Raw genomic sequence first — 56,144 nt, forward strand, 5'->3', positions numbered from 1 at the left:
GGGGGGGGGGGGGGGGGCCGGCGGGCCCGGGCCGCCCCGCGCCCCGCGGCCCCCCCCGGCGGGGGGGCGGGCCCCCGCCCCCCCCCCCCCCCGCCGCTGTCCGTACCAGGCGCGCTGCCCCGGACCGGATCGTTCCCCCGGCGATCCGTCCAGGACAGCGCCTCCCCCGTGGGGCCCCGTACCCCCGTGCTTTCCCCCGTGGAGCCCCCTTGCTTCCCCCGTGCTCCCCCGTCACGTCCGGGCTGCCGTGCCGTTCCGCCGCCCCGTGTCGGCGGTGCCGGCCCGGCGTCCCTTCCGTGCTGCACACTCTTCCGTCCGCGCAGGTCGCGGCCCATCCGCGTACCTACTCATCTCGGCGACTGAGTACGGATACTCAAACCTGAGCACCGGCGCGCAGCGGCTGGTTACGATCTCCTGCGTGTCGGTACTCCCCCTTGTCTTCACCAGCGGCTGGGCCAGCGGAATCAACGCCTATGCCGTCGTCCTGCTCCTCGGCGTGCTCGGTGCCACCGGGGCCGCCGACGAGGTGCCCGCCTCGTTGCAGCGCACCGACGTGCTGATCGTCGCGGGGGTGCTCTTCCTGTGCGAGGCGGTCGCCGACAAGATCCCGTACGTGGACACGGTCTGGGACGCCGTGCACACGGTGGTCCGGCCGGTCTCCGGCGGGGTCGTGGCGGCGCTGCTGGCGGGCCACGACGGGTCGCTGCCGCAGCTGGCGGCGGGCGCGGTGGGCGGCACCAGCGCGCTGGTCAGCCACCTGGTCAAGGCGGGTACGCGGATGGCGGTGAACACCTCGCCCGAACCCGCCAGCAACTTCGTGCTGAGCACCCTGGAGGACCTCGGGGTCGCGGGCATCGTCGTCTTCGCGGTGTTCCACCCGGTGGCCGCGGCGGTCGTCGCCGGTGTGCTGCTGGTCGCCGGCATCCTGCTGGTGGCGTTCCTGTGGTCACGGGTACGGCGCTTCCTGCGGCGCAGGCGGCAGCGGCGGGAGGAACGGCGGCAGCCGGCGGCGGCGCGCGGGGGCTCCGCGCCGGTGGGCTGAGGCGGGGAACGGGCCCTGAGCGGCGCTGTCAGTGGTGCCGGATAAAGTCGCAGGCATGGCACGGATTGCGGTGATCGGCGCCGGGATGGGCGCGATGGCGGCCGCCGCCCGGCTGGCCGTCGCGGGCCACCGGGTGGCGGTGTACGAACGTGAGGCGACGTACGGCGGCGCGGTGCGCCGTTTCGAGCGCGCGGGCTTCGGCTTCGACACCGGCCCCGGACTGCTGCATCTGCCCGCCGTCTACCGCGACCTGTTCGTCAAGACCGGCCGCGAGCCGCTGGAGAGCGTCGTCGAGCTGTCCCAGGTCGACCCGGCCGCCCGCCACGTCTTCGCCGACGGCACGGTCGTCTCCTTGCCGAACGCGTCGCGGGCCGGTGTCCTCGCGGCCCTGGACGACGCGCTGGGCGCGGGCGCCGGTGAGCGCTGGAGCGCCTTCCTGGGCCGCGCCCGCGACGCCTGGGACCGTACGCGCCGCCCGCTGCTGGAAGAGCCGCTGTGGCCCGACTGGCAGGTGCTCGGGCGCGACCCGTACCCGGCGTTGCCCCGGCGCGGGCTGTTCGGGCGCCGCAAGCCGGTGGCGGACGCCTCCCTCGCCGAGGTCGCCGCGCACGAGCTGAAGGACCCCCGGCTGGCCGCCCTCCTGGAGAGCTACGCCCTGGCGTACGGCTTCGATCCGCGCACCGTCCCGGCGAGCGCCGCCGTCCTGCCGTACATGGAGCAGACGTTCGGAAGTTGGTATCCGCGCGGCGGCATCCGGGCGCTGGCCGACGCGCTGTACGAACGCTGTCTGGCGCGCAAGGTGGAGTTCACCTTCGGCGCCGAGGTGACGCGCGTCGTGGAGGCGGACGGCCGGGCGGCGGGCGTGGAGCTGCGCGACGGCGGGTGTGCCGAGGCGGACACGGTCGTCGCGGGGGTGGCTCCCGGCCGGCTGGCGGCGCTGCTGAAGGGCGCGGAGCCGTGGGGCGCGGACGATGTACGGCCCGACGCCGACGCGGACCGCCGGACACCGGGACGGTTCACGGTCGCCCTGGCGCTGCGCGGCCCCCGCCCGGCGGACGCGGTCCACCGCACGGTGGTCCACGCGGCCGACCGGGCGGCGGAGCTGGCCACGCTCTTCGGGGCGGGCCCGGGTGCGCTGTGCGACCGCCCGACGGTGACGGTGCTGCGCCCGGACGATCCGGCGTCCCGGCCCGACGACGCGCACGAGGCCGTCACGCTGAGCGCCGCGGTCGCACCGTACGGAGAGCTGGCCCTGCCGTCCGGCGCGGCGCTCGACGGGGCCGGCGGGCCCGGCGAGGAGACGGCCGCGCAGGCGGCAGCCGCCGACCGGCTGGTGACGGCCGCCGAGGCGGCGATACCGGGGCTGCGGGACCGGGTGCTGTGGCGCGCCGTGCTGCCGCCCGCCGAGGGCGCGTCGGTGCCGGGTCCGGCGCTGGCCGGTGCCGGGGGCCGCTTCCTGCGCCCCGGCAACCGCACCCGCATACCGGGTCTGTACGCGGTCGGCGGCTGGACGCATCCGGGCGGCGGGCTGGCGCACGCCGGGATGTCGGGCGCCCTCGTCGCGGGTCTGATCGTCAACGGGGACGGCTGGCGCGGCTCGGAGTGAGCCGGCCGTGAGCTGACGGCCCGTCCGTTCAGTAGCGGTAGTGCTGCCCGTCGTAGCCCTGGTTCTGCGGGGGCTGGTAGGGCGGGTAGGGCTCCTGCTGGTCGGCGGCGGGCCCGTTGCCACGCTGCTGGGGAACCCACACCCCGCCGGGCGGAGTGTCGCCGTAGGAGGGCTGCGCCTGGCCCTGTGACGGGTCCTGCGCGCCGGTGTACTGCTGCGCCGGGTAGGCCTGGGTGCCCCCGAAGGCGTCGGGCTGGTCGTACGGGCCGTACGGCCCGGCGTACTGCTGGTGGCCGGCGTACGGGTCGGAGTAGGGCACCTGTCCGCCCTGGTGCTGCCCCTGTCCCGGGTCCGCGCCGTAAGCCCTGTAGTGGTCGGAGTGAGCGTCCTGCCCGCTCTGGGCGGCGGCGCCGTAACCACCGTCGTATCCGTAAGCGTCCTGCCCGTACGTGCCGTACCCGTCGTACGCGGCGTAACCGGGCTGCTGCGAGCGCGCGTCGGAGCTGTATATGCCGTACTGGCCGGTCTCCTCGGGGATCGGCTGCGGGGCGTACACCTCGGCCGGCCCCTCGCCCCCGTAACCGTCGTAGGAACCCTGCGATCCCTGCGATGCCGGCGCGTCGCCGCCCGGAGAGCCGGGGAAGCCGTTCTGCTGGGCGAAGGGGTCCGTCCCGTCGTACGCGGCCGTACCGGCCGCCGGCGTGCCGCCGTCCGCTCCCCCGCCCGCGCCCTCCGCGGCCGGGACCGCCTCCACGCCGGAGACCTGGAGGGTCGGCCCGGCAGCCGCCGCCCTGCCACCTCCCCGCGCCCGGCGCCGCCGGTTGTCACCGCGCTTGCCGCCGTCACCGCGCTTGCCGCGCAGGGCCCAGCCCTCGGAGAAGCCGCTGCGGAAGGAGAGCGTGACGTAGGTCTGCCCGACGGCGAAGGCGATGGCGCCCACCGCTATGACGATCACGGACGGGATGACGACACCGACGACCACCCCGAGGAAGCCGGTGAAGGCCAGCAGCCGCCACCGCAGCCGGGCCTTGTACTGCAGCAGCACTTCCCCGAGGAGCCAGAGCGCGACACAGCCGAATGCGATGTAGAGGACCACCCAGCCCATGTACGCCCCTCTTCCGCCGCACCACGGGCCGCCGTGGTGCGGCAAACCGCCGTCAGGACTGCTGGTGCAGACCCAGATTCTCGTAGATTTCCAGCGTCGCCGTGGAGTGGTTCAGGGTAATGAAGTGCAACCCGGGACTTCCCTCGGCCATCAAGCGCGCGCACAGCTGCGTCGCGTACTCGATGCCAATGGAGCGTACAGCCGCCGGATCGTCCTTGACGGCGAGGATGCGCTCGGCCAGCTCGGGCGGGAAGGCGGCATTGCTGAGCTGCGCGAACCGTTCGATCTGGCGGACGTTGGTGACCGGCATGATCTCCGGGATGATGGGCGTCTCGCAACCCGCCGCCGCGACCCGGTCGCGCAGCCGCAGGTAGTCCTCGGCGTAGAAGAACATCTGGGTGATCGCGAAGTCCGCGCCGGCCCGGCACTTGTCGACGAAGTGCCGTACGTCGGTGTCCCAGTCCGTGGAGCGCGGGTGCATCTCCGGGAAGGCCGCCACGCCGACGCAGAAGTCGCCCGACTCCTTGATGAGCCGGACCAGTTCGGCGGCGTACAGGACGCCTTCGGGGTGCTGGACCCAGTCGCCCATCGGGTCGCCGGGCGGGTCGCCGCGCAGCGCGAGCATGTTGCGGATGCCCGCGTCGGCGTACTGCCCGATGATGTTGCGCAGGTCGGCCAGGGAGTGGTTGACGGCGGTGAGGTGGGCGACCGGGGTGAGGGTGGTGTCGGTGGCGATCCGCTCGGTCGCGCGCACCGTGCCCTCGCGGGAGGTGCCGCCCGCTCCGTACGTCACGGAGACGAAGGTCGGCGCGACCGCCTCGATCCGGCGAATGGCGTTCCACAACGTCCGCTCGCCCTTCTCCGTCTTCGGGGCGGCGAACTCGAACGAGTACGACTGCTTGCCGGAAGCGAGCAGGTCACGCACGGTCCGTGCGCGATCAGTCCTGGTGGAAGCTGTGCCTAGGGCCATACGTGCAGATTATCCACCGGCTCCCCGCACACCAACCAGCTCCGGCGAAATGCCCGGATAGCCGCATTCCGGTCCACACCTTGGACACCGGCCGGCCATCCGGCCTTCAGACAGCCCGCCGCTCAGGCCCCGTAGGCGCGCACCCGCTTCGCCAGCCCGGCGGCCGCGGCCCCCGGGTCCTCGGCCTCGGTGATCGCCCGGACGACGACCACCCGTCGGGCGCCCGCTTCCAGCACCTGGTCCAGGTTGGCCGCGTCGATCCCGCCGATCGCGAACCAGGGGCGCTCGGGCCGGCGCGCGGCCGCGTAGCGGACCAGGTCGAGGCCGGGGGCGTGGCGGCCCGGCTTGGTCGGGGTGGGCCAGCAGGGGCCCGTGCAGAAGTAGTCCACGCCGGGCTCGGCCAGCGCGGCGTCCACCTCCGCCTCGGCATGGGTGGAACGGCCGATCAGCACCTCGTCGCCGAGGACGGCGCGGGCGGCGGGCACCGGCAGGTCGCCCTGGCCCAGGTGCAGCACGTCCGACCCGATGGCGTGGGCGACGTCGGCGCGGTCGTTGACCGCGAGCAGCTTGCCGTGCCGGCGGCAGGCGTCCGCGAAGACCTCCAGGTGGGCCAGCTCCTCGGCGGCCTCCATGCCCTTGTCGCGCAGCTGCACGACGTCCACGCCCGAGGTGAGCACCGCGTCCAGGAACTGCGCGAGGTCGCCCTGGCGCTTGCGGGCGTCCGTGCACAGGTAGAGCCGGGCGTCGGACAGGGCGTGGCGTGCGGTGGTCATCGGGCGGATCCCCCCAGGTCTGCGGCGTACGGGCCGGGCCTTCCGGCCCGTACGCCAGTGGTGCGTGGACGGTCGCGGCCGCGGGTGCGGGCGCGACGGCGATACGGCTGCGGACGTGCCGCGCACGGACCTGCCGCGTACGCATCCGCCGCGTACGGGCGCATCGCGTACGGACGTGCCGTGAACGGACCGGCCCGCAGCCGCTTCGGGCGGTGCTACACGGCGAGCGCCTGTGCCCGGCGCTTCACCTCCGTACCGCGGTTCTCACGCAGGGCCTGGGCGGGGGTGCCGGGCAGCGTCTCGTCGGCGGTGAAGAGCCACTCCAGCATCTCCTCGTCGGCGAAGCCGTCGTCCCGGAGGAGCGTGAGCGTCCCGACGAGGCCCTTGACGACCTTGCCGTCCTTGATGAAGTCGGCCGGCACATGCAGGGCACGGTTCTCGCCACGGCGCACCGCGATCAGCTGGCCCTCCTTCACCAGCTGCCGCACACGCGTCACCTCGACGCCCATCATCTCGGCGATGTCGGGGAGGGTGAGCCAGGCGGGAACGAGTCCATCGATCTTTGCGTCAATCTCGGTCACGGGACAAGCCTGCCACCTCGCACTGACAGCCGGTAGCGGGGCCTCACCATCGGCGCAGCCCACGGCACCCGAACGCACCGCGCGACAGACCGCCGGCCAGGGCCCCGGACCACCCCGGCCGCCCCCTCGGACCGTCTCAGACCGCCTCGGACCGCCTCAGACCGCCGCCGACTTCAGCGGTACGGACGCGTCCGCCGCCATCCGCCGGTCCAGCACCGCGCCCCGCTCGATGAGCTTGCGCCCCTGGGCCAGGTCACGGGGCCGGCCGACCGCCAGCAGCGCGACCAGCACGCCCTCGCGCAGCCAGATCACCGACCAGGCCGCGCTCTGCGGGTCGCCGCGCCACACCGTCTCGTCCGCCCCGGCGTGGTGCCCGGCGTACTGCACGAAGCGGCCGAACTGCTCGGACCAGAAGTACGGGACCGGGTCGTAGACCGGCCCCTCCGCCGCGCCGCGGACGATGGTGGCGGCGACCGTGCGCGGCCCGTGCAGGGCGTTGTCCCAGTGGTGGACCAGGAGGCGGCTGCCGTAGCGGGCGGACGGGAAGGAGGCGCAGTCGCCGACCGCGTACACGTCGGGCAGCGAGGTGCGCAGCCGCTCGTCGGCCAGGACGGAGCGGTCCTCGGGCGACAGCTCGACGCCGGAGCCGGCCAGCCAGGAGGTAGCGGGCCGGGCGCCGATGCCGACCACGACCGCGTCGGCGGTGAGCGTCGTGCCGTCGGTGAGCGTCACCGCGTCCTCGGTGACGGCGGCGACCCGCGCACCGGTCCGCAGCCGGGCGCCGCAGTCCTCGTACCAGGCGGCCATCGGAGCGGCGACCTCGGCGGGCAGTGCGCCGGCCAGCGGCCGGCCGGCGGCCTCGACGACCGTCACCCGGCAGCCCGCCTCGCGCGCCGCGGTGGTGAACTCCGCGCCGATCCAGCCCGCGCCGACGACCACCACCTCGCGCTGCCCGGCCAGTACCGGCCGCAGCCGCTCGGCGTCGTCGAGGGTGCGCAGCACGTGCACGTCCGGCAGGCCGTCGCAGCCGGGCAGGGTGACCGGCTCGGCGCCGGTGGCGATCACCAGGTGGTCGTACGGCAGCGGTCCGGCGTCGGTCTCCAGCACCCGCGAGGCGGCCGCGAGCCCTATGGCGCGCCGGCCCAGGAGCAGGTCGATGCCGAGCGCCTCGAAGTCCACGTCGAAGGCGGACCCGTCGGCCTTGCCGAGCAGTACGGCCTTGGACAGCGGCGGGCGGTCGTACGGCCGGTGCGGCTCCTCGCCGAGCACCGTGATCTCGCCGCGCCAGCCCTGTTCGCGCAGGGCGACGGCGGTCTGCACACCGGCCAGGCCGGCGCCGACGACGACGGCGCGCCGGGTCCGCTCGGCGGCCCGCCCGGCGGTTTCGCGGTCCTGGCGCGCGCGGTCAGGGTCCTGGGACTGGGTCTGCTCGCTCACCCGATCACTGTAAGACGGTGTGTCTCGCGACCCGCAGCACCGCGCGACGAGATCTATGACACAACGTCACGGTCCGTCACCCGCGGCGGCGGCCCCGCGCTCCCTTACGGGGCGTCGGCGGCCCGTACTAGGGTTGCGGTGAACGCACACGCGGGAGCCCGGACGCGACCGGGCTGAGAGGGAGGCTGCGGCGGCCTCCGACCGTACGAACCTGATCCGGGTCATGCCGGCGAAGGGAGGGGCTGGACGCCCATGCATCCACCTGCACACCACCCCGTACCCACCCCCGTGGACGTGCCGGACGTCCTCGTCATCGGGGGTGGCGTCATCGGTCTGGTCACCGCCTGGCGGGCGGCCCAGCGCGGGCTGCGTACCGCCGTCGCCGACCCGGCTCCCGGCGGCGGCGCCGCCCAGGTCGCAGCCGGGATGCTGGCCGCCGTCACCGAGCTGCACTACGGCGAGCAGACGCTGCTCGGCCTCAATCTCGCCTCCGCGCGCCGTTATCCCGGCTTCGCCGCCGAGCTGACGGAGGCGAGCGGCCTGGACCTCGGTTACCGCCGGTGCGGCACCCTGGCCGTCGCGCTGGACGCCGACGACCGCGCCCACCTGCGCGACCTGCACGCCCTCCAGCGCCGCAGCGGCCTGGAATCGGAGTGGCTGACCGGGCGCGAGTGCCGGCGCCTGGAGCCGATGCTCGCGCCGGGCGTGCGCGGCGGGCTGCGGGTGGACGGCGACCACCAGGTCGACCCGCGCCGGCTGGCCGCCGCGCTGCTCGCCGCCTGCGAGCGGGCGGGGGTGGTCTTCCACCGCGCCGCTGCCGAGCGGCTGACCGTCGGGCGGGGCCGCGCCACCGGCGTCGAACTGGCCGGCGGGGAGCGGATCGCGGCCGGTCAGGTCGTGCTCGCGGCGGGCAGCCGGAGCGGGCGGCTGGCGGGCGTCCCGGAGGACGTGCTGCCGCCGGTGCGCCCGGTCAAGGGCCAGGTGCTGCGGCTGCGGATGCCGGACGGCCTGCCCGGCGGCGTACCGTTCCTGTCCCGCACCGTACGGGCCGTGGTACGTGGCGGCCCGCTCTACCTCGTGCCGCGCGAGAACGGCGAGCTGGTCGTCGGCGCCACCAGCGAGGAACTGGGCTGGGACACCACGGTCACCGCGGGCGGGGTCTACGAACTGCTGCGCGACGCCCACGAACTGGTCCCCGGCATCACCGAACTCCCCCTGGTCGAGACCCGCGCCGGGCTGCGCCCCGGCTCGCCCGACAACGCGCCGCTGCTCGGCCCGACCGCGCTGCCCGGCCTGCTGGTGGCGACCGGCCACCACCGCAACGGGGTGCTGCTGACGCCCGTCACGGGCGACGTGATGGCGGCGGTACTGACCGGCGGCCCGCTGCCGGAGGAGGCCCGGGCGTTCTCCCCGGACCGCTTCGCGGCGCCGCCGCCCGGCACCGCCCACGGCTCCGCGCCCGCCCACGGCCAGGGCCGCCCCACGCCCGCCCCCGCCTCCCAGGAGCAGCCCGTATGACCGTCACCACCCCCATCACCGTCTCCGTGAACGGCGAGCCCCGGGAGTTTCCCGGCGGGCTCACCCTGGACCGGCTCGTCGCCGGTCTGACCACGGCGCCCGCCGGCGTGGCCGCCGCCGTCAACGAGGCCGTGGTGCCGCGCGGCCAGTGGCCCGCCACCGCACTCGGCGACGGCGACCGCGTCGAGGTCCTCACCGCAGTCCAGGGAGGCTGATCCGTACGTCATGGCCGACGATCTCCTCACCATCGCCGACACCACTTTCGACTCCCGGCTGATCATGGGTACGGGCGGGGCGCCCAGCCTCGACGTCCTGGAGCGGGCGCTGCTCGCCTCCGGTACGGAGCTGACGACGGTCGCCATGCGCCGCCTGGACCCGACCGTGCAGGGCTCGGTGCTGTCCGTACTGGAACGGCACGGCATCCGGGTGCTGCCGAACACCGCCGGCTGCTTCACCGCGGGCGAGGCGGTCCTGACCGCCCGGCTGGCCCGTGAGGCGCTGGGCACCGACTGGGTCAAGCTGGAGGTGGTCGCGGACGAGCGCACGCTGCTGCCCGACCCGGTCGAGCTGCTGGACGCCGCGGAGACCCTGGTCGACGACGGGTTCACGGTCCTGCCGTACACCAGCGACGACCCGGTGCTGGCCCGCAAGCTGGAGGACGTGGGCTGCGCCGCGATCATGCCGCTGGGCTCCCCCATCGGCTCCGGGCTGGGCATCCGCAATCCGCACAACTTCCAGCTGATCACCGAGCGGGCCGGGGTTCCGGTGATCCTGGACGCGGGCGCGGGCACCGCCTCCGACGCCGCCCTGGCCATGGAGCTGGGCTGTGCCGCGGTGATGCTGGCGTCGGCGGTGACCCGTGCGCAGGAGCCCGTCCTGATGGCGGAGGCGATGCGGCACGCGGTCGAGGGCGGCCGGCTGGCCTACCGGGCGGGGCGGATACCGCGCCGCCACTACGCGGAGGCCTCCTCGCCCACGGAGGGCATCGCCACTCTGGACCCGGAGCGCCCGGCCTTCTGAGGCGCGGCGGGCGGCGCCCCGGAGCGGCCGCCGCCCGCCCCGTGGCGCCCCGCGTACACGGCACTCCCCCTCGCGAAAGGGGCATCCCGCACATCCGGGGCCGTCCGACGGGCGCCCCTGTCACTGTTCGGATGCAATGGCCTGTGCTTCACGGGCAGGGCGTCCGGCACCGCCGCGGCGGCTCGTAGACTCGTCTGCCGTGGATACGACCCTTCAGGACCCCCTGGTCGGGCAGTTGCTCGACGGCCGCTACCAGGTGCAGGCGCGCGTCGCCGCCGGCGGCATGGCCACGGTCTACCGGGCCATGGACACCCGGCTGGACCGGGTGCTCGCCCTGAAGGTGATGCACCCGTCGCTGGCGGCCGACGCCGCGTTCGTCGACCGCTTCATCCGCGAGGCCAAGTCCGCCGCCCGGCTCGACCACCCCAATGTGGTGGGCATGTACGACCAGGGCACCGACGGCACGTACGTGTACCTGGCGATGGAGTACGTCGCCGGGTGCACGCTGCGCGACGTGCTGCGGGAGCGCGGCGCCCTCCAGCCGCGGGCCGCGCTGGACATCGTGGAGCCGATCCTGGCGGCGCTGGGCGCCGCCCACCGGGCCGGGCTGGTGCACCGCGACATGAAGCCGGAGAACGTTCTGATCGGCGACGACGGCCGGGTCAAGGTCGCCGACTTCGGCCTGGTACGGACCGTGGGCACCAGCACCACCGCCTCGACCGGCTCGGTCCTGGGTACGGTGTCCTACCTGGCGCCCGAGCAGATCGAGGACGGTACGGCCGGGCCGCCCGCGGACGTCTACGCCTGCGGCGTGGTGCTGTTCGAGATGCTGACCGGCGGCAAGCCGCACACCGGCGCCAACGCGGCCCAGGTGCTCTACCAGCACCTGAACGAGGACGTGCCGGCCCCTTCCACGTACGCGCCCGAGCTGGCGCCGCAGCTCGACGACCTGGTCGCCGCGGCCACCGCGCGCCGCCCCGAGCTGCGCCCGCAGGACGCGGTGACGCTGCTCGCGCAGACCCGCGCGGTGCGGGCCGAGCTGACCGACGCGCAGCTCGACGCGGTGCCGCCGCAGGCCGGCGAGGCGCCGGCGGGCGGGCCGGAGGCGGGCTCCGAGGACCGTACGAGCGTGCTGCCGCGGGTCGCCGTGCAGCCGCCACTGCCCCTGGAGGAGCCGCTGCACCACACCAGCAGGCTGGAGACCCCGCCGCCGGACCCGGCGTCGGCGGCCGAGCCGACCACCCGGCTGCGCCCGGCGGCCGGCACCGCGCGCCCGGGGGCGTGGGCCGGGCTGCTGCGGGCCCGGCGCAAGACGGTCTCGGTGGTCGCCGCCGTCCTGCTCGTGCTGGCGGTGGGCGCGGGCGTCTGGTACATCAACTCCGGGCAGTTCACCACCGTCCCGGCCGTACTGGACATGACCCAGGCGAAGGCGGAGCAGACGCTGCGCGCCGAGGGCCTGGGCGTGAAGGTGAAGCGGGCCTTCAGCCCGAACGTGGAGCGCGGCCACGTCATGGCCACCGACCCGGAGAACGGCGAGCGCATCCGCGGTACGGGCACGGTCACCATCACCCTGTCCAAGGGCCCCGAGATCGTCCAGGTGCCCGACCTGGCGGGCACCCCGGTCGCCGACGCCAAGCGCAGGCTGCGCGACCTGGGGCTGACCGTCGGCACGGTGCACAAGGAGTTCTCCGACGAGGTCGCCAAGGGGTCGGTGATCAGCACCGACCCGGCGGCGGGCAGCAAGCGCCGCCCGGAGACCGCCGTGGCGCTGACGGTCAGCCGTGGGGCGGAGGTCGACGTCCCGGACGTGACCGGCCGGGACCGGGCGGACGCGGAGGCCACGCTGCGCGGTGCGGGCTTCGAGGTGAAGATCGCGGACCGGACGGTGCACTCCCCGCAGGACAAGGGCAAGGTCGCCCGGCAGACGCCGGGGCAGGGCAGCAAGCTGGGCCGGGGTGACACCGTGACGCTCACCCTCTCCGAGGGCCCCGAGATGGTCACCGTGCCGGACGTGACGGGCAAGAACACCGCGGACGCGAAGCGGGCACTGTCCGGCGCGGGCTTCGAGGTCGAGGTCAAGAAGCCGTTCCTGTTCCCGAAGGACAAGGTGGCGAGCCAGTCGGTCGCGGGCGGTGAGCAGGCGGCGAAGGGCAGCAGGATCACGATCCGGCTGGAGAGCATGCTGTGAGATCCGGGGGCGCGCCGGGCGCGCTGTGAGCAAGGACGCCCGCCCGCGCGCCGGAGCGGGCGCCCCGCACCTGGCACCCTTGACGGGTGAGCATCTCCTCTTCCCCGCAGGACACCTTGCGGGACTCCCCGCAGAACACCCCGGACGTCTCCGCACAGGCCGCCCGTGACCGCAACCCGGTCGGCAGCCACGTGCCGGTGGCCGGCGGCCTGGCCAAGGTGGGTGTCCCGTACGCCCGTGACATCGGCGGCGAGGCCGTGCAGGTCTTCGTCGCCAATCCGCGCGGCTGGGCCACGCCGCCCGGCAGCCCGCAGCAGGACGAGGCGTTCCGGGAGGCGTGCGAGCGGGAGTCCCTTCCGGCGTACGTGCACGCCCCCTACCTGATCAATTTCGGCTCGCACACCGCGGAGACGGTCGAGAAGTCCGTCGTCTCGCTGCGCCACTCGCTGCTGCGCGGCCGGGCGATCGGCGCGCGGGGCGTGGTGGTGCACACCGGTTCGGCGACCGGCGGGCGGCCCCGTTCGGAGGCCCTGGCGCAGGTACGCGAGCGGGTGCGCCCGCTGCTGGAGGAGCTGACGCACGACGACGACCCGTGGCTGCTGCTGGAGCCGACGGCGGGTCAGGGCGCCTCGCTGTGCGCGCTGGCGGAGGACCTGGGCCCGTACTTCGACGCGCTGGACCGGCACCCGAAGCTGGGCGTCTGCCTGGACACCTGCCACGCCTTCGCGGCCGGGCACGACATGGCCGCGCCCGGCGGGATGAAGGCGCTGCTGGACGAGCTGGTCGGCACCGTGGGCGAGGGGCGGCTGAAACTGATCCACGCCAACGACTCCAAGGACGTCGTCGGCGCGCACAAGGACCGCCACGAGAACATCGGCACCGGGCACATCGGCGCTGACCCGTTCGGCGAGCTGTTCCGCCACCCGGCCACCCTGGGCGTACCGCTGGTGATCGAGACGCCGGGCGGCAAGGAGGGCCACGCGGCGGACGTGGCGCGCCTGAAGGAGCTGCGGAACCCGGGCGTCTGAGGCGGCGGGCCGGACCGTGCCGCCCCGGCGGGCCGGTGCCTACAGCTCCGGCCCGTCCCCCGGTTCCTCCTGGTAGGAGTAGCGCTGTTCGCGCCAGGGGTCACCGAGGTTGTGGTAGCCGCGCTCCTCCCAGAAGCCGCGGCGGTCCGCTGTCATGTACTCGATGCCGCGCACCCATTTGGGGCCTTTCCAGGCGTACAGGTGCGGGACGATCAGACGGACCGGGAAGCCGTGCTCGGCGGTGAGCAGTTCGCCGGAGCGGTGGGTGGCGAACAGGGACTTGGCGTCGGCGAAGTCGGCCAGCTTCAGGTTCGAGCTGAAGCCGTATTCGGCCCACACCATCACATGGGTGACGTCCGGGGCCGGCGGCGCGAGATCGAGGATCGTACGGGTGGAGATGCCGCCCCATTCGGCGCCGAGCATGCTGAACTTCGTGACGCAGTGCATGTCGGCCACGACGGTCGTATAGGGCAGCGCGGAGAACTCCTCGTGCGTCCAGCAGCGCTTGTCACCGTCCGCGGTGGCGCCGAAAGCGCGGAATTCCCAGCGCTCGGGCCGGAACTTCGGCACCGGGCCGTAGTGCGTGACCGGCCATCCCCGTTGCAGTCGCTGCCCCGGAGGCAGCTGAGGATGCTCCGCTTCGCGGCTTTCGGGCTGACCCATGGTCTCCATGGTGTCAGACCATCAGGGGTGCCGGTGACCAGGGCGACAGCGATTCGGGCAACTCGTACTAAGCGTGCACTTACTGGACGCCCTGCTCACGACGGTGCAAGGATGCGCGGCACCTGCCAGTACTCGCGTGGAAGGAGCCCGCTGCCATGCAGGGCGATTCCGAGGTCATCGAATTCCTCAACGAGCAGCTGACCGCCGAGCTGACCGCCATCAATCAGTACTTCCTGCACGCGAAGATGCAGGAGAACAACGGCTGGCACAAGCTGGCCAAGTACACCCGAGCCGAGTCGTTCGACGAGATGAAGCACGCGGAGACCCTCACCGACCGCATCCTCTTCCTCGACGGGCTGCCCAATTACCAGCGGCTCTTCCACGTCCGGGTGGGCCAGACGGTCACCGAGATGTTCCAGGCGGACCGGCAGATCGAGGTGGAGGCCATCGACCGCCTCAAGCGGGGCGTCGAGGTGATGCGGGCCAAGGGGGACATCACCTCGGCCAACATCTTCGAGTCGATCCTGGCCGACGAGGAGCACCACATCGACTACCTGGACACACAGCTGGACCTGATCGAGAAGCTCGGTGAGCCGCTGTACCTCGCCCAGGTGATCGAGCAGCCGGACAGCTGAGGCGGTCCGCTCCAGCGAACCGTTCCTTCAGCCGGGCCGTACGTGCGCTCCAGGCCCGCGCCCCGTGCGGGCGCGCCGTGCCCGGGGTCGCTTCAGGCTGCTTCCGGCAGGGCCCCGGGGGCCGTGTCGGGGGCGGTGTGCGGCGTGATGCCGTACGGGCCGGGTGCCGCGGCGGCCTCGCCGGGCGCCGCGGCGCCGAGCGGTTCGGGCGCGCCCTGGTCGATCAGTTCGCGGCGGGGGCACGCGCCCCGGCCGAGCAGCGCCTGGATGCGGCGGACGCAGCCGCCGCAGTCGGTGCCGGCCTTGCAGGCGGAGGCTATCTGGCGCGGGGTGCAGGCACCGGAGTCCGCGTGGTCACGGACCTGCTGCTCCGTGATGCCGAAGCACGAGCAGACGTACACGCGGGTCACCTCCGTCGACCTGTTCCGCGGTGAGGTTACCCTTACCTTACCCGGGACGAAAGTCCGCTCACAACGCCGATGGGGCGCGAATCCTGTGATCCGCGCCCCATCGGCGTGTCCGTACGGCCCTGGCGGCCCGCGGCCCTACTGGTCGCGGTACATCTCCGCCACCAGGAAGGCCAGGTCCAGCGACTGGCTGCGGTTGAGCCGCGGGTCGCAGGCGGTCTCGTAGCGCTGGTGCAGGTCGTCGACGAAGATCTCGTCGCCGCCGCCCACGCACTCGGTGACGTCGTCGCCGGTCAGCTCGACGTGGATGCCGCCCGGGTGCGTACCGAGGCTCTTGTGCACCTCGAAGAAGCCCTTGACCTCGTCCAGCACGTCGTCGAAGCGCCGGGTCTTGTGGCCGGAGGCGGCCTCGAAGGTGTTGCCGTGCATCGGGTCGCAGATCCAGGCGACCTGCGCGCCGGCGGCGGTGACCTTCTCGACCAGCTCGGGCAGCTTGTCGCGGATCTTGTCCGCGCCCATGCGGGTGATGAAGGTCAGCCGGCCCGGCTCGCGGTCCGGGTCGAGGCGCTCGATGAGGGTGAGCGCGTCCTCGGCGGTCGTCGTCGGGCCCAGCTTGACGCCGATCGGGTTGCGGATGCGGGAGGCGAACTCGATGTGCGCGCCGTCCAGTTGACGGGTGCGCTCGCCGATCCAGACCATGTGGCCCGAGACGTCGTACAGGTCGCCGGTGCGGGAGTCCGTACGGGTCAGCGCGGACTCGTAGTCCAGCACGAGCGCCTCGTGGGAGGCGTAGAACTCGACCGTCTTGAACTCCTCCGGGTCCACCCCGCAGGCGTTCATGAAGTTCAGCGCCCGGTCGATCTCGCGCGCCAGCGCCTCGTAGCGCTGCCCGGACGGGGAGGACTTCACGAAGTCCTGGTTCCAGGCGTGCACCTGGCGCAGGTCGGCGTAGCCGCCGGTGGTGAAGGCGCGGACGAGGTTCAGCGTCGCGGCGGAGGCGTGGTACATCCGCTTCAGGCGCTGCGGGTCCGGGATCCGGGCCGCCTCGGTGAACTCGAAGCCGTTGACGGAGTCGCCGCGGTAGGTCGGCAGGGTCACGCCGTCGCGGGTCTCGGTGGGCTTGGAGCGCGGCTTGCTGTACTGGCCCGCGATCCGGCCGACCTTGACGACCGGGACCGACCCGGCGTACGTGAGGACCGCGCCCATCTGGAGCAGGGTCTTGAGCTTGTTGCGGATGTGCTCGGCCGAGACGGCGTCGAACGCCTCCGCGCAGTCACCGCCCTGGAGCAGGAACGCCTCACCCCGGGCGACCGCTCCCAGGCGCTCGCGCAGCTGGTCGCACTCGCCGGCGAAGACGAGCGGCGGATAGGACTCCAGCTCGGCGATCACATCGCGCAGAGCCTCTTGGTCCGGCCATTCGGGCTGCTGCGCCGCGGGCAGGTCTCGCCAGGTGTTGCCACCGGCGTGGATTTCAGCGTTCACGGTCACGCGTCAAACTTTACGGGGTCCGGACAGGGGTCCATCTCGCCGACCGGGATGTGAGACGAACGTCCCACTCCGACGGCCCGCCCGGTGCGCCGGAGGGCGTCAGTCCGGTACGTGGTCTTCAGGTGCGCCGTGCGCGACGGCGGCCAGGGTCTCCAGCGCGGACGCCAGGTCGTCGAGGGCCGGGGCGGCGAGGGCGACCCGGACCGCGTGCGGGGCGGGCGCGGCGCCGTGCGTGCCTTCCGGGCCGACGGCGAACGCGGCGGCCGGGGTGACGGCGATGCCGTGCCGGGCGGCGGCCGCGAGGAAGGTCTCGGCCCGCCACCCCTCGGGCAGCTCCCACCAGGCGAAGTACGAGGCCGGGTCGGCCCGGACCCGGAAGCCGGCGAGGTGCTCGCGCAGCAGCGCCTGCCGGGCGGCGGCGTCCTGGCGCTTGGCCTCGGCCACCGTCGTCACCACGCCGTCGTGCAGCCAGCGGACGGTGGCGTTCAGCGCGAAGCCGCCGGCCGTCCAGCCGCCGGAGCGCAGGGCGGCGGCGACCCGGCCGGTGTGCGTGGGCGGCGCCAGGACCAGGCCGGCGGTCAGGCCGGGCGCCAGGCGCTTGGAGAAGCTGTCGACCAGGAGGACGCGCTCGGGGGCCAGGGCGGCCAGCGGCGGGAGGCCGGCCTGCCGGCCGCCGTCGAGCAGGAAGGACCAGACGGCGTCCTCGACGGCCCACAGGTCCAGGGCGCGCAGCGTCTCGGCCAGCTCGGCGCGGCGCCCGGCGGGCATGGTGATGCCGAGCGGGTTGTGCAGGGTCGGCTGGAGGTAGACGGCGTGCAGGGAGGCGCTGCGGTGGGCCGCCCGTACGGCGTCCGGGCGCAGGCCGCACACGTCGCCCGGCAGGGGTACCAGGGTGATGCCGAGGCGGGCGGCGACGGACTTGACCAGGGGGTAGGTGAGCGCTTCGACGCCCAGGCGGCCGCCGGGCGGCACCAGTGCGGCGAGCGCCCCGGCGATGGCCTGCCGGCCGTTGCCCGCGAACAGCAGGCCCGCGGGGTCGGGGCGGAAGTCCGCATGGGCCAGGAGGGCGGCGCAGGCCTCGCGGGCGGGTGCGGAGCCGGTGGCGGGGGCGACGGCCAGGGCCGTGCTCAGCACGTCGGGGCGGAGCAGGGGCTCCAGCGCGTGGGCGAGGAGGGCGGCCTGGCCGGGGGCCTCGGGGTAGTTGAGTTCGAGGTTGACGCGGGTGCGGCGGGCCGGGTCGGCGGGTTCGGCGAGCGCGGGTCCGGGGGCGTGCTGGGCGGCGCGTACGTACGTGCCGCGGCCGACCTCGCCGACGGTCAGGCCGCGGCGGGCCAGCTCGCGGTAGACGCGGGCGGCGGTGGAGTTGGCGATGCCGTGGGCGCGGGCGAAGGCGCGCTGGGTGGCGAGCCGGTCGCCGGGGCGCAGCCGCCCGGCGGCGATGTCGGCCGCGACGGCGTCCGCGATGCGCTGGTAGTCCTCCACGGGGCCTCCCGGCCGTCGTACCGAGCGCTCCGGCATTGCACCGAGCGCAATGTTTCTATTGCACCGAGATGATGCCCGCCCTAGCATCGAGCCGTCAACAGGCCGGCCGCCGGAACACCCGACAAACAGGGGCGAGTTGTGCTGCGTACAGCAGAGGTCGACGGCATCACCATCACGTACGAGGACACCGGCGGCGCGGCCGGTGGAGGAGAAACGGTCCTTCTGATCCACGGGCACCCCTTCGACCACACCATGTGGGCCCCGCAGACCGCCGCGCTGGCCGCCGCGGGACACCGTGTCCTCGTACCGGACCTGCGCGGCTACGGCGCCTCCCAGGTCGTACCGGGCATCACCCGCCTGGAGACCTTCACGGCCGACCTCGCCGCCCTCCTGGACCACCTGGGCGTACCGGACCGGATCGTCCTCGGCGGCCTGTCCATGGGCGGCCAGATCGCCATGGAGTACGCCCGCCGCTTCCCCGGGCGGCTGCGCGCCCTCGTCCTCGCGGACACCTTCGCCCAGCCGGAGACTCCCGAAGGTCACCGCGACCGCAACGCCATGGCCGACCGGCTGCTGCGTGAAGGCATGCGCGGCTACACCGAAGAGGTCCTGGACAAGATGGTCTCGCCGCGCACCGTCGCCGCCCGGCCCGCCGTCGCGGAGCACGTACGGCGCATGATGCTCGGCACGCCGCCCGAAGGCGCGGCCGCCGCGCTCCGCGGCCGCGCCGAACGCCCCGACTACACCGAGGCGTTGACCCGTCTCGCCGTCCCGGCCCTGGTGGTGGTCGGCCGCGACGACACGTACACGCCGGTCGCCGACGCCGAGTTCCTGTGCGCCCGCATACCGCACGCGGACCTGACCGTCGTCGAGGACGCCGCCCACCTGCCCAACCTCGAACAGCCGGACGCCTTCAACGCCGCGCTGACCGCCTTTCTGGCTGCGCTGCCGGAACGCGTCGGGTAGGGTGACGGCCATGCACGCGCACCCGGCCATGAACATGAACTGGTGGTGGACCGCTCATCCGGCGGCCCACTGATCGCGCGCATCCACTGACACCGCGAAGGCCGCCCGAGGGGCGGCCTTCCGTGTTTTACGGGCCGTTCCTCCCCACCCGGAAGGAACCGCCGACATGCCTCGCCCCACCACCGACGCCGGCACCGCCGCCGTCCTGCGCCGCCTGCTCTCCCCCGGCTGCCCGCCGTTCGCCCTGCTGCACCGCCGCTCGCCCGGCCGGCCCGCCGCCGACACCGTCGAGGTGCTGGTCGGCGAGGTGACCGAAGTGCCCGAGCTGGCCGGCATCCCGCTCGGCGAGGGCGTACCGGACGGTGGCACCGCGGTCACCGACGCGCTCGCGCTCATCCCGTTCCGCCAGATCCGCGAGCGCGGCTTCGACGCCCGTGACGACGGCACGCCGCTGGCGGTGCTGCGCCCGGAGGAGGCGTACGAGCTGCCGCCGGCCGAGGTGCTGGCGGAACTGCCCGCCCACGAGGTGACGGTGCGAGGCGGCGCCTTCGACGTGGACGACGACACGTACGCCGGGATCGTCGAGCGCGTCCTGAAGGACGAGATCGGCACCGGCGAGGGCGCCAACTTCGTCATCCGGCGCACCTTCCAGGGCGACATCCCGGGCTTCGGCACGGCCGACGCGCTGGCCCTGTTCCGGCGGCTGCTGGCCGGTGAGCGGGGCGCCTACTGGACGTACGTGGTGCACCGGCCGGGCGTGCGCACGCTGGTCGGCGCCAGCCCCGAGGTGCACGTACGGATGTCCGGCGGGACGGTCGTGATGAACCCGATCAGCGGCACCTACCGCTACCCGGCGGGCGGGCCGGACGTGGACGGCCTGCTGGCGTTCCTGGACGACCGCAAGGAGGTGGAGGAGCTGTCCATGGTCGTCGACGAGGAGCTGAAGATGATGTGCACCGTCGGCGACAAGGGCGGTGTGGTGGTCGGCCCGCGCCTCAAGGAGATGGCGCACCTCGCGCACACGGAGTACGAGCTGCGCGGGCGCTCCTCGCTCGACGTACGCGAGGTGCTGAAGGAGACCATGTTCGCGGCGACCGTCGTCGGCTCGCCGGTGCAGAACGCCTGCCGGGTGATCGGACGCCACGAGGCGGGCGGGCGCGGCTACTACGCCGGGGCGCTGGCGCTGATCGGACGGGACGCGGGCGGCGCGCAGACGCTGGACTCGCCGATCCTGATCCGTACGGCGGACATCGACGCGGCCGGCGGGCTGCGGGTGGCGGCCGGCGCCACGCTCGTACGCTCCTCCGACCCGCGCGCCGAGGTCGCCGAGACGCACGCCAAGGCCGCCGGGGTGCTGACCGCGCTCGGCGTGCGCGCCGCGCCCGCCCGTACCGAGGAGACCGCCGGGCGGCCGCGGCTGGCCGACGACCCGCGGGTGCGCGCCGCGCTCGACGCCCGCCGCGCGGACCTCGCGCCGTTCTGGCTGCGGATGCAGAGCAGCGCGCCGGCCGCCGCGCTGTCCGGCCACGCGCTGGTGATCGACGCGGAGGACACCTTCACCGCGATGCTGGCGCACCTGCTGCGCACCTCGGGGCTGGAGGTGACCGTGCGCCGATACGACGAGCCGGGGCTGCGGGAGGCCGCGGCGGCCCACGAGGGCCCGGTCGTCCTGGGGCCGGGCCCCGGTGACCCGTCGGACGCCGCGGATCCGAAGATGCGGCTGCTGCGCGCGCTGACCGCGGAGCTGGTCCGCGGCCACCGGCACGGCCTGCTCGGCGTCTGCCTGGGCCACGAGCTGATCGCCGCGGAACTGGGCCTGGAGATCGTCCGCAAGGAGGTGCCGTTCCAGGGCGCGCAGGAGCGGATCGACTTCTTCGGCCGCCCGGAGACCGTCGGTTTCTACAACACCTTCACGGCGCGCTGCGACGAGGCGGCGGTGGCCGAACTGGCCATGCACCGGGTCGAGCTGAGCCGGGACGCGGGCTCCGGTGAGGTGCACGCGCTGCGCGGCCCCGGGTTCGCGGGCGTGCAGTTCCACCCGGAGTCGGTGCTGACGCTGGACGGGGCGGCGATCACCGCACAGCTGCTGGCCGCTGTCCTGGTGTGACGAGGAGGTTCTCGTTGGTGCGGCCGGCCAGGTAGTCCTCGACGTTGCGTACGGTGGCGTCGACGATCTGGCCGACCGCGTCCTCGGTGAAGTACGCCTGGTGCGAGGTGACCAGCACGTTCCCGAAGGTCATCAGGCGGGCGAGGGTGTCGTCGTGGATGACTTCGAGGGACTTGTCGAAGAAGAAGAGCCCGGCCTCCTCCTCGTAGACGTCCAGGCCGACCCCGGCGAGCCGGCCGGCCTTCAGGGTCTCCACGAGCGCCGCGGTGTCCACGAGGCCGCCGCGGCTGGAGTTGACCAGGATCGCGTCGTCCTTCATGGCGGCCAGCGCGGCGGCGTCGATGAGGTGGCGGGTGGACTCCGTCAGCGGTACGTGCAGGCTGATCAGGTCCGACTCGGCGAACAGCCGGTCCTGGCCGACGTACTTCATGCCCAGCTCGGTGCAGCGGGGGTTCTCGGCGATGTCCCAGCCGAGCAGGTTCATCCCGAAGCCGTGGGCGATCCGGGTGAACGCCTCGCCGATCTTGCCGGTGCCGAGCACACCGGCGGTCCGGCCGTGCAGGTCGCGGCCCATCAGCCCGTCGAGGCGGAAGTCGAAGTTGCGGGTGCGGTTGGCGGCCCGGACGATCCGGCGGTTGACGGCCATGGCCAGGCCCCAGGCGAACTCCGCCACCGAGAACGGCGAGTAGTGGGAGACCCGGCCGACGGTCACCCCGAGGTCGGCCGCGGCCTCCAGGTCGATGTTGTTGTAGCCGGTGGCGCGCTGGGCGATCATCTTCGTGCCGCCCACCGCCAGCTCCTGGATCACCTCGGCGCACAGGTCGGCGTTGACGCTGACGCTGACGACCTCGTAGCCCGCGGCGATCGGGGCGGTGTCGCGGTTGAGGAAGACGTCGAGGCAGCGGACCTGGTGGCGGCCTGCGAAGGCCTTCGCCAGCAGCGGCCGCTCGTCCGCCTGCACACCGAACGCGATGATCTCCACGGTCTCTCCCGACGTCGCCGTTGCTCCGGTCCGGTCGCCGCCGCCCGCTTTGCGGCGTATGCGACGACAGGGCCGAATATACGGCGCGGAGCGCGGACCGGCCGCCCGTCCGCCGCGTACGGCGACATACGGGCGGACCGGGCGCGCGCCGCCCGTCGGCTCAGCCGAAGAAGACCCCGGCCTCCGCGTACAGCTTCGGGTCGACGGTCTTGATCTTCGCGGTCGCCTCCGCCAGCGGCACCCGGACGATGTCCGTGCCGCGCAGGGCGACCATCTTCCCGTAGTCCCCGTCGCGCACCGCGTCGATCGCGTGCAGCCCGAAACGGGTGGCCAGCCAGCGGTCGAAGGCGCTGGGCGTGCCGCCGCGCTGGGTGTGGCCGAGCACCGTCGTGCGGGCCTCCTTGCCCGTACGGTCCTCGATCTCCTTCGCCAGCCACTCACCCACGCCCGACAGCCGCACGTGCCCGAAGGAGTCCTTCGACCCGTCCTTGAGGATCATCTGGCCGTCCTTGGGCATGGCGCCCTCGGCGATCACCACGATCGGCGCGTAGCGGACCTTGAAGCGGGACTCGATCCAGGCGCAGACCTGGTCGATGTCGAAGCGCTGCTCGGGGATGAGGATGACGTTGGCGCCGCCGGCCAGGCCGGAGTGCAGCGCGATCCAGCCCGCGTGCCGGCCCATGACCTCGACGACCAGGACCCGCATGTGCGACTCGGCGGTGGTGTGCAGCCGGTCGATGGCCTCGGTCGCGACGCCGACGGCGGTGTCGAAGCCGAAGGTGTAGTCGGTGGCGGACAGGTCGTTGTCGATGGTCTTGGGCACCCCGACGCAGGGCACGCCGTACTCGCCGGAGAGCCGGGCGGCGACGCCGAGGGTGTCCTCGCCGCCGATCGTGATCAGCGCCTCGACCTCCTCCTTGGCGAGGGTGTCCTTGATCCGGCGGATGCCGTCGTCCTGCTGGAGAGGGTTGGTCCGCGAGGAGCCGAGGACCGTGCCGCCGCGGGGCAGGATGCCGCGTACGGCGGGGATGTCGAGCGGTACCGTGTCGCCCTCCAGGGGCCCGCGCCAGCCGTCCCGGAAGCCGACGAAGTCGTAGCCGTACTCCTGGACGCCCTTGCGCACCACGCCTCGGATGACCGCGTTGAGACCGGGGCAGTCACCGCCGCCGGTCAGTACTCCGACCCGCATCGCTTCTTCACCTTCATCCCGTGAGGGGCCGCGCACCCGCCGGTGGCCGCGCGCGGCCGTGCTGTGCCGACGCCGGTCACGCTAATGGTGATGCCCGTCACCCAGGGATGGGCAGGAGAGCGAATTCCCCGGAAATGCCGGGGACTTGACGCGATGCGTTCACTCGTACGAGCGCATCGCGCGGACGCGGCCGGCGCCCCCCGCGGAACACCGGTACGAAGCGGGCCGGGACTCAGACCTCGTCCAGGCCGCGTTCTATCGCATACCGGACCAGTTCGACGCGGTTGTGCAGCTGGAGCTTGCCCAGGGTGTTCTGCACATGGTTCTGGACCGTGCGGTGCGAGATGACCAGCCGCTCGGCGATCTGCTTGTACGACAGGCCCTTGGCGACCAGGCGCAGCACCTCGGTCTCCCGCTCGGTCAGCTGCGGCGCGCCCGGCTCGTCCTCGGCGGCCGGGGCGGGCTCGGTCGCCAGCCGGCGGTACTCCCCCAGCACCAGCCCGGCCAGCCCCGGCGTGAACACCGGGTCGCCGGCCGCCGTACGGCGCACCGCGTCCAACAGCTCTTCGGTACTGGCCGACTTGAGCAGATAGCCCGTCGCGCCCGACTTGACGGCCTCCAGCACGTCGGCGTGCTCGCCGCTGGCGGAGAGCACCAGCACCCGCAGCGCGGGGTTGGCGCCGACCAGCTCCCGGCAGACCTCCACGCCGGGCAGGCCCGGCAGGTTCAGGTCCAGCACCAGGACGTCGGGCGCGGCGGCCTGCGCGCGGCGCACCGCCTGCGGCCCGTCCCCGGCCGTCGCCACCACCTCGAACCCGGCCTCGGCCAGGTCGCGGGCGACCGCGTCCCGCCACATCGGGTGGTCGTCGACCACCATCACCTTCACGCCCTGCGGCTCACTCACGCCGTGCTCCTCCCCCGATTCCGGCCCTCGGGCGCACCGCCCTTGGGGACTTTCAGCTCCACTTCCGTGCCCTGGCCGGGGACCGAGATCCAGTCGGCGCTGCCGCCCAGGTCCCGCAGCCGGCCGCGGATCGACAGGGCCACCCCCAGCCGGCCCTCGCGCTCGGCGTCCGCGAGGCGGCCTTCGGGGATGCCGGGACCGTCGTCCCGCACCGTCACGACCACCTCGTCCGGCTCGTCCTCCACCAGGATCCACGCCTGCGCCTCGGCACCCGCGTGCACCTTCACATTGTCCAGCGCGGCACTGACAGCGGCCGCCAGCTCCGCGGCGGCGGCCGCCGGGAGCACGACGGGCGCGCCCGGCTCGGAGAAGGTGACGCGCGCGCCGGCGTGCGGCGCCAGCAGGGCCCGTACGTCGCAGGGCCCGGCGTCGGGACCGTCCTCGGCGCACGGCACCGGTGCGGCCAGCGCCTCCTGCGGGGTGCGCACCAGGTCGTCCGCGGCGTCCGGGCCGACCGTGCGCGGCGGCGGTACGAGCCCGCTGGAGACCAGCGTGCGCAGCGCGACCTCCTGCTCGCCCGCCATCCGGCCCAGCTCGGCCGCCTCGCCGCCGATCGCGGCGCCGCGCCGCTGCACCATGGCCAGGACCTGGAGCACGCTGTCGTGGATGTCGCGGGCCAGCCGCTCCCGCTCGCGGGTGGCGGCCTCGATCTGCAGGGCGCGGGCGAGGGTGCGCTCACTGGCGCGGGCCACCTCGACCACGTAACCGATCGCGACGCTGGCCACCCACACCAGGACCACGTTGTGGATGGTGTCGCGGGCGAACTCCTGCCGCTCGACCAGGTTGACCACGGCGACCAGCGCGGAGGCCACCGCGGCCCAGCGCCAGCCGCCCTTGATCGCGAAGCCGAGCACCGCGCCCGCCGTCCAGATGGAGGGCAGCGTCGGCCCGCCGTCCATGATCCGCTCGTGGCTGTCCGCCACCAGGGTGAGCAGGATGCCGCCGAGCGCGAAGGACAGGTCGCCGATGAGGAAGGCGCGGGTGCAGCGCTCCGGCGAGGTCGTACGGCGCCAGGTGCAGGCCATCCACACGGTCAGCGCCGTCATGTAGGCGGCGGCCACGAGCGGGTGCGCGTACTTCTTGCAGGAGAACGCGAACAGGACCAGGACGTAGACCAGGGTCAGGACGCGGTAGCCGGTCAGCGCCCGCCACAGCGGGAGCTCCACGGACATCCGGACCGCGCGCCGCGGCCCCCGCCTGCCCCGGTCCGCCGCCGTGCCGGCCGCGGTCCGTGTCTCTGCCTCTGTCATCTCGCCCCCACCCTGTGCCGGGGCGCGGCTACGCCCCGGTGCCGGTCCCGCTCTGCTGCTCCGTGGCCGGGGCGGCCTGCCCCTTGCCCGTCTTGGCCGCCTTCTCCGCCTCGGCCTTCTTCTTGGCCGCCTCCGCGATCTGCCGCTTGGCGGCGGTCGCGTAGATGTCCACGTACTCCTGGCCCGACAGCTTCATGATCTCGTACATGACCTCGTCGGTCACCGAGCGCAGGATGAAGCGGTCCCCCTCCATGCCGTGGTACCGGCTGAAGTCCAGCGGCTTGCCGATGCGGATGCCCGGCCGGATCATCTTCGGCATGACCTTGCCGGGCGGCTGCACCTTCTCCGTGTCGATCATCGCGACGGGGATGACCGGGGCGCCGGTGGCCAGCGCCACCCGGGCCAGGCCGCCGGGCTTGCCACGGTAGAGCCGGCCGTCCGGCGAGCGGGTGCCCTCCGGGTAGATGCCGAACAGCTCACCGCGCTCCAGCACCTCGATACCGCTCTTGATCGCCGCCTCGCCCGCGCCCCGCGCGCCCGAGCGGTCCACCGGCAGCTGGCCCACGCCCTTGAAGAAGGCGGCGGTCAGCTTGCCCTTGACGCCCGGCGAGGTGAAGTACTCGGCCTTGGCGATGAAGGTCACCTTCCGGTCGAGCACCGCGGGCAGGAAGAAGGAGTCCGAGAAGGACAGGTGGTTGCTCGCCAGGATCGCGGGGCCCGTCGCGGGAATGTTCTCCAGGCCCTCCACCCAGGGACGGAAAGCCAGCTTCAGCGATCCGCCGATGGAAAACTTCATTGCGCCGTAGATCAACCCACTGCCTCCTGTGTGTGACGCAAAGACCTTAACCTGCCCCGGCGCCCCCCTCTCCTCGGCGGCCCGTCCCCGGACGGCCCGGCCCGGCCCTCCCGGTGGGCTGCGGTGTGCCGGTGGGGCGCCGGTGGGGCGCCGGTACGGAGCGCACGGCCACGGCGCACGGGGCGCACGAGCGGGCTCCGCGGGGGCATGCGGACCTATCCGCCCGGCGCCGCTCCGCGTAGGCTTCCAGTAACCCGCGCAACCCGTTGCCGCCCGGCCCCTCACCGATCGGAGTCCCCCGGTGCCGCTGCTTCCCGGAGCCGAGCCGTTCCGCCGCGACGGCGGCCGGACCGGCGTCCTCGTCTGCCACGGTTTCACCGGCTCCCCCCAGTCCGTACGCCCCTGGGCCGAGTATCTGGCCGGCCGCGGCCTGACCGTCTCGCTCCCGCTGCTGCCCGGCCACGGCACCCGCTGGCAGGACATGCAGCTCACCACCTGGCAGGACTGGTACGCCGAGGTGGACCGCGAGCTGCGGTCGCTGACCGCTCGGTGCGAGCGGGTCTTCGTGTGCGGCCTGTCGATGGGCGGCGCGCTGGCGCTGCGGCTGGCCGAGCAGCACGGCTCCGCCATCAGCGGCCTGGCCCTGGTCAACCCGGGCAACAAGGTGCACGACGCGGCCGCCCCGCTGCTGCCGCTGCTGCGGCACGTGGTCCGTACGACCAAGGGCCTGGTCGACGACATCGCCAAGCCCGGCTCGCACGAGCTCGGCTACGACCGGGTGCCGCTGCACGCCGCGCACTCGCTGCGCCGCTTCTTCCAGCTGGTCGACGCCGAACTGCCCAAGGTCACCCAGCCCTTGCTGGTGATGACCAGCCCGCAGGACCACGTCGTGCCGCCGGCCGACTCCGAGCGCATCCTGAGCCGGGTGTCCTCGAAGGACGTACGGCAGACGCTGCTGGAGCGCAGCTACCACGTCGCCACGCTCGACCACGACGCCGAGCGGATCTGCCAGGAGACCTACGACTTCATCGTCCGTCTGGCGCCGAGCGCGCGTACGGGCGTGGAGAGTGAGGAGACGGCCACCGGTGGAGGAGCGTAGCCCCCGCGATCCCCGCGACCCGCTGGACGAGGAAGCCGCCTGGGCCGAGATCGTGGCCGGGTACGGCGAGGCGCCCGCCTTCCCCGACGAGGACGGGCCGGTCTCCAGTACGGACCCGAAGACGGCCGGCGGGCCGTCCGCCGGCGGTACGGGAAGCGGTCCGGCCCGCGCCGGCCTGGGCACGTCCGGCGAGGACCGGCCCGACGGCAAGCCCCCGGAGAAGGCCGGCCAGGGGCGAGCCGACCGCACGGACCCGGCCGACCGTACGGACCGCGACGACGGCGGCCTGACCGTCGAGGAGCGGCCGCGCAGCGAGCCCTCTCCCGGATCGCCGGACCGGCCCGGCAGTGACGGCGTGGGCAGTTTCGTGGTCTTCGCGCCCGGGGTCGGGCCGCGCGACTGGTCGGCGGCCGAGGCGTCCGACGACGACCTGGGCGCGTCGGACGAGGGGCACTTCGTGCCGCCCGAGCCGCCGCCGCTGCCGAAGGCCGACGTGACGGCCAAGTTCGCCTGGATCGCGGTGCTGGGCGGGCCGCTGCTGCTGGTGCTGATGGTGCTGTTGCAGCAGCCCGTCACCTGGTGGATCACGCTGCTGGGCATCGGCGGTTTCCTGGGCGGTTTCGCCACGCTGGTGGCCCGGATGAAGCACGACGACGAGGACGACGAGGAGCTGCCGGGCGGCGGCGCGGTCGTATGACCGCACCGGCCGCCGCGGGCGGCCGGGCCGCCGTCTCCCGCACGGTCCGGGATTCACCCTCGCGCGCCAGGTGTCCTGACCGTCGTTGACGCTGCGAACGGGGAGGATCACGCCGAGTATCCGGCCGTGTTCCCGGGAGGACCCCCGTGCGCCATCCGCTCTCGTCGTCATGCCCACGTCCACGCCGTCGGACCCGGGTGGCCGCGGCCGCCGCGACCGTCGCCGCGGTGACCGGCCTGCTGGCCACCGCGCCCGCCGCCGCCCACCCGCCGCAGCAGCGGCAGGCCCCCGGACCGGGCGCGGTGGTCTCCGTCGGCGACTCCTACATCTCCGGCGAGGCCGGACGCTGGGCCGGCAACAGCGACGCCAACCCCGCCAACCACATCCGCATCGACGCGCTGGGCCCCACCGCGTACTACGACAACGCGGGCCGCACCGCCGAGCGGATCCCCAAGTGCCACCGCTCGCGCTCCGCCGAGATCCACCTCGGGGTGCCCGGCACCGCGAGCGAGAACCTGGCCTGCTCCGGCGCCCGTACCGACTCCTTCCGGGCTTCGAACGGCGTCGCCAAGCCGGGCCTGGACTTCTCGGACGCGGCCGGGGTGCCCGGCCAGGCCCAGCAGCTGGAGGAGTACGCCCGCGAGCACCCGGTGCAGATGGTCGCCGTCTCGGTCGGCGGCAACGACTTCCGCTTCGGCGACGTCGTCAAGTCCTGCGTGCTGGCCTATCTGAGCCCGGTGCCGAAGTCGTGCAGCCAGGACGCGGCCAACCGGGCCCGGTTCACCGACCAGGCGGTGGAGCAGCGGGCGGACGACATCGCGGGCGGGCTGCGCAACGTCAAGCGGGCGATGCTGCGGGCCGGGCACGACACCGACGAGTACGACGTGGTCGTACAGAACTACCCGGCGCCCATCCCGCACGGCCGCGACTTCCGCTACCCCGCGGCCCTGGGGGCGCGCCAGACCCTGGGCGGCTGCGCGTTCACCGACCGGGACGCCGACTGGGCGGTGGACAGCGTGCTGCCGGCGGTCAGCCGGGCGGTCGAGCGGGGCATCGACAAGAGCGGCCTGGACAACGTCCGCTTCCTCGACCTCACCCACAGCTTCGACGGACACCGCCTGTGCGAGCGCGGCGCCGGGCTGGTCGATCCGGTGCGCGGGGCGGTGAGCCGGTGGACCGACCCGGGAGCGGCCGACAAGACGGAGTGGATCAGCTGGGTGCGGACGGTCACCGCGGTGCTGCCGCCGTTCCAGGTGCAGGAGGCGCTGCACCCGAACCACTGGGGCCAGTTGGCGCTGCGGAACTGTCTGCGGCAGGCGTACACCCGCACCGACAGCGTGAAGGCTCCTAAGAGCCGGCTCACCTGCACCGGCGGGGGCCCCGGCCTCAACGAGCGCGGCGAGCCGAGGATGAAGCTGTCCTGAGCGCTGCCGCTCACGGGCCGGTCCGTGGGGCCGGCCCGTGAGCCGGGTCCTAAGGGTCGGCCGGCACCCGCAGCGCGGCCAGCACCGGCAGGTGGTCCGTGGCGGCGAGCAGGTCACCGTGGTTCAGGCCCGGCAGGTCGCGCGGTACGCCGCAGCCCAGCACCTCGACGCCGTCGGTCGTGAAGACGGCGTCGATGCGCTGGTGCGGATCGTGGGGCGTGGAGGTGAACTCCCCGCCCCAGGGCGCCGCCGCCCAGGCGTCGGTGAGCGGGCCCGCCAGCCGCCGGAAGGCGCGCCCGTCCGGCCGGTCGTTGAGGTCACCTGCCGCGACGGCGTACGGGGTGTCCAGCGCGCGCAGCCGCTCCAGCAGCAGGCCCGCCTGGCCGTACCGCTCGTCGGCCTGGAGGCTGAGGTGGCAGCTGAGCAGGCCGATCCGGGCGCCCCCGATCCGTACCACCGCGGTCGCGAAACCGCGCTGGTGCAGGCCGGGGGTGCGGGGCAGCAGGACGTCCTCGGTGCGCTCCACGTGGGCGCGCAGCGAGGACAGGATCATCGGGCCGGCGGCGGTGGCGCCGCCCGTCACATGCACCAGGTCCGTCGCCCGGCACAGCTTCGCCACGCTCTTGCGCCAGCGGAAGAAGCGCGGCGCCTCCTGCACGAGGACGACGTCCGGGGCGCAGGCCCGGATCACCCGGGCCAGCGCCGCGCGGTCGTCGCGCAGCGAGCGGACGTTGTAGCTGAGCACACGGAACACGGCCGAGCCGCTCCGCTCCGCCGCGCCGCCGCTCGATGCGACGTCCTCGGGAGCGGAGCCCGGCTCGGTGCGGGAGGCGGGCAGCTCGGCCGGCACCGCGGGTCAGCCCTGGCGCGCCAGGTCGGCGGCGCCGACCAGTCCTGCCTTGCCGCCGAGCTGGGCGGCGAGCACCTGGGCGTGCGGGCGCCACTGGTTGCCCACCAGCCAGCGGCGGAAGGACTTGCGGATCGGGTCGAGGACCAGTTCGCCCTCGTCCGAGACACCGCCGCCGACGATGAAGGCGGACGGGTCGAAGAGCGAGGCCAGGTCGGCCAGGCCGGCGCCGGCCCAGCGGGCCAGCTCGCGGAAGGAGTCGATGGCGACCGGGTCGCCCTGGCGGGCGGCCTCGCTGATGTGCCGGCCCTCGATGCCCTCGGAGGTGCCGTCGCCCATGGACAGCAGGACCTTGGCGTTCTCGGGGGTGGCGAAGGCGCGCTGGCGGGCGTAGCGCAGCAGGGCGCGGCCTGAGGCGTACTGCTCCCAGCAGCCCTGGCTGCCGCAGCCGCACAGCAGGCCGTCCGGTACGACGCGGATGTGGCCGAACTCGGCGGCGACGCCGAACCGGCCGCGGCGCAGCTTGTTGCCGATGATGATGCCGCCGCCCAGGCCGGTGCCCAGGGTGATGCAGATGACGTCGCTGTGGCCCTGGCCGGCGCCGAACCTGTACTCGCCCCAGGCCGCGGCGTTGGCGTCGTTCTCGACGACGACGGGCAGGCCGACGCGCTGCTCGACCTTGTCCTTCAGCGGCTCGTGGCGCCAGTCGATGTTGGGCGCGAACAGGACGGTGGCCCGCTTCTCGTCCACATAACCGGCGGCGCCGATGCCGACGGCCTCGACCTGGTGGTCGGCGCTGATGGTGCGGACCGCGTCGGCGATGGCCTCCGTCAGCTCGTCGGTGGCCTGCGGGGTCGGCACCTTGCACGTTTCGAGGATCGTGCCCTCTTCGTCGACCACGCCGGCCGCGATCTTCGTGCCGCCGATGTCGACGCCGATGGTGAGTCCCATGTGTCCCTCAGTTATTGGTCGTACCCCGCCGCGTACAACCGTACCGGAGTGCGGGGCAGCGCCCGTGCCCTCCGGGAAAGAGGCGGGTCAGTCGAGATCGATCCGCTCGGTGCCGGCGGGTCCTTCGTCGTCCCGGCGGGCGCCCTGACCGTCGCGCTTGTCGCGGATGTCGGTGGCCGCACGGCCGGTGTCCGGTCCGGCGGCCTCGCGCGCGTCGGTCGGCGCGGATTCGCCGGCCGCCTCACGGGTCCAGCGGCGTTCACCGCTCTCGACGGCCGAGCGGTAGGCGGCCAGCAGTTCGGACCCGGCGGCGGCGAGGTGGTCGAAGACCTCCGGGTTGCGCTCGACGACCGGCTCGACGACGGCCTTGGCCTGCCGGAAGAGCTGCTGCACGGCGCCCTGCGCGGCCATCCCGGCGAGCGCGCCCGGCAGCTGGATGCCGGCGAGCTTGTCGGTGACGGCCTCCGCGAGACGGCGCAGTTCCTCGGCGGCGCTGCCGGGCGGCGGGCCGTACTGCGCGCGGCGGCGGGCCTTCTCGGCCGCCAGGTCCTCGGCGCAGGCCGTTTCCCAGGCATCGGCGTCGAACCGGTCCGTACGGTCGGCGGGGCGCTCGGTGGCATCGCTCATGGCGGACTCACTCCTGCGGCGGCGAGGCGGATCCGGACCCGCCGCGTGCGCGGCGGTCCGAGGCAGTACTGCTTTCCCCGACGTTACCCGAACGGCGGTGTGCCGTTCAGAGACCGCGGGGCCAGAGATCCGGGTCGGGGGTGAAGCGGATGTGCAGCGCGCCGTCGCGCAGGCCCGCGCCGGAGACCGAGCAGCGGCGCAGCGCGGAGGGCAGGGTGCGTATCCGCCGGTAGCGGCCCGCGGTGACGATGATCTCGTCCCCGCGCCGCAGCAGCCCGAGCCCGTCGCGTTCGGCGCCCGGCAGCGGCACCCGCCACACCAGGATGCCGTCCGCGGCGAGCCGGTCCTCGACGGTCCAGGTGTCGTCGGCGCCGCCGGGCGCGGCCGGTTCCCCGACCGTGCCGCGGATCAGCTCGTCCAGGTCCTCCGCGCTCTCCGGGTCGCGCCCCAGGTGCGGCACCTCGACGACCGGCGCCTCCGGGAACTCCTCGCGCAGCGCCTTGAGCGCGCTCTGCTGCTGTCCGGAGAGCGCGGCCAGGAACGGGTCGGCCGACCCGGTGGGCAGCAGCCGGTTGGCGACGACGGCGTCGGTGCGGTGCCCGTACAGGGCCAGGCCCGAGCGCACCTCGCGCAGGTCCGCGACGGCGGCCGGGCCCGCCTCGGTCACGATCCGTACGGTCGTGCCGGGGTGGTCGATGATCCGCTGTACGGCGGCGAGTTCGTGCTCCCAGCGCTCCGCGGCCTCGTACAGCTTCTGCGTGGGCATCTGCACGCCCGCCAGCTGGGCCAGCACCGGCCGCAGCGCGCGGGCGGCCTGCCGCTCGGGCGGCAGCAGGCGGCGCAGGTAGCGGCGGGCCTGTTCGGGCAGGGCGAGCAGGGCGACGGTGTCGGCGGCGGGCGGCATGTCGACGACGACCGTGTCCGGGCCCTCGGGTCCGCCGGCCGTCTCGTGGGCCGCGCGCACCTCGTGGAGCAGCGCGAACGCCTCCGCGCCCGGCAGTTCGGTCAGTTCGTCCTCGTCCAGGGGCGCGGCGCCCAGGAGGTCGAGGGCGGCGCCCGCGCGCTCCTGGAAGGCCAGGGCCTCGCGGCGGAAGTGGTCGCCGGCGTCGACGCACTTGGCGTGCAGGCCGGGGACGACGGCCACCGGGCCGGCGCCGGGGCGGCCGAGGCGGGTGCCCAGGACGCGTTCCGCCGCGCCGCCGCGGGCGGTGAGCAGCAGGACGCGCTCACCGCGCCGGGCACCGGCCAGTGCGGTGGCGGCGGCGAGGGTGGTGCGGCCGGCGCCGCCGGGGCCGGTGACGAGGACGGTACGCATGGTCAGAGGCTCTTGGCCTCGCCGGCGGGGGCCGCGGGGCCGCTCTCGACGCGCTTCTTCAGCCCGTCCAGCGCGCGGTCGATGATGACCTTCTCCGCCTTGCGCTTGATCATGCCGAGCATCGGGATCTTGACGTCGACGGTGAGCTGATACGTCACTTCGGTGTGCGCGCCGCCGGCCAGCGGGACCAGCCGGTAGGAGCCGTCGAGCGTCCGCAGCATCTGGGACTTCACCAGCGACCAGCTGACCTCGTGGTCGCTGATCCAGGTGTACGCGAGGGTGTGGTCGTCCTTGATCGCGCCGGCGTCCAGCAGCAGCCGGACCTGCTCGGCGCGGCCCTGGTCGTCCTTGCTGAGGATCTCGGCTTCCTTGACCTCGCCGGTCCAGTCCGGATAGCGGTCGAAGTCGGCGATCACTCCCATCACCTCGGCGGGTGCCGCCTCGATCGTGATGCTAGAGCTGGTGTGTTCGGCCATCGCCGTGACTCCTCCATGCCGATTCGTGCCGGTCCGCCAGACGCGTATCCCTGCTGCTGAAGGCTACCGCGCGGGGAAAGGGCCCCGGACAGGCTCCCCGGCCGATCCGGTCGGCCCCGGGTCCGGCCCCGGAACCGGCCCGCAAGTCCGTCACCACTCCAGGACGTACGGCGTCCCCGTCGCGTTGAAGTGCCCCACGTTGACGCACTCGGTGGCGCCGACGCGTACCCGCCGGGCGAGCGGCTGATGCACGTGTCCGAAGAGCGCGTAGCGGGGCCGGGTCCGGCGGATCGCGTCCAGGAGGGCCGCGCTGCCGCGTTCGAAGCGGCGGGCGACGACGTCGTAGCAGAGCTCGGGAACGTCCGGCGGGATGTGGGTGCACAGCACGTCCACCTCGCCGACGGCCTCGATCTTGGCGGCGTACTCCTCGTCGCTGATCTCGTACGGGGTGCGCATCGGTGTCGTCAGCCCGCCGCCGACGAACCCGAAGACCCGGCCGCCGATCTCCACCCGCTCGCCGTCCAGGACGGTGGTGCCGGGCCGGGCGTACTCCGGCCACAGGTGGGGCAGGTCCACGTTTCCGTACGTGGCGTACGTCCCTTGCGGGAAGGCGGCGAACAGTTCGGCGTACTGCCGGCGGACGGCTTCCTCGATGACGGCCGCCCGGCCCCCGCCGGTACGTTCGACGTCCCCCCACAGCCGCCGGCCCAGCGCGCGGGCCTCCTCGAAGCGGCGGGCGGTGCGCAGCTCGACCAGCCGGTGGGCGTTCTCGACGCCGAAGAGGTCGGGGAAGATGCCGCGCGAGTGGTCGGCGTAGTCCAGGAAGAGGACCAGGTCGCCCAGGCAGACCAGGGCGTCGGCCCCGTCGCCCGCCGTGGCGAGATCCCGCCCGTTGCCGTGTACGTCGCTGACCACATGCACTCGCATGACCGTCACCCTAGATCGAAAGGCGTACGGCCGGGAGGGGGGCCGGACGTACCGCCGGGCGAGGGGTCCGACCTGCGGTTACTTCCGGGTCACCGAAAGCCTGGTCTAGTCTGCGCGAAGCAGTCCCAAGGCGTGCCCGGACGCGTGTCACACCGCTGTGACGCATCGAACATCTGGGCGTACCCCCTATCCCAAAAGCAATACCGGTGGGTAACGTCCGGGCAGTCCACCACCCCCCTGCCTGATCATGGACCGCAGCCGGCCGGCACACAGCGTCGTGAGGCCGGCGCCAATGAGGAGCAGCAGTCTTGCGCGAGTTCAGCCTTCCGGCCCTGTACGAGGTCCCCGCGGACGGCAACCTGACGGATCTGATCCGCCGCAATGCCGCGCAGCACCCTGATGTCGCCGTCATGGGCCGCAAGGTCGACGGCCGGTGGCAGGACGTGACGGCCGCCGTCTTCCTCGCCGAGGTACGGGCCGCCGCCAAGGGCCTGATGGCCGCCGGCATCCGGCCCGGCGACCGGATCGGCCTGATGTCGCGCACCCGCTACGAGTGGACGCTGCTGGACTTCGCCATCTGGAGCGCCGGCGCGGTCACCGTCCCCGTCTACGAGACCAGCTCCGCCGAACAGGTGCAGTGGATCCTCGGTGACTCCGGCGCGGTGGCCTGCCTGGTGGAGAGCCCCGCGATGGAGGCCGCCGTCGAGTCCGTACGGGACCGGCTGCCCGCGCTGGAGAACATCTGGCAGATCGAGCGGGACGCGATCGCCCGGCTGCGCGCGGCCGGCGCCGGCGTCACCGACGCGGAGGTCGACGAGCGCAGCGCCACCGCCGACGCCGACTCCCCCGCCACCATCGTGTACACCTCCGGCACCACCGGCCGGCCCAAGGGCTGTGTGCTCACCCACCGCAGCTTCTTCGCCGAGTGCGGCAACGTCGTGGAGCGCCTCAAGCCGCTCTTCCGCACCGGCCACTCCTCGGTGCTGCTCTTCCTGCCGGTGGCGCACGTCTTCGGGCGGCTGGTGCAGGTGGCCTCGGTGATGGCCCCCATCAAGCTCGGCCACGCGCCGGACATCAAGAACCTCACCGACGACCTCGCCTCCTTCCGTCCCACGCTGATCCTCGGTGTCCCCCGGGTCTTCGAGAAGGTCTACAACTCGGCGCGCGCCAAGGCGCAGGCCGAGGGCAAGGGCAAGATCTTCGACCGGGCCGCCGACACCGCCATCGCCTACAGCCGCGCGCTGGACACCAAGGCCGGGCCCGCCCTCGGCCTGCGGCTCAAGCACAAGCTCTTCGACAAGCTGGTCTTCGGCAAGCTGCGCGCCGTGCTCGGCGGCCGCGCCACCCACGCCATCTCCGGCGGCGCGCCGCTGGGTGAGCGGCTGGGCCACTTCTACCGGGGCATCGGCTTCACCGCCCTGGAGGGCTACGGCCTGACGGAGTCCTGCGCGGCCACCGCCTTCAACCCGTGGGACCGGCAGAAGATCGGTACGGTCGGCCAGCCGCTGCCCGGCTCGGTGGTGCGCATCGCCGACGACGGCGAGGTGCTGCTGCACGGCGAGCACCTGTTCACCGAGTACTGGAACAACGAGCCGGCGACCAAGGAAGCGCTCTCCGACGGCTGGTTCCACACCGGTGACATCGGCACCCTCGACGAGGACGGCTACCTCGCGATCACCGGCCGCAAGAAGGAGATCCTGGTGACGGCGGGCGGCAAGAACGTCGCTCCGGCCGTCATCGAGGACCGCATCCGCGCGCACGCGCTGATCGCCGAGTGCATGGTCGTCGGCGACGGGCGGCCCTTCGTCGGCGCGCTGGTCACCCTCGACGAGGAGTTCCTGCCGCGCTGGGCGGCGGAGCACGGCCGCCCGGCCGGGCAGAGCGTCACCGAGCTGAGCAAGGACCCGGAGCTGCTGGCGGCGGTGCAGCGGGCGGTGGACGACGGCAACGCGGCGGTCTCCAAGGCCGAGTCGGTGCGCAAGTTCCGGATCCTGCCGACGCAGTTCACCGAGGAGTCCGGACACGTGACGCCGTCGCTGAAGCTCAAGCGGAACGTGGTGGCGAAGGACTTCGCCGAGGAGATCGAGGCGATCTACCGCCCGTAAGAGCCGGTGTCACCACGCCGGGCGGCTGGTTCTCCCCCAGCCCGCCCGGCGTTCGCGTACCGCCCTACAGCAGCTCCTTGAGCCGCTCCGCCAGCAGGTCCCAGCGCCACTTCTCCTCCACCCAGGCGCGGCCGCGCTCGCCCATGCGGCGGCGGGCGGCGGGGTCCTTGAGCAGCGCGATGACGCGTTCGGCGGCGGCCGTCGGGGAGCCGCCGGGGACGACGTACCCCGTCTCGCCGTCCAGTACGGCGTCCGGCGCGCCGCCGGAGTCCCCTGCCACGACCGGCAGTCCGGTCGCGGACGCCTCCAGGTAGACGATGCCCAGCCCCTCGACGTCCAGCCCGCCGCGCCGGGTGCGGCACGGCATCGCGAAGACGTCGCCCGCGCCGTAGTGGGCGGGCAGCTCCTCCCACGGCACGGCCCCGGTGAAGCGCACCGCGTCCGCGACGCCCTTCTCGCCGGCGAGCGCGTGCAGCCGCTTCTCGTACGGGCCGCCGCCGACGATCAGCAGCACCGCGTCCGGCACCTCGGCCAGGATCCGCGGCATCGCCTCGATCAGCGTGTCCTGGCCCTTGCGCGGCACCAGCCGCGAGACGCACACGACGACCGGCCGGTCGGTGAGCCCGAGCCGGGCCCGTACCTCGTCGCCGCCCGAGCCGGGGTGGAAGGTCTTCTCGTCCACGCCGGGCGGCAGTTGCGTCATGCGTCCGGCCGCGGCCGGGGTCAGCGCGGCGGCGATCCGCGAGCGGGTGTATTCACCGAGATAGGTGATCGTGTCGGTGCCCTCGCCGATCCGCCGCAGCAGTTGACGCGAGGCGGGCAGCTGCGCCCAGCCCGCCTCGTGCCCGTGCGTGGTGGCCACGATCCGGCGGGCGCCCGCCCGGCGCAGCGCCGGCGCCATCAGGCCGAGCGGCGCGGCGGCCCCGAACCACACCGAGGAGCAGCCGTGCCGGCGCAGCAGGGCGGTGGCCGTCCGGGTCACCCGGGGCGTCGGCAGCAGCATCGTCGTACGGTCCCGGACGACCGGGAAGGGCTGCTCGGCGTCGAAGCGGGCGGTGGCCGCGACGCCCTCCCTGCTCCGCTTCCAGGTGGAGGCATAGACCACCACCCGGTCCGGGTCCAGGCGCAGCGCCATGCTGTGCAGGAAGGCCTGGATGCCACCGGGGCGGGGCGGGAAGTCGTTCGTGACGATCAGCGTCTTGTCCATTGCCCTGGCACAGTACCGGGTCGGTGGACACGACCGGCGGGGCCGCCCCGGCACGTGCGTGACTCGTCTACGGTCGTGACACGGCATCGTCCGCACGTACGGACACGGACGGCCGGGGCGACGGGACGAGGTGGCGATGAGCAGGGCCGGCGACCGGCACCCGAGGGAGACGGTGCGCGCCGTGGCACCGCCGGTGGCGGTGTGGGCCGTGACCCGGGCGGTGCTGCTGCTGTGCGTGTTCAAGGTGCTGGTGCTGCCCGGCCCGGACGTCACCAGTGACATCTCGGGGATCTATCACGGCTGGTCCGAGGTCCTGAAGTCCGGCGCGTTCCCCCAGGACGACGTGACCTGGCAGTATCCGCCGGCCGCCGCGCTCGCCGTGCTCTCCCCCGGGCTGCTGCCCTTCCTGGACTACGCCTCGGCGTTCTTCGTGCTGGCCTGCGCCGCCGACGCGGTCACCTTCGCGCTGCTCCTGTACGCGGGCCGCCGTCCCGGCAGACGCCTGGCCGGCGCCTGGATCTGGACCGCGGGCGTCGCCCTGCTCGGCCCGACCGCGTACGCCCGGTACGACCTGATGGTCACCGCGGTGGCCGTCGCCGCGCTGTTCGCCGCCGCCCGGCACCCGCGTCTGTCCGGAGCCCTGATCGCATGCGGCGCGCTGCTGAAGGTGTGGCCGGTGCTGCTGCTGACCGGTGCGCCGCTGCGGGGCCGCCGCGCGCGGGAGTTGTGGGGCGCGGCGGTGGCGGGCGCGCTGGCGATCACGCTGTGCTTCGCCGCCTGGGCTCCTGGCGGGCTGGCCTTCCTGTCCTTCCAGCGCGACCGGGGCACGGAGGTGGAGTCGCTCGGCGCGCTCGTCTTCCATCTGGCCCGGCAGTTCGGCTGGGACGGCGAGGTGCTGCTGCACTACGGCTCCGTGGAGTTCGTCGGCCCGTACGTGCCGCTGGTCAGCTCCCTGGCGCTGGTCCTGACGGTGGCGGCGTTCGGCTGGCTGCTGCTGTGGCGGCTGCGGGCCCGCAGGTTCACGTCCGCCACGCTCGCCGACGCCGCCTTCACCGCGGTCCTGCTCTCCGTGACCACCAGCCGGGTCATCAGCCCGCAGTACCTGATCTGGCTGGTCGGCGCGGCGGCCGTGTGCATGACGCTGCGGGCGAGCCGGATGGGGCTGCCCGCCGTCCTGGTGCTGCCGGCGGCCGGTGCGACGCTCCTGGAGTTCCCCGTGTGGTTCGCGGACGTCGTGGCCAGTGAGGGGCGCGGCATCGTCCTGCTGGCCGTACGCAACGCCCTGCTCGTGGCCGCCTCGCTGACCGCCTGCCGCCGGCTGTGGCGCTCGACGGTCACCGGGCCGCGGCACCTCACCCCAGCTGCTTCACCACGTACGACTGCCACCGCCGGCTGAATTCCGCCGGGCTCAGTCCCAGGTGGTCGCGCATCGCCCGGCCGGCGCTCTGCCCGCCGCCCCGGCCCGCCGCCCGGTAGAACGCGCCGAGCTTCCGCTCGCCCCAGTGGTCGGCGATCATGCGGCAGGCCAGCCAGCCGCTCTCGTACGCGCGGGCCAGCTGCCGTGCGCTGCGGCTGAAGCGGAAGTCGCCGTCGGCCGGGAGCCGGGACGGGGGTGTGCCCTTGGCGACGGCGTGGGCGAGTTCGGGGGCGGTGGCCGGGGCCGGGCGGCCGCCGCCGCGGTAGGCGGCCCAGTCGGCGAAGCCCTCGGAGAGCCAGAGCGGGGTGGTGGACGTGGTGGCGGTGCGGGTCGCGACGTGGGTGGTCTCGTGCGTCAGCACGATCTGGCGCCCGGCGGTGGACAGTTCGCCGTACGCCTCCGGGTTGACGACGACCCGGTCGGCGGGCGCCGCCGGTGCCGAGCCCGTCTCGCCGGTCGTGACGGCCGCTATGCCCCGGTAGCCGGCGGGGTCGGTGGCGTTCAGCAGCTCCGCCATCCGGTCCAGCGACTGCGGGGCCTCGACGACCACCCGCCCGGCCCACTTGCCGGGCCACGCCTGCCCGACGGCGGGCACGGCCTCGTCCGTACGGTCCGCCAGTTCGCGCAGTGCCGCGGTGCCGCGCCGCACCCCGAGGACCAGGCTGTGACGCCCCTTGACGACCTGGACCGGCCCCTGGTCCCACAGTTGGCGCGCGCTGCGCCGCCCGCTCCCGGCGCCGTCCGAGTCGGAGCTGATCAGCCACCGGCCACCGCGGTCGGTGAAGGTCAGGTACTGCACGGAGGTGACCGGCCCGGTGTCGTACCCGGTCAGCCGGTAGCGCAGCCGCACCTCGGCGGCCACCCGCCGGCCGTCGGCGCCGGCCACCGGGGGCAGGCCGAACGCGTCGGTCCGCACCAGCTCGTACGACCAGGCGGCCAGCGGCACCTGCGCGAGGTTGGCGAACACCGCCCGCTGCTGGGCGCGGTATCCGGCCGCGCGCGGGTCGACCGAGGCGAGGAAGGCCCCGGCGTCCCGGTCGCGTACGGCTGCCGCACGCCGGTCCAGCATCCGCTGGATGCCCGGCGGCGCGTCCGCCGCGCCGGCCGGGTCCTGGCAGCCCGTGAGCAGCGGCAGCAGCGCCAGCGGCAGGGCCGCGCAGAGCGCCGTCCTGATCCGCCGGGCCGTCCGCCGCTGTACCTGTCGACCTGCCACGCGGCTGATCGTAAGCACCGTCCCCGCGTACGGACAGCGGTCAGGGTCGGGTTACGGACGAGATCGGCATCATGCCGACGGGGTCGGAGCGCACCCGCGCACCCGGATACGGCGCGTGCACCACCTGTCCGTTGCCCACATACATACCGACATGGCTGGCGTCGTCCCGGTAGATGACCAGGTCTCCCGGCCTGGCCTGACTGACCTGAACCTGCTGCCCCGCGCCGCGCTGGGCTTGCGAGGTGCGCGGGATGGAGACCCCGGCGCGCGCGTAGGCCCACTGCATCAGCCCGGAGCAGTCGAAGGCGCCGGGCCCCGACTGCCCCCAGGCGTACGGGCGGCCGATCGCCCCGCGCACCGCCTGGACGGCGGTCCCGGCGCGGCCGGAGGCGGGTGCCGCGCCGGTCAGGCCGGGCAGTGAGCGTCCGACCCCGCGGTTCGCCCGGTCGTAGGCGGCCCGGTCCTCGCCGGGCAGGGAGTTCAGCAGGCGGCGTGCCGCGGCCAGTTTGTCCTCGACGTCCTTCTTGTGCCGCGCGACGTCCTGCCGGCTCGACTCCAGGGCCGCCAGCTTCCCGGTCGCCTCCCGGCGCTCCTGCTCCAGGCCGCGCTGGGCGCCCTGAAGAGCACGCAGCTGCCCGGCCTGTTCGCCGTTGACGCGGTCCAGGGCGGCGGCCTTGTCGAGGTAGTGCGCCGGGTCCTCGGAGAGCATCAGCTTCAGGGCCGGGTCCAGGCCGCCGGAGCGGTACTGGGCGGAGGCGACGGCGCCGAGCCGGCCGCGCAGCCGGTTGACGCGCTCCTGGCCGCGGGCCACCCGGTCCTGGAGGGCGGCCACCTCGGTGCGCAGCTTCCGGGCCCGCTCACCGGCCCCGTTGAACTGCTCGGTGGCCTTCTCGGCCTGCTCGTACAGCGCGTCGACGCGCGCGGTGACCTCGGCGGGCGCCGGGCCGGGAACGGCCTGCGCCGCTCCGGCGGACAGTGCCGCGGCGGCGGTGACCGCGGCGGCGGACAGGACGGTGGCCCTGGTCGCACCGGCCAGGCCGGACTGTGAGACACGGCGGTGGGACGCCACGAGAGGCCGCACTCCCTTCCGTGCAGCCCCTGCCGCCCGGGCGGGCGGACGCAGACCGGCGGCTGCGAGGGCAGACAGTAACGGCGCCGGTGGCCCGCGGCCAAAGACCCGCACCCCTCGCCGCCGGTAGGGAAAAAGCCGCCCCGCCGGTGACTGCGCAGGTCACCGGCGGGGCGGGAAGTCAGCGGCGGACACCGCAATTCGCCCGATCGGGCGGCAGGCGCGGCCGCATCCCGTGGGCGCGGGAAGCGGCCGGCGGAGTGTCAGACGCGGACGCCGAACTGGAAGGGCATGTTGTTGATCGACTCGTAGCGCACGGACGCGCCCGGCTTCGGCGCGTGCAGCACCTGGCCGTTGCCCGCGTACAGGCCGATGTGGTGCAGGTCGCCGTAGAAGAGCACCAGGTCGCCCGGCTTGAGGGCGCTCTGCGAGCCGATCCGGGTACCGGCGTTGGCCTGCGCCTGCGAGGTGCGCGGCAGCGACTGGCCGGCCTGCTGGTACGCCCAGGAGGTCAGGCCCGAGCAGTCGAAGGAGGAGGGGCCGGTGGCGCCCCACACGTACGGCGAGCCGATCTTGGAGGCGGCGGCGGACAGGGCGGCGGCGCCCCGCTGCGAGGCCGGTACGTCGTTGCCCAGGTCGGGACGCTCGTTGCCGCGGCTGGAGCGGTTCTTCTTCTGCTCCTCCTGCTGGAGCTCCTGCTTCTCCTTGGCGGTCAGCGTGTTGAGGAGTTCCTGGGCCTTGGCGAGCTTGCCCTTGATCTCGTCCTTCTTGTCACCCAGCGCCTGGCGGGTCTCCGAGAGGTCCTTGATCTTGGCCGCGGCCTCCGCGCGCTCCTGGGCGAGCTGACGCTGCTTGTCCGCGATGGTCTTCAGCTGCTCGGCCTGCTTGCCGCTCAACTGGTCGAGGGTGGCGGCCTTGTCGAGGTAGGTGTCCGGGTCGCCGGAGAGGAAGAGCTGCACGGACGGGTCGATGCTGCCGCTGCGGTACTGGCCGGAGGCGACCGCGCCGAGTCCCTTGCGGAGCTGGTTCAGCTCACCCTGGCCGCGGGCGACCTTGTCCTGGAGGGCGTCGACCTCCTTCTGGAGCTTCTCCTGGTCCTCCTTGGCCCCGTTGTACTTCTCGGTGGCCTGCTCCGCCTGCTCGTAGAGCTTGTCGACCTCGGACTTGACGTCTTCCTTCTTCGGCTTCGGGTCGGCATGGGCGGCCTGGGACGAGAGGGCGACGGCCGCCGCGGCGGTCGCGGTGAGGACGGTCACGCGCGTGCGGCTCGGCTGCTTGGGTCGACGGTGGGACGCCACGGAGGCGAGCTCCTTCTTCCTTCAGCCGCCTACCGGGCGTGGGGGGTACAGGACCCCGGCTCCGCGTGAACACCGCGGACTCGGCGGTTCCTTCACTGTTCATCCCGGGTGGATGATCAACTGCATGAAGGGTTGAGGCCTGACCTTAGTAACCGACTTGTGATCGCTTCAAATCCTCACCGGAAAAAACTGCTGGATGCTCCTCATCCTTTACCAACATCACACAGGCAGTAATGGTCACTTGACACTCAGGCACGAACGGCAGGCATACGGTGCCTCGTTGATGGGTACACCTTTACCTCCGTCGCGGACGGCACACCGGCCACGTGTCCTCCCGCGGCCGCACCAGCAGGATAGGCACCGCGGACCCCACCAGGACGAGCGTTCCGGACAAGTCGTACGGACGGAACGTACGACTCAGGTACGGGCAAGTCGCTTGAGCAGCAGGGCCGATGCGACCGGCCGCGCCCCCGCCTTGGCCACCCCGTCGGCCACCTCACGGTCCGTGGAGACCACCACCACCGGACGGCCGGGCGGCTCGGCCCGTACCAGCTGACGGATCAGCTCGTCGGCCGTCACGCCGGGCTTGCTGAACAGGACCCTGACTCCGCGCGGCGGCGCGAGCAGCACCGGCGCGGCCAGCTCCGCGCCGTCGAAGACACAGGTCATCTCCGCGCCGGTCTGGGCGGCCAGTACCGCGAGACCGCCCAGCAGCCGCAGCCGCTGCTTGTCCAGCGGCATCGTCGGATAACCGGTCTTGGTGACGTTGTAACCGTCCACCACCAGGTGGGCCTGCGGCAGCGCCAGCAGCTGGTCCAGCAGCGCCGGGTCGGTCTCCGAGAGCGCGCGCGTGGCGATGTCCTTGGGCGTCATCTTGCCCGGGGCCACCGCGTCGACGGTGTCCGCCGGGTGGGTGTCGGCGGGCGGCAGCGCCAGTTCCCGGCGCAGCCCCTGCGCCGCGTCCAGGACGGTGTCCAGCAGCAGCCGCAGCCGCATGTCCTCGACGCTGCGGCCCTCGCGTGTGGCGCGGCGGCTGGCCTCCAAGGACGCCTCGGCCTCCGCGACACGGGCCTTGAGGCGGCGCACCTCGCTGTCCGCGGCGGTCTTCTCCTGCGCCGCCGCGACCCGTACGGACTCCGTCTCGGCCGCGGCCTTGCGCGCCGCCGCCTCGCCCCGCTTGACGTCGCTGAGCGCGCTGCGCAGCTTGCGCTGCAACGACTCGTTCTCCCTGCGCAGCGCGTCCAGGTCGCCGCGGGTGCGCTCGGCCTCGGCGCGGGCCTGCGCGCGGACCTGCGCCAGTTCCTCGCGCAGCGCGGCCAGCTCACGTTCGGCCTCCTCGCCGGCCTGTTCCGCGCGGGCGCGCTGCGCCTCCTCGCCGGCCGCGGCGACCAGCTTCACCCAGCCTTCGGGGCGCAGCACATAGGCCGCCGCCGCGACATCGAGCGGGTCGGCGGCGGCGGGCGGGGTGCCGTTGTCCAGCGCCTCGGCCAGTTCCGGCTGGGCCTCGCGGAGCCGGCCGGCGATCCGCTGCCGGAAGACCGCGTCGTTCTCCAGCGCGGCGGCCATCGCGTTGCCCGCGAACTTGGCCCGGCGGGTGGGGGTGAACCGGGCGTACTGGCGCAGCGGCGGCGGAAGTTCGGCGACCGTCAGGCCGCCGAAGGACTCCGCGGTGAGCGCCACGACCCGGCGCCGCACGCCCTCGGGCAGCGGACGGTCGAGCACCTCGTCCGCCTCGGCCGCACCGGCCTCGGCATCGTGCTCCGCCCCCGCAGGCCCTTCTGGACGCTCCACCACTGCTGCATCGCTCCGATCTCAGGCGCTCGACTCAGGCACTGGCGCCCGGCCGGTCGACCAGCTCGATCTGGTCGACCGCGTTGCACCAGCGGCAGCGCACGGACTCGATGCTCTCACTGAGCACCTCGCGTTCTTCCACCTTCGGCTCCCCGGCGAGGTCGAGGTGGAGGTACTCCACGACCTCGGAGCGCCGGGTCACGTCGAAGCGCGTCAGGTTGCCGCACAGCGTGCAGCGCCACCGGGTACCGTCCGTCGGCAGGGGAACAGCCATCGTGTCGTCCTCTTTCGTCACGCTCGGGCGAGCGGGGCTCGTGCGGTCGTTCGGGGGCTTCCCGCGGTGCGCCGTCGGACTGCGGAAGTACGCGGGGTACTGACCGTTACCCTACGGCCTGACGCGGGTACGGTGCGGGCCCGCCCGGGAGCCGGGACGCGGCGAGGCACTCTGTCCCGATTGCCCGTATTACGCAATGATCACTTCATGACGGCCCCGCCCCTGTTCCCCCGGACGCCCCGCGCCCGCTCGGTTGTGACCGTGTTCTCCCGCATGACGAACGTCCTGATCGCCGTGTGCTGCGTCCTCTTCGTCGTCGGACCCGCCTCCGGCCTCAACGGCATATACGGCACCGGCGACGCCGTCGTCCAGGCGCAGACCGCGTACTTCGAACGCTGGGGCGTCATCCCGCGCGACCTGTGGAGCGGCTCGCCGCGCGCGCTGCTCACCCCGCTGACCGCCCTGTTCGTGCACGGCAGCTGGCTGCACCTGCTGGGCAACGTCCTCTTCCTGTACGTCTTCGGCGGTATGGCCGAGAGCCGCATGGGCCGCCTGCCGTTCACCCTCTTCTACCTCGTGACCGGCTACCTGGCCCTGATGGGCTACGCGGCCGCGCACGCCTCCTCGGGGCAGACCCTGGTCGGCGCCTCCGGGGCGATCTCCGGCGTACTGGGGGCGTTCCTGTACCTCTTCCCCAAGGCCCGGGTCACCAGCATCTACCCGTTCCTCTTCTTCCTGCCGCTGCGCTTCCCGGCGTGGGTCGTGCTGCTCTTCTGGTTCGTCCTCCAGTGGATCGCCGCGCAGCGCGACCCCAGCACCCCGGGTGTGGCCTACCTCGCCCACGTCGTGGGGTTCGCGGTGGGCTTCCTGTACGCCTGGGTGCGGTACCGGCCGAGCCCGGCTCCGGCCGGGGACGCCGCCGCGGCCCCCGGTAGTGTGGACTCCGCCGGAACGGCGAAGCAGCAGGCGGCCGAGGGAGAGAGCCAACCGTGATCACTTCGATCGTGCTCATCAAGACCAGCGTGGACCAGATCCCGGAGATCGCGGAGAAGATCGCCGCACTGGAGGGTGTCAGCGAGGTCTACTCCGTCACCGGTGCGCACGACCTGATCGCCATGGTGCGGGTCGCCGAGCACGACGACCTGGCCGACGTCATCCCCGGCCGGATCAGCAAGGTGCCGGGCGTCGCCTCCACCGAGACGCACATCGCCTTCCGTACGTACTCCCAGCACGACCTGGAAGCGGCCTTCGCGATCGGCCTGGACGCCTGACCCGGACCGCCCCCGCAGACGAAAGACCCGCGCCGCGGCGCCCGGACAGCGGGGCGCCGCGGCGCGGGCGGTCCGGAAGGCTCACGCCGCGGTGTCCGGCACGCAGCGCCCGTCCTCGGTGCGGTAGCTCCACCGCGCGCCCTGCGTCACCAGTTCCTTGACGGCCCGTACGAAGCGGTCCACGTGCTCGTCGGGCGTGCCCGCCCCGAAGCTCACCCGGATGGCGTTCAGGCTCTGCTCGCCCGGTGCCCCTTCAGGCGCACCGCACTCCCCCGGGGCCTCGGACTCGGCGCCCAGCAGGGTCCGTACGAGGGGGTGCGCGCAGAAGAGCCCGTCGCGTACGCCGATGCCGTACTCCGCGGAGAGCGCCGCCGCGAAGTGCGAGCTGTTCCAGCCCTGGACGACGAAGGACAGCACGCCCACCCGCGGGGCGTCGTCGCCGAACAGCGACAGCACCTTCACCTCGGGCACCTCGGCGAGGCCCGCCCGTACCCGCTCGACCAGCTGCTGCTCCCGGGCCACCAGGTTCTCGAAGCCGGCCTCGGTGAGCGCCTTGCACGCGGCGGCGACGGCGTACACGCCGATCACGTTGGGCGAACCGGCCTCGTGGCGGGCCGCGGTGGTGTGCCAGTCGACGTCCACCCCGCCGTCCGCGCGGCGGGCGACCGTACGGCTGGCGCCGCCGCCCGCCAGGTACGGCTCCGCCTCCTGGAGCCAGTCCGCGCGCCCGGCCAGCACGCCGGCCCCGAAGGGCGCGTACAGCTTGTGGCCGGAGAAGGCGACCCAGTCCACGTCCAGCTCGGCGATGTCGACCGGGTGGTGCGGCGCGAGCTGGGCGGCGTCCAGCACGATCCGCGCGCCGTGCGCGTGCGCCGCCGCGGCCAGCTCCCGTACGGGCCACAGCTCACCGGTCACATTGGAAGCCCCCGTCACGCAGACCAGGGCGTTCTCGCTCCGCTGCGCTCCGCCTCCGCTCTTTTCGAAGCCCTCGGAAGCGGAGCCCGGCTCGCGCTCCGCCAGCGCCCGCTCCAGCGTGTCCACCGCCTGCCGCGGCGTACGCGGCGCGTCCAGGTACGTCACCTCGACGTCCGCGCGCTGCTCCCACGGCAGCAGCGAGGCGTGGTGCTCGGTCTCGAAGACGAACACCCGGGTGTCCGCGGGCAGCGCCGCGGCCAGCAGATTCAGCGAGTCGGTGGTGGAGCGGGTGAAGACCACCTGGTCTCCCTCCCGCGCCCCGAGGAAGCGGGCCACCTCCGCCCGGCTGTTCTCGAACAGGTCGGTGGACAGCTGCGAGAGGTAGCCCGCGCCGCGGTGCACGCTGCCGTAGTACGGGGCGTACGCGGCCACGTCGTCCCAGACGCGCTGGAGCGCCGGGGCACTGGCGGCGATGTCCAGCGCCGCGTACTCCACCTCGCCACCGGTGACGAGCGGGACCAGGACGTCGCGCCCCAGTACGGGCAGCGGGGCGCAGACGGCGGCATCGGAGGCGGCAGCGGTGGCAACAGTGGCGGCGGCAGCGGAAACAGGCATGGCGAACTCCCGTGAAAGCAGGGCGACTTCGCTGCGGGGCACGCACGCGGAAGCGGGGCCGGCCGACAGCGGTGAAAGGAAAAAGGGGTGCGGAAGAAGGGGCCGAGGGCCCTAACGCATTCGCTTCATCACGGGAGATCTCCCTCAAGGACCAGGATCCCTGGCACGAGGGATCCGCGCTTGCCGCAGACCTCGCTGCCTGCGGCCTGGTCATCACCCGGGGCACCCCGCCACGGACGGAGGGTTGCCGGACAGCGGGCCGGGGCCGTAGTCGCTGTCACTCGTGACCTGGGCAGCATCATGCCACACGAGCGGAGACGCGCAAGGCCCGGTCCGTATCCCGGACCGGGCCCCGCGTCACACCGCAGCCGCCTCAGGCGTTGCTGGCCGCCACCCACCGTTCCAGCGCCCGGCGGGCCGCGCCCGAGTCGATGGCCTCGGCGGCCTTCTCGATGCCCGCGGTGATCTGCTCGGTCAGCGGCGCCGCGGACGGCTCCAGGGCCACCAGGGCCGCCGCCGCGTTCAGCAGCACCGCGTCCCGTACCGGCCCGGTCTCGCCGCCCAGCAGGCGGCGTGCCACGTCCGCGTTGTACGACGCGTCGGCGCCGCGCAGCGCCTCCACGGGCACCAGGCCGATGCCCACGTCCCGCGGGTCGAAGGTCTCCTCGCGTACGGCGCCGTCGCGCACGACCCAGACCCTGGACGTGGCCGTGGTGGTCAGCTCGTCCAGGCCGTCCTCGCCCCGGAAGACCAGGGCGCTGGAGCCGCGTTCGGCCAGCACGCCGGCCAGGATCGGCGCCATCCGCGCGTCGGCCACGCCGGTGGCCTGGGCCCGTACCTTCGCCGGGTTGGTCAGCGGGCCCAGCACGTTGAACGTCGTACGGATGCCCAGTTCGCGCCGCGCGGGCGCCACGTGCCGCAGCGACGGGTGGAACTTGACCGCGAAGCAGAAGGTGATCCCGGCCTCCTCGGCGACCTCGACGACCCGGCGCGGGGTCAGGTCCAGGTTGACGCCCAGTTTCTCCAGCACGTCGGAGGCGCCGCTGGCCGACGAGGCGGCGCGGTTGCCGTGCTTGACGACCTTCGCGCCGGTGCCGGCCACCACGATCGAGGACATCGTGGAGATGTTGACGGTCTTGGCGCCGTCGCCGCCGGTGCCGACGATGTCCACGCTCGGGCCCGGCACCTCGATGAGGTTGGCGTGCGCGTACATCGCCCGTACCAGGCCGGAGATCTCCGCGACCGTCTCGCCCTTGGCCCGCAGCGCCACCGCGAACCCGGCGACCTGCGCGTCGGTGGCCTGGCCGCGCATGATCCGGTCCATCGCCCACGCCGTGTCGTCGGCGCTGAGGTCACGGCCCTGGAGGAGCGCGTCCAGTACGGCCGGCCAGGTGTGGGCCGCCACGCTGTCGCCGCCACCCGGGGTCACAACGTTCATGGTCCACACTCCTGGATTCGAGTCCTGCTGGTGCCGAAACCTTATCCGGCGCCCCGGCATGCCGGAGGGCCCCCTCCAGTCTCTGGAAGGGGCCCTCTGGGTGGCGTACTTACGCGGTGGTACTGCCGTGCGTCACACGGCGGGGATCAGTGGTGGCCGTGGCCGCTGGTGATCTCCTTGTACTCCTCCGGGGTCGGCTTCGGGATGACGTTGTCCTCGCCGTAGTAGCTCTTGGAGAGCTTGGCGCGGAGCTTCGTCGACCGCTTGACCTTCCGCTCGACACCGTTCTCGTCGACCTCCGGGCCGATCTCGAACGGCTTGGGCTGCTCGTGCTGGGTGAGGGTGTGCAGCTGCTCCTGGTTGAGCGGCTCGTGCACCTCGATGAACTCACCGTGCGGCAGCCGCTTGATGATGCCGGACTCGCGTCCGTGCAGCACCTTGTCGCGGTCCCGGCGCTGCAGACCCAGGCAGATCCGCTTGGTGACGATGAAGGCCAGCACCGGCCCGACGAAGAAGCCGATCCGGACGAACCAGGTCAGGGCGTTCAGCGACAGGTGGAAGTGGGTGGCCCACAGGTCGTTGCCGCCGCCGACGAGCATGATGAGGTAGGCGGTCAGCCAGGCCACACCGAAGCCGGTACGGGTCGGGGCGTTGCGCGGGCGGTCCAGGATGTGGTGCTCGCGCTTGTCGCCGGTGACCCAGGACTCGACGAACGGGTAGACCGCGATCGCGACCAGCACCAGCGGGAAGATGAGGATCGGGATCAGCACACCGAAGTTGATGGTGTGGCCCCAGATGTCCCACTCCCAGCCGGGCATCACACGGACCAGACCCTCGGCGAAGCCCATGTACCAGTCGGGCTGGGCGCCGGTGGACACCTGGTCGGGCCGGTACGGGCCGATGGCCCACACCGGGTTGATGCTGGCGACCGCCGCGATCACCGAGATCACGCCGAAGACCAGGAAGAAGAAGCCTCCGGCCTTGGCCATGTAGACCGGCAGCAGCGGCATGCCGACGACGTTCTTGTTGGTCTTGCCGGCACCCGGGAACTGCGTGTGCTTGTGGTAGAAGACCAGGATCAGGTGCGCCACCAGCAGGCCCAGCATGATGCCGGGCAGCAGCAGCACGTGGATCGTGAAGAACCGCGGGATGATGTCGTGCCCCGGGAACTCCCCGCCGAAGATGAACATCTGCAGGTACGAGCCGATGAGCGGCATCGCCAGGATGACACCCTCGATGAACCGGACACCGGTGCCCGAGAGCAGGTCGTCCGGCAGCGAGTAGCCGGTGAAGCCGGTGAACATGCCCAGCACCAGCAGCAGGAAGCCGAACAGCCAGTTGACCTCGCGCGGCTTGCGGAAGGCGCCGGTGAAGAACACCCGCATCATGTGCACCATCATGCCGCCCAGGAAGACCAGGGCCGCCCAGTGGTGGATCTGCCGGATGAGCAGACCGCCGCGCACGTCGAAGCTGATGTCCAGCGTCGACTCGAAGGCCTGCGTCATCCGGATCCCGTGCATGGGCACGTACGAGCCGTGGTAGGTCACCTCGGCCATGCTCGGGTGGAAGAACAGCGTCAGGTAGACGCCGGTCAGGATGATGATGATGAAGCTGTAGAGGCAGATCTCGCCCAGCATGAAGGACCAGTGGTCCGGGAAGATCTTGCGCATGTTGGCCTTGGCGAGGCTGTAGATGCCCAGCCGGCCGTCCGCCCAGTCGGCGATCCGCTCGCCCCGCGGCGCCTGGCCGCGGCGCGTGGTGGTCGCGCTCGTCTCGTTACTCATCCGCGCTCCCAGAAGCTCGGGCCGACGGGCTCCGCGAAGTCGCTTACGGCTTCGAGGAAGCCGTCCTTCACCGTGATGTGCAGCTGCGGCAGGGCGTGTCCGGCGGGGCCGAAGATGACGCGTCCGCCGTCGGACAGGTCGAAGGTCGACTGGTGGCAGGGGCACAGCACGTGGTGCGTCTGCTGCTCGTACAGGCTGATCGGGCAGCCCACGTGGGTGCAGATCTTCGAGTACGCGACGATGCCCTCGTGCGACCAGTCCAGTTCCTGCTTGTCCTTGATGTTCTCCGGCTGGATCCGGACGAGCATCAGGGCGTCCTTGGCGATCTTCTGGTTGAAGTCGTGGTCGTCCTCCTCCAGGCCCTCGGGCTTGGCGAAGGTCAGCGAACCGACCGCGATGTCCTCAGGACGCAGCGGCAGGTTGGTCGACTGGTTGACCAGGCGGATGCCCTTCTTCCAGCCGGTGGTGCGGAGCTTCTTCTCCGGCAGCGGACCGAGGTCGCGCAGCAGCACCACACCGGAGAGCGGCACCAGGGCCAGCGCGCCGAACATGGTGTTGCGGACCAGCTTGCGCCGGCCGATCCCGGACTCCTTCGCCCCCTGGCGGAAGTCGTCCATGACCTTCGCCTTGACCTCGGGGGGCGCCTCGATCGGGTGCCGGTCGTCGGCCACCTCTTCGTCGGACATCAGCGTGCGGGCCCAGTGGACCGCGCCGGCGCCGATGCAGAACAGCGCCACACCGAGCGTCAGGCCGAGCCAGAAGTTCAGCGCGCTGACGTGACCGAACGGCCAGATGTAGGTGATCTTGTCGACCGGAAAGATCACGTACGCGGCGATGAAGCCGACCGTCGCGAGCATCGACAGGGTGAAGAGGAAGGCGACCGCACGCTCGGAGCGCTTGGCGGCCCGCTCGTCGATGTCCTGGATGCGGGGCTCGTGGGGCGGCAGCCCCGGGTCGGCGAAGGGGTTGTCCGCCGTCTCGACCGCGCCGCCGTGAGCCGTGTCCCGCTCACTGGGGAGGTTCTTTTCTGGCACGTCTTCGTGTCGTCCAGTCTCACTCATGACTTCTTGGCCTTCGTAGTCCGGGCTGCGACCCAGATGGCGACCGCGATCAGCGCGCCCAGGCCGGCGATCCAACCGAAGAGGCCCTCACTGACCGGGCCGAGACCGCCCAGGCCCAGACCACCGGGGCTGGGGGTGTCGTCGCTGTTGACGGCGCCGAGGTAGGACACGATGTCCTTCTTGTTCTGCGGGGACAGCGAACCGTCACCGAAGGAAGGCATGTTCTGCGGGCCGGTCTCCATGGCCTCGTAGATGTGCTTCGGGTCCACGCCCTCGAGCGTCGGTGCGAACTTGCCGTTGGTCAGGGCGCCGCCCTTACCGGTGAAGTTGTGGCACTGCGCGCAGTTCGTACGGAACAGCTCACCGCCCTTGGCGATGTCCGCGCCGTCCTTGCTGTACTGGTCCTTGCCCGGCACGCTGGGACCGGCACCGAGCGACGCGACGTACGCCGCGAGCTGGTCGATCTCGGCCTGGCTGTAGATGTTCTTCTTCCGCGGCACCTGGGCGCCGGGCTGCTGCGCCGGCATCCGGCCGGTGCCGACCTGGAAGTCGACGGCGGCGGCGCCCACGCCGACCAGGCTCGGGCCGTCGGAGGTGCCCTGACCGCCGGTGCCGTGGCAGCTGGCGCAGCCGACGGCGAAGAGCTTCTTGCCCTCCTTGATGGCAAGAGACTGGGCGGTGTCATCGGCCTGAGCCTTGTCCGCAGGCGCGAACGCGGCGTACAGCCCCCCAGTGACCGCCAGCGCGAAGAGTAGGACGACGAGCGCCGCCAGCGGATGGCGCCGTCGTGCGGAGAGCTTTTTCACGGATTACCCCGGTGTCAGGATCTTCTGCGTCGATGCTTTGGCTATGTCTGTCTGAAGCGCGGTTCCGGTACGGGACCGGTCAGCGGATCAGGTAGATCGTGGCGAAGAGGCCGATCCAGACGACATCGACGAAGTGCCAGTAGTAGGACACGACGATGGCCGCGGTGGCCTGTTCGTGGGTGAACCTCTTGGCCGCGTACGTCCTGCCCAGGACCAGCAGGAAGGCGATGAGTCCGCCCGTCACGTGCAGTCCGTGGAAGCCGGTGGTCAGGTAGAACACCGATCCGTACGGGCTGGACGAGAGCGAGAGGCCCTCCTCCTTGACCAGATCGGTGTACTCGAAGACCTGACCACCGATGAAGATCGCACCCATGATGAAGGTGATCACGAACCAGGTCCGGAGCTTCTTGACATCGCCGCGCTCGGCCGCGAACACACCGAGCTGGCAGGTCAGCGAGCTGAGTACCAGGATCGTGGTGTTCGTCGCGGAGAACGGAAGATTCAGCGCATCGGCGGATTCCTTCCACATCTCGGCCCCGGTCACCGATCGGAGGGTGAAGTACATCGCGAAGAGGGCCGCGAAGAACATCAGCTCGGAACTCAGCCAGATGATGGTTCCGACGCTGGTGAGGTTCGGCCGATTGACCGACGGGTGCGCGTGCCCGGTTTCTACTGTCGTTGCTGTCGCCACGACCGACATTATGTCGGTCGCTTATCCCGCCCTCACCCCGGGGGGTGCCGTTCGGTGTGTCAAGGGCGTATGCCCTGCTCGTACGGCCCACCGCGGCAGTCGCCCGAAGGGAGGACCCGGGGCCCGCCGTACGGCCCCGTGACCCCGCTCCGACCAGTCCTGACGGGCCGTCGGCCGGATCTTTGATCCCGTAGAACCCTCCTGCGCGCCGCCGTACGAGCAGTAGCATCCGCGCTGGAGGCACCTCCCGGCGCTGGCCGGGTGGGTTTCCGCCCGAAGCCGTACCGCCGAGATGTGTGGAGGAACGATGCAGGCGACTGCCACGGTGCTGGTCTACAGCGACAACGCCGACACCCGCGAGCAGGTACGGCTCGCGACGGGCCGCCGGCCTGCCGCCGACGTGCCGCCGGTGGAGATCCTGGAGTGCGCGACCCTGCCCGCCGTCCTGGAGGCCCTGGAGCAGGGCGGGATCGACGCGTGCGTCCTGGACGGCGAGACGGCGCCCGCGGGCGGCATGGGCGTCTGCCGGCAGATCAAGGACGAGATCTTCCACTGCCCGCCGGTGCTGCTGCTGATCGGCCGCCCGCAGGACGCCTGGCTGGCGACGTGGAGCCGCGCGGACGCCGCTGTGACGCACCCTGTGGATCCCGTGGCCTTCACGGACGCCCTGGCCGGACTGCTGCGCCGCCGGCTCCTCACGGAGGCCTGAGCGGCCTCCTGAGGGCCTTTCTGAGAGGTCCTCAGACCTGCGGGCGCAGCCGGGCGGCATTCTCTGGTCCCGGCCGCTGGTCCTGCTCGCCTGTGGTGCTGGGCTTGTTCTTGTCCAGGGCGCTGCCCGCGCGCCACTGCTTCCACGGCATGTTCCAGTCGCCGAAGCCGTTGTCGAAGGGCGTCATGGTCTCGCCGCCGCTGTTGACGACCGTGACGAGGTCGCCGACGCGTACCGTGTCGAAGAACCACTTGGCGTTGCCGGTGGACATGCCGGTGCAGCCGTGGCTGACGTTGTCGGCGCCCTGCGACCCGACGGACCAGGGCGCCGCGTGCACGTACTCGCCGCTCCAGGTCACCCGGGTGGCCCAGTAGACCGGCAGGTCGTAGGAGTCCGAGCTGCCCGACGGGATGCCGATGCTCTCCCCCCGCATCCGTACGAAGCCCTCCTTGCCCAGGATGACCTTGGTGCCGTTGCGGGTGGAGTAGCCGGGCTTGCCGGTGGTGACGGGGATGGTGTTGATCACCTCGCCGTTGCGGGTGACCGTCATGGTGTGCGCCGCGGCGTCCGTGACGGCCTCCACCCGGTCCCCCGTACGCAGCTTCACGGGCTTGGCGGGGCCTCCGTACAGCCCGCCGGTGATCTTCAGGCCCTCCAGGTTGCTGCGTACCTCGATGTCGGCGTGCGTGGGCCAGTACTCGCGCGGCCGGAAGTGCAGCGTCTTGCTGTCGACCCAGTGCCAGGAGCCCTCCACGCGCGGGGTGGAGCGGACCTTGAGGGCGCCTTCGACGATCGCGCGGGCCTCGGGGTCCTTGACCGGCTTGCTGAGCGCGGCCGTGACGGGCTGGCCGACCCCGTACGTGCCGTTGTCCGGCCCGAGCGTGACGTTGAGCCGGTCGCCGGTGTCCTGGGTGTCGATCTGGAGGACCTTGCGGCCCGGCTCGCCGTCCTCGTCCTCGGTGCTCACCCGGACCGTGTAGCGGGTGCCGGCGGCCAGCGGGACGGTGGTGCGCCACTGCCTGCCGTCGGCGGCCAGTTCGCCCCTGATGTAGCGGCCGGAGGCGTCGGTGGCGGTCACGTCCGTGATCCGGGCCTCGTCACCGGTGGTGGAGATCTCCAGCGGCTTGTCCGGGTCGGCCTTCCGGCCGCCTCCGGGCGCGTTGGCGGAGATCTGCCCGGCGGCGTCGTACGGCGCGGCCGAGAGCGGGTCCGACGACGAACCGCCGCAGGCGGTGGCGCCTGCCGCCAGGGGCGCCAGCAGGAAGGCGCAGCCGAGCGCCGTCCGGTGTCGTGGTCTGAGGCTCATGACCCCAAAGTAGGAACTTCCCCCGGCCGCGGCGCGCTGGAGGACTGCAAACGGGCGGGCCCGGACACCTGGTGAGGTGTCCGGGCCCGCCCGGTGTACGGAAGACCGTTACCTACTGGGTGCGGTTCTCGCCGCGGTAGTACTCGAAGACCCAGCCGAACAGACCGATCAGGATGACCGGGGCCGAGAAGTAGAGCAGCCACCAGCCGAAGACGACGCCCAGGAAGGCGAGCGCGCCGCCGACGCCCAGGGAGAGCGGCTGCCAGCTGTGCGGGCTGAAGAAGCCCAGCTCGCCGGCGTCGTCGGAGACCTCGGCCTCGTCGTTGTCCTGTGCTCCGGCGTCCACCCGCCGGGCCGTGAAGGCCAGGTAGTAGCCGATCATGATGCACAGGCCGAAGGCGAGGAACAGCGCGGTGGTGCCCGCCGGCTCCTTCGACCAGACGCCATAGACGATCGCCATGGCGAGGACGAAGACGGAGAGCCAGATGAACATCTTGCCCTGGATCTTCACTTGCCGACCTCCTTGCCGCCGAGCAGCGCCGTGTCCTTCTGGCCCTCGTTCTCGACGGCTTCCAGCGCCGCGATCTCAGGGTGGTGCAGATCGAACGCCGGGG

Annotated in this window: 53 protein-coding genes and 2 riboswitches (1 of these 55 running past the window's edge); of the genes, 18 read left to right on the forward strand and 35 right to left on the reverse strand. The window is 73.0% G+C overall.

The window, feature by feature from the left end; translation table 11 throughout:
- Positions 1-418 precede the first annotated feature (418 nt).
- The gene (locus AB0L45_RS34215; RefSeq protein WP_365847048.1) at positions 419-1,042 is read left to right on the forward strand and encodes a DUF4126 domain-containing protein; all 624 of its coding nucleotides are present in this window, start codon (positions 419-421) and stop codon (positions 1,040-1,042) included.
- A gap of 55 nt (positions 1,043-1,097) precedes the next feature.
- Positions 1,098-2,648 carry an NAD(P)/FAD-dependent oxidoreductase gene (locus AB0L45_RS34220; protein WP_365847050.1) on the forward strand — a complete coding sequence of 517 codons (1,551 nt, stop codon included), beginning with the start codon at positions 1,098-1,100 and terminating at the stop codon, positions 2,646-2,648.
- A gap of 28 nt (positions 2,649-2,676) precedes the next feature.
- On the opposite strand, the gene AB0L45_RS34225 is transcribed toward AB0L45_RS34220, so the two are convergent.
- The 5 genes from AB0L45_RS34225 to AB0L45_RS34245 all read right to left on the reverse strand — a co-directional run bounded on the left by AB0L45_RS34225 (position 2,677) and on the right by AB0L45_RS34245 (position 7,514).
- Positions 2,677-3,753: a hypothetical protein gene (locus AB0L45_RS34225; protein ID WP_365847052.1), complete on the reverse strand. Its 1,077-nt coding sequence runs from the start codon at positions 3,751-3,753 to the stop codon at positions 2,677-2,679.
- A 52-nt stretch (positions 3,754-3,805) separates the two neighbouring features.
- Positions 3,806-4,723: a methylenetetrahydrofolate reductase [NAD(P)H] gene (gene metF / locus AB0L45_RS34230; RefSeq protein ID WP_365847054.1), complete on the reverse strand. Its 918-nt coding sequence runs from the start codon at positions 4,721-4,723 to the stop codon at positions 3,806-3,808.
- Between the two features lie 122 nt (positions 4,724-4,845).
- Positions 4,846-5,496 carry a thiamine phosphate synthase gene (gene thiE / locus AB0L45_RS34235; protein WP_365847056.1) on the reverse strand — a complete coding sequence of 217 codons (651 nt, stop codon included), beginning with the start codon at positions 5,494-5,496 and terminating at the stop codon, positions 4,846-4,848.
- 215 nt (positions 5,497-5,711) lie between these two features.
- Entirely contained in the window at positions 5,712-6,077 is a 366-nt protein-coding gene (locus AB0L45_RS34240; RefSeq protein WP_365847058.1) for an Rv2175c family DNA-binding protein, read from the reverse strand.
- A gap of 156 nt (positions 6,078-6,233) precedes the next feature.
- Positions 6,234-7,514 carry an FAD-dependent oxidoreductase gene (locus AB0L45_RS34245; protein ID WP_365847060.1) on the reverse strand — a complete coding sequence of 427 codons (1,281 nt, stop codon included), beginning with the start codon at positions 7,512-7,514 and terminating at the stop codon, positions 6,234-6,236.
- Positions 7,515-7,653: 139 nt separating this feature from the next.
- A riboswitch (TPP riboswitch) is annotated at positions 7,654-7,769 on the forward strand.
- Here AB0L45_RS34245 and thiO point away from each other — a divergent pair.
- The 5 genes from thiO (at position 7,767) to AB0L45_RS34270 (ending at position 13,268) form a co-directional block, all read left to right on the forward strand.
- On the forward strand, positions 7,767-9,032 hold the full coding sequence (gene thiO, locus AB0L45_RS34250) for a glycine oxidase ThiO (RefSeq protein ID WP_365847062.1): 1,266 nt from the start codon (positions 7,767-7,769) through the stop codon (positions 9,030-9,032). Its footprint overlaps the riboswitch before it by 3 nt.
- Complete coding sequence (thiS, locus tag AB0L45_RS34255) at positions 9,029-9,247, forward strand: sulfur carrier protein ThiS (protein WP_365847064.1); 219 nt, start codon at positions 9,029-9,031, stop codon at positions 9,245-9,247. Before thiO ends, thiS begins: the two co-directional genes overlap by 4 nt.
- Before the next feature lie 10 nt (positions 9,248-9,257).
- A complete protein-coding gene (locus AB0L45_RS34260) occupies positions 9,258-10,052 on the forward strand; it encodes a thiazole synthase (RefSeq protein ID WP_365847066.1) in 795 nt (264 codons plus the stop codon).
- A gap of 199 nt (positions 10,053-10,251) precedes the next feature.
- Complete coding sequence (gene pknB / locus AB0L45_RS34265; protein ID WP_365847068.1) at positions 10,252-12,240, forward strand: Stk1 family PASTA domain-containing Ser/Thr kinase; 1,989 nt, start codon at positions 10,252-10,254, stop codon at positions 12,238-12,240.
- A 116-nt stretch (positions 12,241-12,356) separates the two neighbouring features.
- Positions 12,357-13,268 carry a deoxyribonuclease IV gene (locus AB0L45_RS34270; protein WP_365847167.1) on the forward strand — a complete coding sequence of 304 codons (912 nt, stop codon included), beginning with the start codon at positions 12,357-12,359 and terminating at the stop codon, positions 13,266-13,268.
- A 39-nt stretch (positions 13,269-13,307) separates the two neighbouring features.
- Here AB0L45_RS34270 and AB0L45_RS34275 read toward each other — a convergent pair whose 3' ends face one another.
- A complete protein-coding gene (locus AB0L45_RS34275; protein ID WP_365847070.1) occupies positions 13,308-13,940 on the reverse strand; it encodes a sulfite oxidase-like oxidoreductase in 633 nt (210 codons plus the stop codon).
- Positions 13,941-14,086: 146 nt separating this feature from the next.
- Here AB0L45_RS34275 and bfr point away from each other — a divergent pair, with 146 nt between their 5' ends.
- Positions 14,087-14,566 carry a bacterioferritin gene (gene bfr / locus AB0L45_RS34280; RefSeq protein WP_365847072.1) on the forward strand — a complete coding sequence of 160 codons (480 nt, stop codon included), beginning with the start codon at positions 14,087-14,089 and terminating at the stop codon, positions 14,564-14,566.
- A 92-nt stretch (positions 14,567-14,658) separates the two neighbouring features.
- Here bfr and AB0L45_RS34285 read toward each other — a convergent pair whose 3' ends face one another.
- The 3 genes from AB0L45_RS34285 to AB0L45_RS34295 form a co-directional block, all read right to left on the reverse strand.
- Positions 14,659-14,967 (reverse strand): (2Fe-2S)-binding protein, encoded by a 309-nt coding sequence (locus tag AB0L45_RS34285; RefSeq protein WP_365847074.1) that lies wholly within the window; start codon positions 14,965-14,967, stop codon positions 14,659-14,661.
- Positions 14,968-15,111: 144 nt separating this feature from the next.
- Positions 15,112-16,455: a class II 3-deoxy-7-phosphoheptulonate synthase gene (locus AB0L45_RS34290; protein ID WP_365847169.1), complete on the reverse strand. Its 1,344-nt coding sequence runs from the start codon at positions 16,453-16,455 to the stop codon at positions 15,112-15,114.
- Between the two features lie 105 nt (positions 16,456-16,560).
- Positions 16,561-17,943 (reverse strand): PLP-dependent aminotransferase family protein, encoded by a 1,383-nt coding sequence (locus tag AB0L45_RS34295; RefSeq protein ID WP_365847076.1) that lies wholly within the window; start codon positions 17,941-17,943, stop codon positions 16,561-16,563.
- A gap of 138 nt (positions 17,944-18,081) precedes the next feature.
- Between AB0L45_RS34295 and AB0L45_RS34300 the strand changes: the two genes are divergently transcribed.
- Positions 18,082-18,909 (forward strand): alpha/beta fold hydrolase, encoded by an 828-nt coding sequence (locus AB0L45_RS34300; protein ID WP_365847078.1) that lies wholly within the window; start codon positions 18,082-18,084, stop codon positions 18,907-18,909.
- Positions 18,910-19,075: 166 nt separating this feature from the next.
- Positions 19,076-21,016 carry an anthranilate synthase family protein gene (locus tag AB0L45_RS34305; protein WP_365847080.1) on the forward strand — a complete coding sequence of 647 codons (1,941 nt, stop codon included), beginning with the start codon at positions 19,076-19,078 and terminating at the stop codon, positions 21,014-21,016.
- Here AB0L45_RS34305 and AB0L45_RS34310 read toward each other — a convergent pair.
- The 5 genes from AB0L45_RS34310 to AB0L45_RS34330 all read right to left on the reverse strand — a co-directional run bounded on the left by AB0L45_RS34310 (position 20,982) and on the right by AB0L45_RS34330 (position 26,212).
- On the reverse strand, positions 20,982-21,998 hold the full coding sequence (locus AB0L45_RS34310; RefSeq protein ID WP_365847082.1) for a 2-hydroxyacid dehydrogenase: 1,017 nt from the start codon (positions 21,996-21,998) through the stop codon (positions 20,982-20,984). The genes AB0L45_RS34305 and AB0L45_RS34310 overlap by 35 nt on opposite strands.
- 160 nt (positions 21,999-22,158) lie before the next feature.
- Positions 22,159-23,187, reverse strand: a complete 1,029-nt coding sequence (locus AB0L45_RS34315; RefSeq protein ID WP_365847084.1) for a 6-phosphofructokinase — start codon at positions 23,185-23,187, stop codon at positions 22,159-22,161.
- Positions 23,188-23,419: 232 nt separating this feature from the next.
- Complete coding sequence (locus AB0L45_RS34320; RefSeq protein WP_365847086.1) at positions 23,420-24,091, reverse strand: response regulator transcription factor; 672 nt, start codon at positions 24,089-24,091, stop codon at positions 23,420-23,422.
- Positions 24,088-25,323 carry a DUF5931 domain-containing protein gene (locus AB0L45_RS34325; protein ID WP_365847171.1) on the reverse strand — a complete coding sequence of 412 codons (1,236 nt, stop codon included), beginning with the start codon at positions 25,321-25,323 and terminating at the stop codon, positions 24,088-24,090. Before AB0L45_RS34325 ends, AB0L45_RS34320 begins: the two co-directional genes overlap by 4 nt.
- A gap of 106 nt (positions 25,324-25,429) precedes the next feature.
- Positions 25,430-26,212: a lysophospholipid acyltransferase family protein gene (locus tag AB0L45_RS34330; protein ID WP_365847088.1), complete on the reverse strand. Its 783-nt coding sequence runs from the start codon at positions 26,210-26,212 to the stop codon at positions 25,430-25,432.
- Positions 26,213-26,498: 286 nt separating this feature from the next.
- Here AB0L45_RS34330 and AB0L45_RS34335 point away from each other — a divergent pair, with 286 nt between their 5' ends.
- The 3 genes from AB0L45_RS34335 (at position 26,499) to AB0L45_RS34345 (ending at position 29,417) form a co-directional block, all read left to right on the forward strand.
- Entirely contained in the window at positions 26,499-27,296 is a 798-nt protein-coding gene (locus AB0L45_RS34335) for an alpha/beta fold hydrolase (RefSeq protein ID WP_365847090.1), read from the forward strand.
- Positions 27,283-27,993 carry a hypothetical protein gene (locus tag AB0L45_RS34340; RefSeq protein WP_365847092.1) on the forward strand — a complete coding sequence of 237 codons (711 nt, stop codon included), beginning with the start codon at positions 27,283-27,285 and terminating at the stop codon, positions 27,991-27,993. Before AB0L45_RS34335 ends, AB0L45_RS34340 begins: the two co-directional genes overlap by 14 nt.
- Before the next feature lie 227 nt (positions 27,994-28,220).
- Positions 28,221-29,417, forward strand: a complete 1,197-nt coding sequence (locus AB0L45_RS34345) for a hypothetical protein (RefSeq protein ID WP_365847094.1) — start codon at positions 28,221-28,223, stop codon at positions 29,415-29,417.
- A gap of 49 nt (positions 29,418-29,466) precedes the next feature.
- Here the strand turns inward: AB0L45_RS34345 and AB0L45_RS34350 are convergent, their stop codons facing one another.
- From AB0L45_RS34350 to AB0L45_RS34375, 6 genes are all read right to left on the reverse strand, one after another.
- Positions 29,467-30,171, reverse strand: coding sequence for an endonuclease/exonuclease/phosphatase family protein (locus AB0L45_RS34350; RefSeq protein WP_365847173.1), 705 nt, complete (start codon positions 30,169-30,171; stop codon positions 29,467-29,469).
- Between the two features lie 102 nt (positions 30,172-30,273).
- A complete protein-coding gene (locus AB0L45_RS34355; protein ID WP_053698163.1) occupies positions 30,274-31,215 on the reverse strand; it encodes an ROK family glucokinase in 942 nt (313 codons plus the stop codon).
- 87 nt (positions 31,216-31,302) lie between these two features.
- Positions 31,303-31,842, reverse strand: coding sequence for a DUF5304 domain-containing protein (locus AB0L45_RS34360; RefSeq protein ID WP_365847096.1), 540 nt, complete (start codon positions 31,840-31,842; stop codon positions 31,303-31,305).
- A gap of 106 nt (positions 31,843-31,948) precedes the next feature.
- Positions 31,949-33,157: an ArsA-related P-loop ATPase gene (locus AB0L45_RS34365; protein ID WP_365847098.1), complete on the reverse strand. Its 1,209-nt coding sequence runs from the start codon at positions 33,155-33,157 to the stop codon at positions 31,949-31,951.
- A 2-nt stretch (positions 33,158-33,159) separates the two neighbouring features.
- On the reverse strand, positions 33,160-33,633 hold the full coding sequence (locus AB0L45_RS34370; protein ID WP_365847100.1) for an SRPBCC family protein: 474 nt from the start codon (positions 33,631-33,633) through the stop codon (positions 33,160-33,162).
- A gap of 150 nt (positions 33,634-33,783) precedes the next feature.
- Positions 33,784-34,548, reverse strand: coding sequence for a metallophosphoesterase (locus tag AB0L45_RS34375; RefSeq protein ID WP_365847175.1), 765 nt, complete (start codon positions 34,546-34,548; stop codon positions 33,784-33,786).
- Between the two features lie 320 nt (positions 34,549-34,868).
- On the opposite strand from AB0L45_RS34375, the gene AB0L45_RS34380 reads away from it, so the two are divergent.
- Positions 34,869-36,665, forward strand: a complete 1,797-nt coding sequence (locus AB0L45_RS34380) for an AMP-dependent synthetase/ligase (protein WP_365847102.1) — start codon at positions 34,869-34,871, stop codon at positions 36,663-36,665.
- Between the two features lie 64 nt (positions 36,666-36,729).
- Here AB0L45_RS34380 and AB0L45_RS34385 read toward each other — a convergent pair whose 3' ends face one another.
- Positions 36,730-37,872, reverse strand: coding sequence for a glycosyltransferase family 4 protein (locus tag AB0L45_RS34385; protein WP_365847104.1), 1,143 nt, complete (start codon positions 37,870-37,872; stop codon positions 36,730-36,732).
- Positions 37,873-38,008: 136 nt separating this feature from the next.
- Between AB0L45_RS34385 and AB0L45_RS34390 the strand changes: the two genes are divergently transcribed.
- Positions 38,009-39,268 (forward strand): glycosyltransferase family 87 protein, encoded by a 1,260-nt coding sequence (locus AB0L45_RS34390; RefSeq protein WP_365847106.1) that lies wholly within the window; start codon positions 38,009-38,011, stop codon positions 39,266-39,268.
- On the opposite strand, the gene AB0L45_RS34395 is transcribed toward AB0L45_RS34390, so the two are convergent.
- The 5 genes from AB0L45_RS34395 to AB0L45_RS34415 all read right to left on the reverse strand — a co-directional run bounded on the left by AB0L45_RS34395 (position 39,225) and on the right by AB0L45_RS34415 (position 44,934).
- Positions 39,225-40,502 carry a hypothetical protein gene (locus tag AB0L45_RS34395; RefSeq protein ID WP_365847108.1) on the reverse strand — a complete coding sequence of 426 codons (1,278 nt, stop codon included), beginning with the start codon at positions 40,500-40,502 and terminating at the stop codon, positions 39,225-39,227. The genes AB0L45_RS34390 and AB0L45_RS34395 overlap by 44 nt on opposite strands.
- A gap of 40 nt (positions 40,503-40,542) precedes the next feature.
- Positions 40,543-41,571 (reverse strand): NlpC/P60 family protein, encoded by a 1,029-nt coding sequence (locus AB0L45_RS34400; RefSeq protein ID WP_365847110.1) that lies wholly within the window; start codon positions 41,569-41,571, stop codon positions 40,543-40,545.
- A gap of 263 nt (positions 41,572-41,834) precedes the next feature.
- Positions 41,835-42,869 (reverse strand): NlpC/P60 family protein, encoded by a 1,035-nt coding sequence (locus tag AB0L45_RS34405; RefSeq protein WP_365847112.1) that lies wholly within the window; start codon positions 42,867-42,869, stop codon positions 41,835-41,837.
- A 417-nt stretch (positions 42,870-43,286) separates the two neighbouring features.
- Entirely contained in the window at positions 43,287-44,660 is a 1,374-nt protein-coding gene (locus tag AB0L45_RS34410; RefSeq protein WP_365847177.1) for an NYN domain-containing protein, read from the reverse strand.
- A 34-nt stretch (positions 44,661-44,694) separates the two neighbouring features.
- Positions 44,695-44,934: a hypothetical protein gene (locus AB0L45_RS34415; protein WP_031004082.1), complete on the reverse strand. Its 240-nt coding sequence runs from the start codon at positions 44,932-44,934 to the stop codon at positions 44,695-44,697.
- A gap of 273 nt (positions 44,935-45,207) precedes the next feature.
- Between AB0L45_RS34415 and AB0L45_RS34420 the strand changes: the two genes are divergently transcribed.
- Positions 45,208-45,927 carry a rhomboid family intramembrane serine protease gene (locus AB0L45_RS34420; RefSeq protein WP_365847179.1) on the forward strand — a complete coding sequence of 240 codons (720 nt, stop codon included), beginning with the start codon at positions 45,208-45,210 and terminating at the stop codon, positions 45,925-45,927.
- Positions 45,924-46,205 (forward strand): Lrp/AsnC ligand binding domain-containing protein, encoded by a 282-nt coding sequence (locus tag AB0L45_RS34425; RefSeq protein ID WP_365847114.1) that lies wholly within the window; start codon positions 45,924-45,926, stop codon positions 46,203-46,205. The genes AB0L45_RS34420 and AB0L45_RS34425 overlap by 4 nt, the downstream gene beginning before the upstream one ends.
- Before the next feature lie 81 nt (positions 46,206-46,286).
- Here AB0L45_RS34425 and AB0L45_RS34430 read toward each other — a convergent pair whose 3' ends face one another.
- The 6 genes from AB0L45_RS34430 to AB0L45_RS34455 form a co-directional block, all read right to left on the reverse strand.
- Entirely contained in the window at positions 46,287-47,735 is a 1,449-nt protein-coding gene (locus AB0L45_RS34430; protein WP_365847116.1) for an aminotransferase class V-fold PLP-dependent enzyme, read from the reverse strand.
- A 171-nt stretch (positions 47,736-47,906) separates the two neighbouring features.
- Positions 47,907-48,024: riboswitch (SAM riboswitch) on the reverse strand.
- An 84-nt stretch (positions 48,025-48,108) separates the two neighbouring features.
- Entirely contained in the window at positions 48,109-49,173 is a 1,065-nt protein-coding gene (gene trpD, locus AB0L45_RS34435) for an anthranilate phosphoribosyltransferase (protein WP_365847118.1), read from the reverse strand.
- 146 nt (positions 49,174-49,319) lie between these two features.
- Positions 49,320-50,957, reverse strand: a complete 1,638-nt coding sequence (locus tag AB0L45_RS34440; RefSeq protein ID WP_365847120.1) for a cytochrome bc complex cytochrome b subunit — start codon at positions 50,955-50,957, stop codon at positions 49,320-49,322.
- Positions 50,954-52,018: a Rieske 2Fe-2S domain-containing protein gene (locus AB0L45_RS34445; protein WP_365847122.1), complete on the reverse strand. Its 1,065-nt coding sequence runs from the start codon at positions 52,016-52,018 to the stop codon at positions 50,954-50,956. Before AB0L45_RS34445 ends, AB0L45_RS34440 begins: the two co-directional genes overlap by 4 nt.
- Entirely contained in the window at positions 52,015-52,824 is an 810-nt protein-coding gene (locus AB0L45_RS34450) for a c-type cytochrome (RefSeq protein ID WP_365847124.1), read from the reverse strand. Before AB0L45_RS34450 ends, AB0L45_RS34445 begins: the two co-directional genes overlap by 4 nt.
- Positions 52,825-52,903: 79 nt before the next feature.
- Positions 52,904-53,524 (reverse strand): heme-copper oxidase subunit III, encoded by a 621-nt coding sequence (locus AB0L45_RS34455; RefSeq protein ID WP_365847126.1) that lies wholly within the window; start codon positions 53,522-53,524, stop codon positions 52,904-52,906.
- Positions 53,525-53,822: 298 nt separating this feature from the next.
- Between AB0L45_RS34455 and AB0L45_RS34460 the strand changes: the two genes are divergently transcribed.
- Positions 53,823-54,224 (forward strand): hypothetical protein, encoded by a 402-nt coding sequence (locus AB0L45_RS34460; protein WP_365847128.1) that lies wholly within the window; start codon positions 53,823-53,825, stop codon positions 54,222-54,224.
- Between the two features lie 31 nt (positions 54,225-54,255).
- On the opposite strand, the gene AB0L45_RS34465 is transcribed toward AB0L45_RS34460, so the two are convergent.
- The 3 genes from AB0L45_RS34465 to ctaD all read right to left on the reverse strand — a co-directional run.
- Positions 54,256-55,530 (reverse strand): Ig-like domain-containing protein, encoded by a 1,275-nt coding sequence (locus tag AB0L45_RS34465; protein ID WP_365847130.1) that lies wholly within the window; start codon positions 55,528-55,530, stop codon positions 54,256-54,258.
- 112 nt (positions 55,531-55,642) lie between these two features.
- Positions 55,643-56,041, reverse strand: a complete 399-nt coding sequence (locus AB0L45_RS34470; protein WP_030593216.1) for a cytochrome c oxidase subunit 4 — start codon at positions 56,039-56,041, stop codon at positions 55,643-55,645.
- Positions 56,038-56,144, reverse strand: partial view of a cytochrome c oxidase subunit I gene (gene ctaD / locus AB0L45_RS34475; RefSeq protein ID WP_365847132.1) — the final stretch only. The gene runs 1,624 nt beyond the window's last position; only the last 107 of its 1,731 coding nucleotides appear in the window; its start codon lies beyond the right edge, outside the window — the gene reads right to left on this strand; its stop codon occupies positions 56,038-56,040. Before ctaD ends, AB0L45_RS34470 begins: the two co-directional genes overlap by 4 nt.

This window comes from Streptomyces sp. NPDC052496, from assembly GCF_040679095.1.
In the GTDB taxonomy this organism is placed as follows: Bacteria; Actinomycetota; Actinomycetes; order Streptomycetales; family Streptomycetaceae; genus Streptomyces.

What these genes read in the sequence shown, in the direction of transcription:
- AB0L45_RS34220 (WP_365847050.1), top strand. Translation starts at nt 1,098, where the DNA reads ATGGCACGGATTGCGGTGATCGGCGCCGGGATGGGCGCGATGGCGGCC.
- AB0L45_RS34225 (WP_365847052.1), bottom strand. Translation starts at nt 3,753, where the DNA reads ATGGGCTGGGTGGTCCTCTACATCGCATTCGGCTGTGTCGCGCTCTGG.
- metF (WP_365847054.1), bottom strand. Translation starts at nt 4,723, where the DNA reads ATGGCCCTAGGCACAGCTTCCACCAGGACTGATCGCGCACGGACCGTG.
- thiE (WP_365847056.1), bottom strand. Translation starts at nt 5,496, where the DNA reads ATGACCACCGCACGCCACGCCCTGTCCGACGCCCGGCTCTACCTGTGC.
- thiO (WP_365847062.1), top strand. Translation starts at nt 7,767, where the DNA reads ATGCATCCACCTGCACACCACCCCGTACCCACCCCCGTGGACGTGCCG.
- thiS (WP_365847064.1), top strand. Translation starts at nt 9,029, where the DNA reads ATGACCGTCACCACCCCCATCACCGTCTCCGTGAACGGCGAGCCCCGG.
- AB0L45_RS34260 (WP_365847066.1), top strand. Translation starts at nt 9,258, where the DNA reads ATGGCCGACGATCTCCTCACCATCGCCGACACCACTTTCGACTCCCGG.
- AB0L45_RS34275 (WP_365847070.1), bottom strand. Translation starts at nt 13,940, where the DNA reads ATGGAGACCATGGGTCAGCCCGAAAGCCGCGAAGCGGAGCATCCTCAG.
- bfr (WP_365847072.1), top strand. Translation starts at nt 14,087, where the DNA reads ATGCAGGGCGATTCCGAGGTCATCGAATTCCTCAACGAGCAGCTGACC.
- AB0L45_RS34305 (WP_365847080.1), top strand. Translation starts at nt 19,076, where the DNA reads ATGCCTCGCCCCACCACCGACGCCGGCACCGCCGCCGTCCTGCGCCGC.
- AB0L45_RS34315 (WP_365847084.1), bottom strand. Translation starts at nt 23,187, where the DNA reads ATGCGGGTCGGAGTACTGACCGGCGGCGGTGACTGCCCCGGTCTCAAC.
- AB0L45_RS34325 (WP_365847171.1), bottom strand. Translation starts at nt 25,323, where the DNA reads ATGTCCGTGGAGCTCCCGCTGTGGCGGGCGCTGACCGGCTACCGCGTC.
- AB0L45_RS34355 (WP_053698163.1), bottom strand. Translation starts at nt 31,215, where the DNA reads ATGGGACTCACCATCGGCGTCGACATCGGCGGCACGAAGATCGCGGCC.
- AB0L45_RS34360 (WP_365847096.1), bottom strand. Translation starts at nt 31,842, where the DNA reads ATGAGCGATGCCACCGAGCGCCCCGCCGACCGTACGGACCGGTTCGAC.
- AB0L45_RS34365 (WP_365847098.1), bottom strand. Translation starts at nt 33,157, where the DNA reads ATGCGTACCGTCCTCGTCACCGGCCCCGGCGGCGCCGGCCGCACCACC.
- AB0L45_RS34370 (WP_365847100.1), bottom strand. Translation starts at nt 33,633, where the DNA reads ATGGCCGAACACACCAGCTCTAGCATCACGATCGAGGCGGCACCCGCC.
- AB0L45_RS34385 (WP_365847104.1), bottom strand. Translation starts at nt 37,872, where the DNA reads ATGGACAAGACGCTGATCGTCACGAACGACTTCCCGCCCCGCCCCGGT.
- AB0L45_RS34390 (WP_365847106.1), top strand. Translation starts at nt 38,009, where the DNA reads ATGAGCAGGGCCGGCGACCGGCACCCGAGGGAGACGGTGCGCGCCGTG.
- AB0L45_RS34415 (WP_031004082.1), bottom strand. Translation starts at nt 44,934, where the DNA reads ATGGCTGTTCCCCTGCCGACGGACGGTACCCGGTGGCGCTGCACGCTG.
- AB0L45_RS34420 (WP_365847179.1), top strand. Translation starts at nt 45,208, where the DNA reads ATGACGAACGTCCTGATCGCCGTGTGCTGCGTCCTCTTCGTCGTCGGA.
- AB0L45_RS34430 (WP_365847116.1), bottom strand. Translation starts at nt 47,735, where the DNA reads ATGCCTGTTTCCGCTGCCGCCGCCACTGTTGCCACCGCTGCCGCCTCC.
- trpD (WP_365847118.1), bottom strand. Translation starts at nt 49,173, where the DNA reads ATGAACGTTGTGACCCCGGGTGGCGGCGACAGCGTGGCGGCCCACACC.
- AB0L45_RS34440 (WP_365847120.1), bottom strand. Translation starts at nt 50,957, where the DNA reads ATGAGTAACGAGACGAGCGCGACCACCACGCGCCGCGGCCAGGCGCCG.
- AB0L45_RS34445 (WP_365847122.1), bottom strand. Translation starts at nt 52,018, where the DNA reads ATGAGTGAGACTGGACGACACGAAGACGTGCCAGAAAAGAACCTCCCC.
- AB0L45_RS34455 (WP_365847126.1), bottom strand. Translation starts at nt 53,524, where the DNA reads ATGTCGGTCGTGGCGACAGCAACGACAGTAGAAACCGGGCACGCGCAC.
- AB0L45_RS34460 (WP_365847128.1), top strand. Translation starts at nt 53,823, where the DNA reads ATGCAGGCGACTGCCACGGTGCTGGTCTACAGCGACAACGCCGACACC.
- AB0L45_RS34465 (WP_365847130.1), bottom strand. Translation starts at nt 55,530, where the DNA reads ATGAGCCTCAGACCACGACACCGGACGGCGCTCGGCTGCGCCTTCCTG.